Annotated in this window: 59 protein-coding genes (2 of these 59 cut by a window edge); 42 read left to right on the top strand and 17 right to left on the bottom strand. The window is 71.0% G+C overall.

Annotated elements, in window-relative coordinates:
* Positions 1–358, top strand: partial view of a VOC family protein gene (locus HS041_RS37195; RefSeq protein WP_196445622.1) — the 3' portion only. 62 nt of this gene lie to the left of the window's left edge; the window shows 358 of its 420 coding nt (coding positions 63–420); its start codon lies beyond the left edge, outside the window; it ends in the stop codon at positions 356–358.
* A 104-nt stretch (positions 359–462) separates the two neighbouring features.
* On the opposite strand, the gene HS041_RS37190 is transcribed toward HS041_RS37195, so the two are convergent.
* From HS041_RS37190 to HS041_RS37160, 7 genes are all read right to left on the bottom strand, one after another.
* Complete coding sequence (locus tag HS041_RS37190; RefSeq protein ID WP_196445621.1) at positions 463–699, bottom strand: hypothetical protein; 237 nt, start codon at positions 697–699, stop codon at positions 463–465.
* The gene (locus tag HS041_RS37185; protein WP_196445620.1) at positions 699–995 is read right to left on the bottom strand and encodes a type II toxin-antitoxin system Phd/YefM family antitoxin; all 297 of its coding nucleotides are present in this window, start codon (positions 993–995) and stop codon (positions 699–701) included. The genes HS041_RS37190 and HS041_RS37185 overlap by 1 nt, the downstream gene beginning before the upstream one ends.
* A gap of 35 nt (positions 996–1,030) precedes the next feature.
* Entirely contained in the window at positions 1,031–1,912 is an 882-nt protein-coding gene (locus tag HS041_RS37180) for a hypothetical protein (RefSeq protein WP_196445619.1), read from the bottom strand.
* Positions 1,913–2,186: 274 nt separating this feature from the next.
* On the bottom strand, positions 2,187–3,773 hold the full coding sequence (locus HS041_RS37175; protein ID WP_196445618.1) for a methyl-accepting chemotaxis protein: 1,587 nt from the start codon (positions 3,771–3,773) through the stop codon (positions 2,187–2,189).
* 217 nt (positions 3,774–3,990) lie between these two features.
* On the bottom strand, positions 3,991–5,082 hold the full coding sequence (locus HS041_RS37170; RefSeq protein WP_196445617.1) for a methyl-accepting chemotaxis protein: 1,092 nt from the start codon (positions 5,080–5,082) through the stop codon (positions 3,991–3,993).
* Positions 5,083–5,221: 139 nt separating this feature from the next.
* Complete coding sequence (locus HS041_RS37165; RefSeq protein WP_196445616.1) at positions 5,222–6,319, bottom strand: sugar ABC transporter substrate-binding protein; 1,098 nt, start codon at positions 6,317–6,319, stop codon at positions 5,222–5,224.
* Between the two features lie 41 nt (positions 6,320–6,360).
* Complete coding sequence (locus tag HS041_RS37160; RefSeq protein WP_196445615.1) at positions 6,361–8,028, bottom strand: methyl-accepting chemotaxis protein; 1,668 nt, start codon at positions 8,026–8,028, stop codon at positions 6,361–6,363.
* 459 nt (positions 8,029–8,487) lie between these two features.
* Between HS041_RS37160 and wecB the strand changes: the two genes are divergently transcribed.
* The 8 genes from wecB to HS041_RS39045 all read left to right on the top strand — a co-directional run bounded on the left by wecB (position 8,488) and on the right by HS041_RS39045 (position 17,898).
* A complete protein-coding gene (wecB, locus tag HS041_RS37155; protein ID WP_196445614.1) occupies positions 8,488–9,654 on the top strand; it encodes a non-hydrolyzing UDP-N-acetylglucosamine 2-epimerase in 1,167 nt (388 codons plus the stop codon).
* Positions 9,655–9,870: 216 nt separating this feature from the next.
* Positions 9,871–11,895 carry a flagellar biosynthesis protein FlhA gene (flhA, locus tag HS041_RS37150; RefSeq protein WP_196445613.1) on the top strand — a complete coding sequence of 675 codons (2,025 nt, stop codon included), beginning with the start codon at positions 9,871–9,873 and terminating at the stop codon, positions 11,893–11,895.
* Positions 11,873–13,219, top strand: coding sequence for a hypothetical protein (locus HS041_RS37145; protein WP_196445612.1), 1,347 nt, complete (start codon positions 11,873–11,875; stop codon positions 13,217–13,219). Before flhA ends, HS041_RS37145 begins: the two co-directional genes overlap by 23 nt.
* Positions 13,216–13,854 carry a PilZ domain-containing protein gene (locus tag HS041_RS37140; RefSeq protein ID WP_196445611.1) on the top strand — a complete coding sequence of 213 codons (639 nt, stop codon included), beginning with the start codon at positions 13,216–13,218 and terminating at the stop codon, positions 13,852–13,854. The genes HS041_RS37145 and HS041_RS37140 overlap by 4 nt, the downstream gene beginning before the upstream one ends.
* Positions 13,838–14,212, top strand: coding sequence for a hypothetical protein (locus HS041_RS37135; RefSeq protein ID WP_196445610.1), 375 nt, complete (start codon positions 13,838–13,840; stop codon positions 14,210–14,212). The genes HS041_RS37140 and HS041_RS37135 overlap by 17 nt, the downstream gene beginning before the upstream one ends.
* Before the next feature lie 139 nt (positions 14,213–14,351).
* On the top strand, positions 14,352–16,010 hold the full coding sequence (locus HS041_RS37130) for a methyl-accepting chemotaxis protein (RefSeq protein WP_196445609.1): 1,659 nt from the start codon (positions 14,352–14,354) through the stop codon (positions 16,008–16,010).
* Positions 16,011–16,235: 225 nt separating this feature from the next.
* The gene (locus HS041_RS37125; RefSeq protein WP_196445608.1) at positions 16,236–17,105 is read left to right on the top strand and encodes a hypothetical protein; all 870 of its coding nucleotides are present in this window, start codon (positions 16,236–16,238) and stop codon (positions 17,103–17,105) included.
* Between the two features lie 157 nt (positions 17,106–17,262).
* Positions 17,263–17,898: a hypothetical protein gene (locus tag HS041_RS39045; protein ID WP_230880375.1), complete on the top strand. Its 636-nt coding sequence runs from the start codon at positions 17,263–17,265 to the stop codon at positions 17,896–17,898.
* A gap of 88 nt (positions 17,899–17,986) precedes the next feature.
* Here HS041_RS39045 and HS041_RS37115 read toward each other — a convergent pair whose 3' ends face one another.
* Complete coding sequence (locus HS041_RS37115; protein WP_196445606.1) at positions 17,987–19,072, bottom strand: alanine racemase; 1,086 nt, start codon at positions 19,070–19,072, stop codon at positions 17,987–17,989.
* Positions 19,073–19,256: 184 nt separating this feature from the next.
* Between HS041_RS37115 and HS041_RS37110 the strand changes: the two genes are divergently transcribed.
* Positions 19,257–19,493: a hypothetical protein gene (locus HS041_RS37110; protein ID WP_196445605.1), complete on the top strand. Its 237-nt coding sequence runs from the start codon at positions 19,257–19,259 to the stop codon at positions 19,491–19,493.
* Positions 19,490–19,918, top strand: coding sequence for a hypothetical protein (locus tag HS041_RS37105; protein ID WP_196445604.1), 429 nt, complete (start codon positions 19,490–19,492; stop codon positions 19,916–19,918). The genes HS041_RS37110 and HS041_RS37105 overlap by 4 nt, the downstream gene beginning before the upstream one ends.
* A 46-nt stretch (positions 19,919–19,964) precedes the next feature.
* Here HS041_RS37105 and HS041_RS37100 read toward each other — a convergent pair whose 3' ends face one another.
* The gene (locus tag HS041_RS37100) at positions 19,965–20,237 is read right to left on the bottom strand and encodes a hypothetical protein (RefSeq protein ID WP_196445603.1); all 273 of its coding nucleotides are present in this window, start codon (positions 20,235–20,237) and stop codon (positions 19,965–19,967) included.
* 88 nt (positions 20,238–20,325) lie between these two features.
* Here HS041_RS37100 and HS041_RS37095 point away from each other — a divergent pair, with 88 nt between their 5' ends.
* The 3 genes from HS041_RS37095 (at position 20,326) to HS041_RS37085 (ending at position 21,723) form a co-directional block, all read left to right on the top strand.
* Positions 20,326–21,024 carry a GntR family transcriptional regulator gene (locus HS041_RS37095; RefSeq protein ID WP_230880374.1) on the top strand — a complete coding sequence of 233 codons (699 nt, stop codon included), beginning with the start codon at positions 20,326–20,328 and terminating at the stop codon, positions 21,022–21,024.
* Positions 21,025–21,144: 120 nt separating this feature from the next.
* Positions 21,145–21,477 carry a DUF6247 family protein gene (locus HS041_RS37090; RefSeq protein WP_196445601.1) on the top strand — a complete coding sequence of 111 codons (333 nt, stop codon included), beginning with the start codon at positions 21,145–21,147 and terminating at the stop codon, positions 21,475–21,477.
* A 99-nt stretch (positions 21,478–21,576) separates the two neighbouring features.
* Positions 21,577–21,723 (top strand): hypothetical protein, encoded by a 147-nt coding sequence (locus HS041_RS37085; RefSeq protein ID WP_196445600.1) that lies wholly within the window; start codon positions 21,577–21,579, stop codon positions 21,721–21,723.
* Between the two features lie 59 nt (positions 21,724–21,782).
* On the opposite strand, the gene HS041_RS37080 is transcribed toward HS041_RS37085, so the two are convergent.
* Positions 21,783–22,691 carry a hypothetical protein gene (locus tag HS041_RS37080; RefSeq protein WP_196445599.1) on the bottom strand — a complete coding sequence of 303 codons (909 nt, stop codon included), beginning with the start codon at positions 22,689–22,691 and terminating at the stop codon, positions 21,783–21,785.
* Positions 22,692–22,770: 79 nt separating this feature from the next.
* Positions 22,771–23,433 (bottom strand): VldE C-terminal domain-containing protein, encoded by a 663-nt coding sequence (locus tag HS041_RS37075; RefSeq protein WP_196445598.1) that lies wholly within the window; start codon positions 23,431–23,433, stop codon positions 22,771–22,773.
* A 208-nt stretch (positions 23,434–23,641) separates the two neighbouring features.
* Here HS041_RS37075 and flgB point away from each other — a divergent pair, with 208 nt between their 5' ends.
* The 11 genes from flgB (at position 23,642) to HS041_RS37020 (ending at position 32,638) form a co-directional block, all read left to right on the top strand.
* Positions 23,642–23,992, top strand: coding sequence for a flagellar basal body rod protein FlgB (gene flgB / locus HS041_RS37070; protein ID WP_196445597.1), 351 nt, complete (start codon positions 23,642–23,644; stop codon positions 23,990–23,992).
* Between the two features lie 2 nt (positions 23,993–23,994).
* Complete coding sequence (locus HS041_RS37065; RefSeq protein WP_196445596.1) at positions 23,995–24,402, top strand: flagellar basal body rod protein FlgC; 408 nt, start codon at positions 23,995–23,997, stop codon at positions 24,400–24,402.
* Positions 24,399–24,710, top strand: a complete 312-nt coding sequence (gene fliE, locus HS041_RS37060) for a flagellar hook-basal body complex protein FliE (protein ID WP_196445595.1) — start codon at positions 24,399–24,401, stop codon at positions 24,708–24,710. Before HS041_RS37065 ends, fliE begins: the two co-directional genes overlap by 4 nt.
* The gene (gene fliF, locus HS041_RS37055) at positions 24,710–26,326 is read left to right on the top strand and encodes a flagellar basal-body MS-ring/collar protein FliF (RefSeq protein ID WP_196445594.1); all 1,617 of its coding nucleotides are present in this window, start codon (positions 24,710–24,712) and stop codon (positions 26,324–26,326) included. Before fliE ends, fliF begins: the two co-directional genes overlap by 1 nt.
* Positions 26,327–26,328: 2 nt before the next feature.
* The gene (gene fliG / locus HS041_RS37050) at positions 26,329–27,342 is read left to right on the top strand and encodes a flagellar motor switch protein FliG (protein ID WP_196445593.1); all 1,014 of its coding nucleotides are present in this window, start codon (positions 26,329–26,331) and stop codon (positions 27,340–27,342) included.
* Position 27,343: 1 nt separating this feature from the next.
* Positions 27,344–27,991 (top strand): FliH/SctL family protein, encoded by a 648-nt coding sequence (locus tag HS041_RS37045; RefSeq protein WP_196445592.1) that lies wholly within the window; start codon positions 27,344–27,346, stop codon positions 27,989–27,991.
* The gene (locus tag HS041_RS37040) at positions 27,988–29,292 is read left to right on the top strand and encodes a FliI/YscN family ATPase (RefSeq protein WP_196445591.1); all 1,305 of its coding nucleotides are present in this window, start codon (positions 27,988–27,990) and stop codon (positions 29,290–29,292) included. The genes HS041_RS37045 and HS041_RS37040 overlap by 4 nt, the downstream gene beginning before the upstream one ends.
* Before the next feature lie 63 nt (positions 29,293–29,355).
* Entirely contained in the window at positions 29,356–29,793 is a 438-nt protein-coding gene (locus tag HS041_RS37035) for a flagellar FliJ family protein (RefSeq protein ID WP_196445590.1), read from the top strand.
* Between the two features lie 303 nt (positions 29,794–30,096).
* The gene (locus HS041_RS37030) at positions 30,097–31,302 is read left to right on the top strand and encodes a flagellar hook-length control protein FliK (protein ID WP_196445589.1); all 1,206 of its coding nucleotides are present in this window, start codon (positions 30,097–30,099) and stop codon (positions 31,300–31,302) included.
* Positions 31,303–31,326: 24 nt separating this feature from the next.
* A complete protein-coding gene (locus HS041_RS37025) occupies positions 31,327–31,788 on the top strand; it encodes a flagellar hook assembly protein FlgD (protein WP_196445588.1) in 462 nt (153 codons plus the stop codon).
* Between the two features lies 1 nt (position 31,789).
* Complete coding sequence (locus tag HS041_RS37020) at positions 31,790–32,638, top strand: flagellar hook-basal body complex protein (protein ID WP_196445587.1); 849 nt, start codon at positions 31,790–31,792, stop codon at positions 32,636–32,638.
* A gap of 177 nt (positions 32,639–32,815) precedes the next feature.
* Here HS041_RS37020 and HS041_RS37015 read toward each other — a convergent pair whose 3' ends face one another.
* Positions 32,816–33,937, bottom strand: a complete 1,122-nt coding sequence (locus tag HS041_RS37015; RefSeq protein ID WP_196445586.1) for an epoxide hydrolase family protein — start codon at positions 33,935–33,937, stop codon at positions 32,816–32,818.
* 158 nt (positions 33,938–34,095) lie between these two features.
* Positions 34,096–34,932 (bottom strand): nitroreductase/quinone reductase family protein, encoded by an 837-nt coding sequence (locus HS041_RS37010; RefSeq protein WP_196445585.1) that lies wholly within the window; start codon positions 34,930–34,932, stop codon positions 34,096–34,098.
* Positions 34,933–35,446: 514 nt separating this feature from the next.
* Between HS041_RS37010 and HS041_RS37005 the strand changes: the two genes are divergently transcribed.
* The 11 genes from HS041_RS37005 to HS041_RS36955 all read left to right on the top strand — a co-directional run bounded on the left by HS041_RS37005 (position 35,447) and on the right by HS041_RS36955 (position 43,385).
* A complete protein-coding gene (locus tag HS041_RS37005) occupies positions 35,447–35,731 on the top strand; it encodes a flagellar FlbD family protein (RefSeq protein WP_196445584.1) in 285 nt (94 codons plus the stop codon).
* Positions 35,732–36,502 (top strand): motility protein A, encoded by a 771-nt coding sequence (locus tag HS041_RS37000; protein ID WP_196445583.1) that lies wholly within the window; start codon positions 35,732–35,734, stop codon positions 36,500–36,502.
* Entirely contained in the window at positions 36,502–37,407 is a 906-nt protein-coding gene (locus HS041_RS36995; RefSeq protein ID WP_196445582.1) for an OmpA/MotB family protein, read from the top strand. Before HS041_RS37000 ends, HS041_RS36995 begins: the two co-directional genes overlap by 1 nt.
* Before the next feature lie 16 nt (positions 37,408–37,423).
* Entirely contained in the window at positions 37,424–37,885 is a 462-nt protein-coding gene (locus tag HS041_RS36990) for a flagellar basal body-associated FliL family protein (protein ID WP_196445581.1), read from the top strand.
* A 283-nt stretch (positions 37,886–38,168) separates the two neighbouring features.
* Positions 38,169–39,083, top strand: coding sequence for a flagellar motor switch protein FliM (locus HS041_RS36985; protein ID WP_196445580.1), 915 nt, complete (start codon positions 38,169–38,171; stop codon positions 39,081–39,083).
* Positions 39,080–39,811: a flagellar motor switch protein FliN gene (fliN, locus tag HS041_RS39865; protein WP_196445579.1), complete on the top strand. Its 732-nt coding sequence runs from the start codon at positions 39,080–39,082 to the stop codon at positions 39,809–39,811. Before HS041_RS36985 ends, fliN begins: the two co-directional genes overlap by 4 nt.
* Positions 39,812–39,876: 65 nt before the next feature.
* Entirely contained in the window at positions 39,877–40,329 is a 453-nt protein-coding gene (fliO, locus tag HS041_RS36975; RefSeq protein ID WP_196445578.1) for a flagellar biosynthetic protein FliO, read from the top strand.
* Complete coding sequence (fliP, locus tag HS041_RS36970; RefSeq protein WP_196445577.1) at positions 40,329–41,243, top strand: flagellar type III secretion system pore protein FliP; 915 nt, start codon at positions 40,329–40,331, stop codon at positions 41,241–41,243. Before fliO ends, fliP begins: the two co-directional genes overlap by 1 nt.
* Positions 41,244–41,254: 11 nt before the next feature.
* Positions 41,255–41,530 carry a flagellar biosynthesis protein FliQ gene (gene fliQ / locus HS041_RS36965; RefSeq protein WP_196445576.1) on the top strand — a complete coding sequence of 92 codons (276 nt, stop codon included), beginning with the start codon at positions 41,255–41,257 and terminating at the stop codon, positions 41,528–41,530.
* 5 nt (positions 41,531–41,535) lie between these two features.
* A complete protein-coding gene (locus HS041_RS36960) occupies positions 41,536–42,300 on the top strand; it encodes a flagellar biosynthetic protein FliR (protein WP_196445575.1) in 765 nt (254 codons plus the stop codon).
* The gene (locus HS041_RS36955) at positions 42,297–43,385 is read left to right on the top strand and encodes an EscU/YscU/HrcU family type III secretion system export apparatus switch protein (protein WP_196445574.1); all 1,089 of its coding nucleotides are present in this window, start codon (positions 42,297–42,299) and stop codon (positions 43,383–43,385) included. Before HS041_RS36960 ends, HS041_RS36955 begins: the two co-directional genes overlap by 4 nt.
* A 49-nt stretch (positions 43,386–43,434) precedes the next feature.
* On the opposite strand, the gene HS041_RS40335 is transcribed toward HS041_RS36955, so the two are convergent.
* Positions 43,435–44,109, bottom strand: a complete 675-nt coding sequence (locus tag HS041_RS40335) for a 3-keto-alpha-glucoside-1,2-lyase-like domain-containing protein (RefSeq protein ID WP_196445573.1) — start codon at positions 44,107–44,109, stop codon at positions 43,435–43,437.
* Between the two features lie 430 nt (positions 44,110–44,539).
* Here HS041_RS40335 and HS041_RS36945 point away from each other — a divergent pair, with 430 nt between their 5' ends.
* The 4 genes from HS041_RS36945 (at position 44,540) to HS041_RS36930 (ending at position 49,747) form a co-directional block, all read left to right on the top strand.
* Positions 44,540–44,872, top strand: coding sequence for a hypothetical protein (locus HS041_RS36945; RefSeq protein ID WP_196445572.1), 333 nt, complete (start codon positions 44,540–44,542; stop codon positions 44,870–44,872).
* The gene (locus tag HS041_RS36940) at positions 44,869–46,122 is read left to right on the top strand and encodes a glycosyltransferase family 2 protein (protein ID WP_196445571.1); all 1,254 of its coding nucleotides are present in this window, start codon (positions 44,869–44,871) and stop codon (positions 46,120–46,122) included. Before HS041_RS36945 ends, HS041_RS36940 begins: the two co-directional genes overlap by 4 nt.
* A gap of 62 nt (positions 46,123–46,184) precedes the next feature.
* Positions 46,185–47,816 carry a DUF2334 domain-containing protein gene (locus HS041_RS36935; RefSeq protein ID WP_196445570.1) on the top strand — a complete coding sequence of 544 codons (1,632 nt, stop codon included), beginning with the start codon at positions 46,185–46,187 and terminating at the stop codon, positions 47,814–47,816.
* 329 nt (positions 47,817–48,145) lie between these two features.
* A complete protein-coding gene (locus HS041_RS36930; RefSeq protein ID WP_196445569.1) occupies positions 48,146–49,747 on the top strand; it encodes a DUF2334 domain-containing protein in 1,602 nt (533 codons plus the stop codon).
* A gap of 55 nt (positions 49,748–49,802) precedes the next feature.
* On the opposite strand, the gene HS041_RS36925 is transcribed toward HS041_RS36930, so the two are convergent.
* On the bottom strand, positions 49,803–50,444 hold the full coding sequence (locus HS041_RS36925; RefSeq protein WP_196445568.1) for a CHAP domain-containing protein: 642 nt from the start codon (positions 50,442–50,444) through the stop codon (positions 49,803–49,805).
* 395 nt (positions 50,445–50,839) lie between these two features.
* Between HS041_RS36925 and HS041_RS36920 the strand changes: the two genes are divergently transcribed.
* Positions 50,840–51,082: a hypothetical protein gene (locus HS041_RS36920; RefSeq protein WP_184948066.1), complete on the top strand. Its 243-nt coding sequence runs from the start codon at positions 50,840–50,842 to the stop codon at positions 51,080–51,082.
* A gap of 487 nt (positions 51,083–51,569) precedes the next feature.
* A complete protein-coding gene (locus tag HS041_RS36915) occupies positions 51,570–52,658 on the top strand; it encodes a hypothetical protein (protein ID WP_196445567.1) in 1,089 nt (362 codons plus the stop codon).
* Positions 52,659–52,732: 74 nt separating this feature from the next.
* Here the strand turns inward: HS041_RS36915 and HS041_RS36910 are convergent, their stop codons facing one another.
* Together HS041_RS36910 and HS041_RS36905 are read right to left on the bottom strand one after the other, a co-directional pair.
* Positions 52,733–52,969 (bottom strand): hypothetical protein, encoded by a 237-nt coding sequence (locus HS041_RS36910; protein WP_196445566.1) that lies wholly within the window; start codon positions 52,967–52,969, stop codon positions 52,733–52,735.
* Between the two features lie 175 nt (positions 52,970–53,144).
* A protein-coding gene (locus HS041_RS36905) for a S8 family peptidase (RefSeq protein WP_196445565.1) crosses the window boundary here: on the bottom strand, positions 53,145–53,768 show its final stretch. 960 nt of this gene lie beyond the right edge of the window; 624 of the gene's 1,584 nt are visible here — the last part of the coding sequence; its start codon lies beyond the right edge, outside the window; the stop codon is at positions 53,145–53,147.

The raw sequence follows: 53,768 nt of genomic DNA, 5'->3' as shown, positions 1-53,768 counted from the left end.
GTACACCGAACTGCTGGGCCTGGAGCCGTACTTCAACCGCCACGGACCGGACGGCAGCCTGGGGTACGTCGAATTCCGCCTCGGCGACTACCAGCACGAGCTGGGCATCATCGACAGCCGCTACGCGCCCTGGCGCCCGTCGTCCGGTCCGGCCGGAGCCATCGTGTACTGGCACGTCGACGACGTGCAGGCGGTCTTCGAGAAGCTGCTGGCCATGGGGGCGGTGGAGCACGACAGGCCCGTGGACCGCGGCAAGGGGTTCGTGACGGCCTCGGTGACCGATCCGTTCGGCAACATCCTGGGCGTCATGTACAACCCGCACTACCTGGACATTCTTGGATCATTCCGGCAGGCATGACCGGCCGCGGGGCCGGGGAGAGGCGCGTCCGGCGAGAAACATGCGGGACGCCGTCCGGCGGGGTGCCTCCCGCCGGACGGCCCCGCGCGCTCAGGACTCCCGGATCAGGTGTTGGCCCGGACGACCCAGACGGACACGTGGTCGTCGCCGTAGGTGTAGCGCAATGTGAAGGAGTCCGTCACGATCTCGAAAGCGGCCGGGATCATCCCGTACGGCCGCGTGCCGAGCGGCTCGGGCTCCTCCGGCAGGGAGTAGACCGTCTCCAGGACGGCCGCGCGCAGGCCGAGCGGCAGCTTCAGGACCGACTCCTCGGCCTGGGAGCTCCACAGAACGGTCCGCATCAGTCACGTGTGCCCGGCAGCGGCACGCCGAAGTGGGCGTAGGCCGCCTCCTTGCCGGCGAAGCCGGTCAGCCGGGCCTCGCCGCGCTCCACGGCCGCCATGCGTTCCTTCATCTCCGCGACCTCGGCTTGCGCCCGGAGCCGCTGGAGCTCGGCGTACTCCTCTTCGCCGATGAGCACGGCGTGCTCGTCGGCCGAGCGGCTGATGCGCACCGGGATGTGGCCGTGCACGGCGCGGGACACCAGGGTGCCCAGGCGCTTACGGGCTTCGACGATCCCGATCTGCTCCATCTCCATGTGGACACATTAATGCATGTGCTCATTGTGTACACCTAGTCGGCCCCGCCGGAGGAGCTCACGGACTGGTGGGCGGCGGCCAGGCGGGCGGTGCGCGCCAGCAGGACGTGGACCGGGTGGTCGCCGGGGAGCGCGGCGGGGGCGAGGTCGGCCAGGAGGAGGCGCAGGCGGGCGGCCAGGTGGCGGATCCGGGTGACGCGGCCGGGGTGGCCGGGGTCGTCCGGGACGCGGGAGAGGGACTCGGCCAGCTCGTCGAAGGCCTCGGCCAGGTCGGGGTCCGGAAGCCGCGCGGGGTCCGGAGCGGGGCCGGACGCGGCACCGGGGGGAGCGGCGGGCGCGGGGCCCTCGGACGGGACGCCGGGTGCGGGATCCGCGGAGGGGGAGCCGGTGCTCGCGGTGGCGAGCAGGTCGCGGTGCTCCAGCAGCCGGGCGGTGCAGGTCAGCAGGGCGGCTCCGTTCCGGTCCAGCCAGGCCCGCTCCCGCGACTCGGTACGGCGTGCGGCCCGCTCGGCGACCTCGCTGCGCGGCCCGCCCCGTTCGGCGGCGGCGTGGCGGAGGATGCGGTGCTGTACGGCCTGGCGGGAGCGGAGCCCCAGCGCGCCCGCCAGCTCCCCCAGACTCAGCCCGGCCTCGACACCGAGGGCGAGGAGCCGGGACTCCAGCCGGTCCAGGCGGCCGGGCAGGGCGGGGATCGCGCGCCTGCCGTACTCCAGCAGGACCAGGGCGTCCAGGACGTCGCGCCGGAGCACCTCGCCGGGCACGCGCCGGTGGGCCGCCACGTAGGAGGCCACCTCGAGCGGCCCGTCGGGAAGGGCCTCCAGGTCGGGGTCGTCGCAGCGGGAGCGCCGAGCGATGATCTCCTCGACGCGGCGCAGGGCGTCGGACTCCGGTACGGCGCGGATCGTTCTCGTGGGCACCGTCAATACTGTATTGACGACGGTCGGCGGCCGCCACCGCCCGGTCCGGCGGCCACGGACCCTTCGATCCCGGGCCGGCGGACATGGAGATCAGCCGAGCCCGAGCCGGCCCGGCACCGTGCCCGTCACGGGGACGGCGGCTCTTGCCGGCCTCCTGGGCCCGGAGGCCGCAGCACTGCGGATGGTCGCGGTGGATGAGGCCGGGTGCGCCTCGGTGGATGCCCCGGTTCGTGGGCGAATTCCAGGAACCGGGACATCCACCGGCGACTTCGGGTCAGAAGCGGAACCGGCCGACCAGCCGGCGGAGCTCGCCGCTCATCGTGGCCAGCGCGTCGGCGGACTGCTGCGACCGCTCGGCGCCCAGGCGGGCGCGCTCCACGACGGCGGAGACGCCGGAGATGCTGGCAGCGATCTTGGAGCTGCCCCCGGCGGCGCTGGAGACGCCGCGGTTCATCTCCTCGGTGGTCGCGGTCTGCTCCTCGACGGCCGCGGCGATGGTCTGCTGCGCCTCACTGATCTTGCTGATCACCGAGGCGATCTGGTCGATCGCCGACACCGCGTCGGCGGTGTCGGCCTGGATGGCCTGCACGCGCCTGGAGATGTCCTCGGTGGCCTTGGCGGTCTCCTGGGCCAGGTCCTTGACCTCGCCCGCCACGACCGCGAAGCCCTTGCCGGCCTCGCCGGCGCGGGCGGCCTCGATGGTGGCGTTGAGCGCCAGCAGGTTGGTCTGCTCGGCGATCGAGGTGATCAGCTTGACGACGTTGCTGATCTGGGCGGACGACTCGCCGAGACGGGCGACGGTCTCGGTGGCGTCGTTCACCTTGGCGACCGTCGCGTCGGCGACGGACGCGGCGGCGGAGGTGTTGCGGGAGATCTCGCTGATCGAGGCCCCCATCTCCTCCGAACCGCTGGCCACGCTCTCCAGGTGGTGGGAGACGTCCCCGGCGGCCGAGGCGACCGAGGCGACCTCGACGGAGGCCTGGGCGGAGTCGCCGTTGAGGCTCGCGGCGAGCCCGTTCAGGTCGCCGGCCGCGTGGGCGACCTGGTCGGTGTTCTCGGCGATGCCCCGCAGGGTGCCGGAGATCCGCTCCAGCGCCTCGTCCAGCGCCGTGCTCATGCGGCCGATCTCGTCGCCGCGGTCGATCCCCAGGCGCGGGGTCAGGTCGCCGCCGGCGACCTTCTCCAGGATGTCGACGACGCGCTCGACCGGCTTGCGCACCGTACGGGTGAGCAGGACGGCGCAGGCCGCCCCGAGCAGGACGGCCACGGCGGCGAGCAGGCCGGCGCGCCGGTTGGCCGCGTCGCGGCTCTCGGCCAGGGCGGCGAGCTGGGCGTTGCGCTCGGCCACGACCGAGGCGTCGAACGCCGCGGCGGCGTCCATGGCCTTGAAGTACGGCGGGCCCTCGACGTCGTTGCTGAGGCGGACGGCCTCCTCGCGGTCACCTGACCGCATGGCCGTCCACACCTGCTCGTCAATTCGGATGAACTCATCGAATCCATCGCGGATCGTGGCGACGGCCTCGCGCTGCTCTCCGGGGGAGGCCATCGCCTCGACCTCCTCGACCAGCGCGGCGGCCTTGTCACGGGCCCCGATGAAGAACTCGCGCTTGGCGTCCCTGGACGCCTCGGAGGCCGTGTAGGCGGTCTGCAGGCCGTACATGTCGGAGAAGCGGAACTGCAGCAGCGCCACCGTCCGGGCCTTCGGATCGATCTCCTCGGCCACCCGGCGGGCCTGCTCGTTGAGGTCGTCGCGGACGGCGAAACCGTCGGCGACCACCACGATCAGCAGTGCCAGGACGATGCCGAACCCCGCGCGGAGCTTCCAGCCGAGTGACAGGTCTCTTACAAGTCGACGCATCATGGCACCTTTTCGAGGTGGTGAGATATTTCTCATCCCATCGGCACCAGCCGCCCTTATCTGAGGGGCGCTCCCGAGCCGGGCCTCCGTCCGGGGAACGACCGCCTCGACCCGCCGCCCCGACCCGCCGACGCGACCGGGGCCGCTTCCCTGCGGGGAAGCGGCCCCGGTCGGACGCCGTGTTGCGCCCGATCTCAGAGCGCCGTCGTGGTGCCCCGGCTCAGCGCCCGGCCACCACGACGTCGGCCACCTGGCTGAGCTGCGCGGACTGGTCCCTCAGCCGTGCGGCGGCGGTGAGCACGGTCTCGGCCGCCTGGGCCGCGGCCTGCCCGGAACCGGCGACCGAGGCCATCCCGCGGGACATCTCCGCGCTGGTCGCGCTCTGCTCCTCCACCGCGGCGGCGATCAGCGTCTGCTGCTCGGCGACGGCGTCGATCAGGCTGGCGATGCCGGAGATCCCCGCGGCGGCCTGGGTGCTCTCCGCCTGGATGCCGTCGATCATGTCGGTGATCTGGGCGGTCGCCTCGGCCGTACGGGCGGCCAGGTCCTTGACCTCGCTGGCCACGACCGCGAAGCCCTTGCCCATCTCACCGGCGCGGGCGGACTCGATGGTGGCGTTCAGGGCGAGCAGCTTGGTCTGCTCGGCGATCTCGGTGATCAGCTTGGTGATGCTGCCGATCTGCCGGCTGGACTCCTGCAGCTGCTCCATCCTGCGGGTGGCGTCGCGGGCGGACTCCACGGCCGTCGCGGTGCTGGATGCGGCGCTGCTGACCCCCTGGGAGATCTCCTGGATGCTCTCGGTCAGCTCCGTGGAGCTGTGCGAGACGGTCTCCGCCTGCCCCGCGCTCTCCCCGGCGGTGCGCGACAGCTCCTCGCCGGCCTCGGCCAGGAGCGCGCTGGTCGCGGAGAGCTCCTGGCTCAGCTCCCGCACGGCCTTGTCGGTCCGCACCCGATCGGTCGCGTCCTCCCAGGTCACGATGTAGCCGCCGGGAATCCGGTCGAAGCCCATCGACCCGTAGGTCGTCTGACCTTCGAGGTCCAGGGTGGACAGCGAGGTGTACGGGAAAGAGGACGCCTTGCGCAGGTGGGTCTTGAGGCTCTCGGCCAGCATCATCAGGGCCTCGATCCCGTAGGTCGCGATCGTGTCCTGCATGAGCTTGTCAGCCGCCTGGTTGCGGTACAGGACGTCCCCGGCCTCGTTGACGATCAGCAACACCGCGGGGGCCTTGTCGAGCGCTGCCATCAGTGAGTCGTGGGACTGCACCACCGGGTGGACGTCCGCGCTCTTGCGGCGAGACCGCCACCATTTCATCGTCTTCAGCTCCTTCAATCGACTCTAGGAGACAGATCGGTAGCGCGAGGCCGAAGTTGAGGGTCCCGGCCGGAGTGCCGTCCCGCCCGCCGCACGGCGGGCGGGACGCGGAGAAGAGAGGCGCGGACCGGGCGGCCGGTCAGGCGATGCCCGCCGCCGAGCACGCCTCGGCGTACGCGCCGGCGCACAGCGCGCCCGGGGTGACGTAGCCGTCCTTGATCACGGTCTCCTCGATGGTGTCCCTGGTGACCGTGACCGGGTCGAGCAGGAGGGACGGCACGGCACCGGCGCCGTTGTCCACCGTGTCGTCCATCTCCGGGCGCTCGCCGCCGAGGAGCCTGAACGCCAGCTCGGCGGTCTTCTCCGCCTCCAGGCGCACGGCCTTGTAGACGGTCATGTGCTGCTGCCCGGCGAGGATGCGCTGCAGCGCGGCGACCTCGGCGTCCTGGCCGGTGACCGGCACATCCGGCAGGCCGGCCGCCTTCAGCGCCGCGATCGCACCGCCCGCCGTACCGTCGTTGGCCGCGTAGACGCCGACCAGGTCGCGCCCGCGCAGGGACGGCAGCGTGCGCGCGGTCCAGGCCTTGGCGTTGTCCGGGTTCCACTCGGGGGTGTCGAATTCCGCGGCGATGCGGACCTTGCCGTCGAGGGTCTCGTGCGCGCCCTTCTTGAAGAGGGTCGCGTTGTTGTCGGTCGGCGAGCCGTTGATCCACAGAATCTCACCGGAGCGCGCCCGGTCGCCCAGCGCGGCCAGCAGCGCCTCGGCCTGCAGCCGGCCGACCTTCGCGTTGTCGAAGGAGACGTAGTAGTCGACGGGCGTGCCGAGGACCAGCCGGTCGTAGGAGATGACCGGCACGTCGCGCTCCCTGGCCCGCTCCACGATCTTCGCGGCGGCGGCGCTGTCGACCGGGGTGAGCACCAGTACCTTCGCGCCCTCTTCCAGCGCCTCCTCGGCCTGGGAGAGCTGCTCGGCCGCGTCCTGCCCGGCGTTGCGGTAGTCGATCGCGCAGTCCGGGCAGAGCTGCTTGAGCCGCTGGGAGAAGTACGGCGCGTCCGCCGCGTCGTAGCGGCTCGCGGCGCGTTCCGGCAGCAGCAGTGCCACCCGCCCGGTGGCCGCGCCCGGGACGCCTCCGGCCGTGTCACCGTCGTCGGACGCCGGCAGGATGCCGCAGCCGGCCAGGAGCGTTCCGGCGACCGCGGCGGTCACCGCCGCCAGGATCCGTCGGTATGTGCGCATGATGTTCTCGTCTCTTTCGACAGGGCCGCTGGCCGGCCGGATCAGTACGTGAAGCGGGACACGAGCGTGCGCATCCGCGCCGCCATCCCCGCCAGCTCGTCGATGGCCTCGGCGGTGCTGGCCACGCCCTGCCTGGTCATGTCGGTGGCCTCGGCGACACCGCCGACGTTGGCCGCGATGCCGCCGGATCCGGCGGCGGCGTCGGAGACGCTGTGGCTCATCGCCCGGGTCGTCACCGCCTGCTCCTCGACGGCGGCGGCCACGGTCTCCTGGTACTCGCTGATCTGCGCGATCACGCCGGTGATCTCGCTGATCGCGCAGACCGCCGCATCGGTGTCGGCCTGGATGGCCTGCACCCGGTGGCCGATGTCCTCGGTGGCCTTGGCGGTCTCCTGGGCCAGCTCCTTGACCTCCTGGGCCACCACCGCGAAGCCCTTGCCGAACTCGCCGGCGCGGGCGGCCTCGATGGTGGCGTTGAGCGCCAGCAGGTTGGTCTGCTGGGCGATGGAGGTGATGGTCTTGACGACGTCGCCGATCTCCGCACTGGAGGTGCCCAGCTTGCCGATCGTCTCGTTCGCCGACCTCGCGATGCCCACGGCCCGGCTGGCCACCTCGACCGCCTCGGTCGTGTTGCGGGAGATCTCCTGGATGGACGCGCCCATCTCCTCGGCGCCGGCGGCGACCGCCGCCACGTGCGAGCTGACCTCGGCCGCCGCGCCGGCGACCCCGTCGGCGCGGCCGGATGCCTCCTGGGCACTCGCCCCCATCTGCGTGCTGATCGCCGACAGCTCCTCGGAGGCGGCGGCCAGCGACGCGGAGTTCTCGCCGAGCGCCCGGACGGCGTCGCGCGTGCTGGCGGTCGCGATCGCCAGCGCCTCGGCCATCTCGCCCACCTCGTCGCGCTGTACGGCCTGCACCTCGGCGGTGAGGTCACCGGCGGCCACGGCCTGCAGGACGCGGCGCACCCGCCGGATCGGCTTGACGATCAGGCCGGAGATGTAGCGGCTGAGCGCGAGCGCGACGACCAGGCCCGCCAGGAGGGTCGCGACCATGACGGTGCGCGCGGTGTCGTGGGCCGAGTGCGCCGCGGCCGCCGCGGCGGCGCCGCTGGTCTGCTCGTAGCGGAGCAGCTCCTCCAGGGCCGTCATCGCGTTGGCGCTGGTGATCTGCCCGTCGCCGAGGTAGGCCTGCTGGAAGGCGGCGGCGTCGCCGGACTCGGCGAGCGGGAGGAGACGGTGCTCCAGGATGGTGCGGTAGGCCGTCCACCAGATGTCGAACCGGTCGACCAGCTCGCGCTGGGCCTTCTCGCTCACCGACGTGCGGTAGGCCTCCAGGGCCTGGGCGAGCTGCTCGTCTGCCTCGTCGATCCCGTCGCGGAAGGACTTCCTGGCGACCTGCCCGTCGGACAGGGCCAGGTTCGCGATGTTGTTCTGCACGCGCAGCGCCGCGGAGTTGATCGCCGCCAGCCGGGCCGAGGGCTCCAGGTTGCCGCGGTAGATGTCCTCGACGCGCTGGTCGACGCTGCCGAGGCCGGACAGGCCGACCGCGACGACGACCGTCGCGACCGAGCAGCCCAGGGCCACGAGCAGCAGCAGCTTCCGCGAGATCGCCATGTTCGCCACGACCCGCCGGAGTCCTCCCCCGTGCGTCGCACCCGCTGCCGGAGCACCGGCGGCCCGCCGGGCGGTCTCGTCTGAGGCGTCGTTCATCGGCCCCGTGTTCCTTCCACTCATGGCCGGCGACAACGCGCGGCTGTCGGAAGATCGGCCGCGTAGGGCGTCGGTTGAGGATTTCGAGGAGCGGAACAGTCATATTTCAGGAGCAGAGACGGCGGCGTGCGCGCGGCGGGCAAGCGCCGCGGACCGCGGATCCCGAAGGCCCGGGAAAGCCCTCCGGGACGGGGAGACCCGCGAAGACGGGAAGATCCCCGCAGACGCCGGAGGCTCCCGGGGGCGGGGACCGCCGCCCCCATCGGCGGCGGAGACCGCGATCTGAGATCCCGGTGCCGGCCCCGCCGTCCCGCCCGCACCGACGACTTCCGGCGGGCGCCGGATCTGGCTAAGCAACGCCTGCTTTCTGCCGATCGGAAGGCGCGGGATCGCTGCGGCACGCCGTTCTCGGTGTCCCGGCAACCCGTGACTCATCCCACACGGTCAGGAGTTCCGGCGATGTCCGCGATCCACCCTCCCCTGCGACGGGGCCGCATCCGTGCCGCCCTCGTCCTCGGGACCCGGCCGGAGGCGATCAAGCTCGCCCCGGTCCTGCGCGCGATGAGCGCCTCTCCGCTCTTCGAGCCCATGGTCGTCTCGACCGGACAGCATCGGGAGATGCTCGACCAGATGCTGAGCCGGTTGCGGATGGACAGCAGCCGCGACCTCGCCGTCATGCGCGACCGCCAGCGGCTGTCGGGGCTGACGGCCCGCCTGATCAGCGGTCTGGGCGAGGCCGTGCGGGCCGACGAACCCGACGTGGTGATCGTCCAGGGGGACACGACGACGGCGATGACCGGAGCGCTGGCCGCGTTCTACGAGGGCGTGCCGGTCGCGCACGTGGAGGCGGGGCTGCGCACCGGAGTCATCGGCAACCCCTTCCCCGAGGAGCTCAACCGCCGCCTCGTGGCGCCCATGGTGCGCTGGCACTTCGCGCCCACCGAGGGCTCGGCCGCCAACCTGATGGCCGAGGGCGTCGACCCCGATCAGGTCGAGGTGACCGGCAACACCGTGATCGACAACCTGCTGTGGGTGCTGGAGCGCGGCGAGGGCCGCTCGGCGTTCACCACCTCCGGTCTGCGGCGGGTGCTGGTGACCCTGCACCGCCGGGAGAACCAGGGCGAGACCATGCAGGGCATCGCCACGGCGCTGGGCGAGCTGGCCGGCCGGTCCGATGTGGAGATCGTGCTGCCGCTGCACAAGAGCCCCGCCGTGCGGGACGCCCTGCTGCCGATCCTGGGCGACCACCCGCGCGTCCGGCTCGTCGAGCCGCTGGACTACTTCGACTTCGCCGCCACGCTCGACGCCTGCGATCTCGTGCTGACCGACTCGGGCGGGGTCCAGGAGGAGGCGCCCACGCTGGGCAAGCCCGTCCTGGTGCTGCGCACCACCACCGAGCGTCCCGAGGCCGTGGACGCCGGGGTCGCCCTCCTGGTGGGCACCGAGCCGGGCGAGGTCGCCGCCGCGGCCCACCGCCTGCTCGACGACCGCATCGCCTACGGGCGGATGGCGTGCGCGGTCAATCCCTTCGGGGACGGGCGGGCGGCCGAGCGCATCGTGCGCCGGCTCGCCTTCGACCTGACCGGCCGTACCGAGCGTGGTGAGGACGACCTGGCCGTCGCCTGACCCCTCCCCGGTGGAGCCGCGGCGCGCCCTCGCATGCGTCGCGGCTCCACCGGCATGCCCTTTTTCTCGCCGGGCCTCGCGGAAACCCTCAGGAGGATCCGGCGGCGGCCGATGGGAGAAGTCGCCAGGACGGCAGCGTGGTCATGGAGCAGACCTGCGGAAGCGATCCAAGCCAGAAGCGGAGGGGGCACCGCATTGCCTAAAGGCCTGAGCCAGATGGCCGTTCCCATCGGTGTCGTCCTGATCGTCGTGATGATGGTCATCCCGATGCCGACGGTCCTGCTCGACATGCTCATCGCCGCCAACATCACGATCGCCCTGATCGTGGTCATGGTCAGCATGAACGTGAAGCGGCCGCTGGAGTTCTCCTCCTTCCCCGCGCTTCTGCTCGTCCTCACGCTGTTCCGGCTGGCGCTCAACATCAGCGCGACCCGCCTGGTGCTGCTCGACGGCTTCGCCGGCAAGGTCATCGAGGCCTTCGGCCACTTCGTCGTCGGCGGCTCGCTGATCGTCGGAATCGTGATCTTCACGATCCTGGTCATCATCCAGTTCATCGTCATCACCAAGGGCGCCGAGCGCGTCGCCGAGGTCGGCGCGCGCTTCACCCTCGACGCGATGCCCGGCAAGCAGATGGCCATCGACGCCGACCTCAACGCCGGTCTCATCGACGAGGCCGAGGCCCGCAAGCGCCGCCACGAGGTCACCGCCGAGGCCGACTTCTACGGCTCGATGGACGGTGGCTCGAAGTTCGTCAAGGGCGACGCCATCGCCGCCATCATCATCACCTTCATCAACCTCGTCGGCGGCTTCACCGTGGGCGTGATCCAGAACGGCATGCCGGCCGGCGAGGCGATCCAGACCTACAGCCTCCTGAGCATCGGTGACGGCCTGGTCTCCCAGATCCCCGCGCTGCTGCTGTCGGTCGCGACCGGCCTCATGGTGGCCCGCGCGAGCGGCGAGGGCGACATGGGCAGCTCGGTCACCAGCCAGCTCGGCGCCCAGAAGCGCGCGCTGCAGGTCGGCGGCGGAGCCGCCCTGGCCCTGGTCCTCATCCCCGGCCTGCCCAAGCTTCCCTTCCTCGTCATCGGCGGCATCGTCCTGTTCATCGCCCAGCGCGCGCCCTCCGCCCCGGCCGAGGAGTCCGAGGAGTCCGAGGCCGCCGCGATCGCCGGTCCGGCGCCGGACTCGCCCGAGTCCCTCATGGGAGAGATCCGGGTCGACCCGCTGGAGCTGGCTCTCGCCCCCGACCTCATCGATCTGGTCGACGCCGCCGGCGGCGACCTGCTCGACCGGGTGCGCTCGCTCCGCCGCAAGATCGCTCTGGAGACCGGCATCATCATGCCGCCGGTGCACACCCGGGACGACCTCGACCTGCCCCTGTCGACCTACGTGGTCCGCGTCAACGGCGTGGAGGTCGCCCGCGGCCAGGCCCCGCCCGGCACGGTGCTGGCCATCGGCGACGGGCTGGAGAGCCTGCCGGGCCGGGCCGGCCTGGAGCCGGTGTTCGGCCTGGAGGGCAAGTGGGTCCCGGCCGAGCTGCGCCACCAGGCGGAGCTCACCGGAGCGACCGTCGTCGACCGCGCCTCGGTCATCATCACCCACCTGTCGGAGGTGGTGCGCGCCAACGCCAGCCGCCTGCTGGGCCGCGAGGACGTCCGCGCGCTGGTCGAGGCCGTACGGCGCACCCACCCGGTCGTGGTGGAGGAGCTCACCCCGGCGCTGCTGAGCCTGGGCCAGATCCAGATGGTGCTGCAGTCGCTGCTCGACGAGGGAGTGTCCATCCGGGACCTGGTGCGCATCTTCGAGGCGCTCTCGCTCGCCGGCAAGAACACCTCGGACCTGGACACGCTCCACGAGGCCGTCCGCAGTTCCCTGGGCCCGGCCATCGCCGCCCAGCACGCCACCCCGGAGGGCGGCCTGCCGGTGCTGACGCTGGACCCCAGGCTGGAGCACTCGCTGCTGGAGTCGCTGCGCCCCACGGAGCACGGCATCCAGCTGATCATCGACTCGGCCCGGGCCGAGGCCGTGATCATCCAGTCCCAGCGGCTCGTCGAAGCCGCGGAGCAGCAGGGCATCGCGCCCGTCCTGGTCTGCTCGCCCCAGCTGCGGATGCCGCTGCGCCGGATGCTGAAGCTGTCCGCCCCCCGCCTGCCCCTGCTGTCCTACAACGAGATCGCGGAATGCACGTTCCGCATCGAGACCCTGGGAGTTGTGACCGATGCCGAAGCGCTTGCTGCTTGAGGGAACCGACATCGAGGAGCTGCTGACCCGGGTTCGCGATGAGCACGGGCCGAACATCTCCATCGTGTCGGCCGACCGGGTCCGCACCGGCGGGTTCGCCGGGTTCTTCGCCCGTCAGCGCTACGAGCTGACCGTCGAGGTCAACGACGAGCCCGACCTCCCGGCCGCCCGGCCGCAGGTTCCCGCCGAGCAGGCCCAGGCCGGCCAGGCGCCCGCCGACCCGATGGCGATGCTCCTGGCCCAGGCCGAGGAGCAGGAGCGCCGGCTGGGTACGGCCGCCAACCTGGTCCCCGCGGGCGTCCCGCAGCAGCTCACCGCGGCGGCCAGGCCCGCCTCCCAGGGCTTCGCCGCGGCGGCGCAGAGCTTCACCGCCCCGGTCCAGGCGGCGTCCTTCAACCCCGCGCAGGCCGTTCCGGCGCAGGTCTCGGCGCAGATCAAGACCGCCGCCGCCCCGGTTCCGCCGGCGGCGCCCCAGAACTTCGTCGTCGAGACGGGCACCGAGAACCAGGCGTTCGCCGGCATGCTGGCCGCGCTCCAGCGCGACGGCGCCGCCGCTGCCGCCACCGGCTCCGGTGCGATGGTGGCGCGGGCCTACCAGCCGCCGGCCGTCGCCGAGGAGCAGCCCTCCACCGAGGTGGCGCGGGCCTACCGGCCGCCCGTGGTCCAGGCGGAGCGGCCGTTCGCGGGTGCGCTCATGGAGCTCGGCATGCCCGAGCACATGGCCCGCAAGGCCGTCGGGCCCGACATGTACGGTGCGGTCAAGCAGGCGCTCGCGGACCTGCCCGAGGCCCCCGACGCCCCGAGCCGCCCCGGTGACGTGCTCGTCATCGCCGGTGAGACGCACGCCGCCCTGCGCATGGCGAAGCAGGTAGCCCGCACCCTGAACGTGGGCGCCGGGCAGATCCTGCTGGCGGCCCCCTCCACGGCCGGCACCGATGTCCACAGCTCCCGCCGCCTGTCCGGCCCGAGGGCCGCCATCCAGAAGGCCCGCAAGATCCACCGGGACGACGTCCCGTATGTGGTCGTCGTCGCCACCACCCCGGAGGACCGCAACGGCGAGTGGGTGAGCGCGGTCGCCGACGGCCTCGGCGCGACCGCGGTGTGGGCCGTCGTCGACGCGACCCGCAAGACCGCCGACACCGCGCGCCACCTGGGCTCGCTCGGCAAGGTCGACGCGATCGTCGTGAACGCACCCGACGCCACCGGTGACCCGGCGAGCGTCCTCGAACTGAACCTGCCCGTTTCCTACCTGGCAGACCGTCCCTCCACCTCCCAGGCGTGGGCCGCGCTGCTGTGCGAGCGACTGGAGGAGATGCAGTCGTGACATTCATCGGCCTGCCCGACGTCAACGCGCTGGTGGAGATCGCCTTGCCGGACGGCAGGGTCTATCCCACCAGGGTGGAGGACACCGACGGCCTCATGCTCAAGGTCGCCGCGCCGCGCGGCGCCGGAGACATCGACGTACCGGAGCTCGGCACGGAGGTGGCCGTCCGCTGGACCGGTCCCCGGGGCCTGTACACCGCGCCCGGCACCTTCACCGCCCTTGAGCGCTCCCGGGTCAGCCTCTGGACGATCGAGGCCGAGGGCAGCGTGGACTACTTCAGCCGGCGCAACGCCGTACGGGTGTCCGCCGGTGAGCCGATCCGGCTGCTGGACCTCGACGGCGGCGAGGAGGTGTTCCACGGCCGGTTCATCGACATCTCCGAGCGCGGCGTCCGATGCCGCGGGACCGCGGCCGGGGTCTCCTCCGAGCAGACCGTCCTGGTCAAGATGGTGCTGGAGAACAACCTCCTGGCGGTGGAAGGCGACGTGCTCACCACGACGAGGTCCAGCGGGGAGGGCGTCACCGTGGTGGTCGTCTACGACCCGCCGGAGGCCCAGGCGAAACTGATCCGCCGCTATGTGATGAACGCGCAGATCCGAGCCAGGAAGGCGGCCACCGATGGTACTTCTCGCTAATCCCCTGACGCTGCTGATGGCCCTGGTCCTCGCCGGTCCGGCGCTGTGGCACGCGTTCATCCTGGAGGACCTCGAGATCGCCACCGCCCTGATGCGGTATCTGGCGGCCGTGGTGGTGAGCGCCTTCATGCTCGGCGTGCTCCACAGGGTCACCTCCTCCTACGGGCCCGGGGACGAACCGGAGAGCGACGCGGACACCCTCACGGGGAGGGTCACGACCGTGTCGGTGGACAGGGTGCCGACGGGGGGCAGGCGGGTGGCCGACCGGGCCGACGCGCCGGCCCAGGCTCCCGTCGGGGAGCTCACGGCCGCGGGGTCCCCCTCGGCGGAGACCGCGGCGCTTCCTCCGGGCGGCTGACGCCCGCGGGACCCGGCAGCCATCCGGCGTCGTCACGGGTCAGCCTCAGATCGGGCTCCGCGCGGCCGATGGGCACCTTGGACATCCATCTTCCGTTGCCTCGCAGCGCTACCGGTCTCGCACTGGAAAGGACCTGATCGTGACCGATCACCATGTTGACCCCGTACGGCCCGCGGTGACCGCTCACCGCAACGCGCTGCTGGGCTGGTTCGCCGACCGGCGGATCAACACCAAGATCCTCGCCGCGGTCGGCATCGTCGCCGTCCTGGGCGGCGGCATCAGCACCGTCGCGATGAGCCGCATGGCCGAGCTCAACAACGACCTGCACGCCATGGAGCAGGGCAACGTCCGCCGCCTCATCCACCTCAACGAGCTGAACAGCCGGTTGTCGCGCATGTACGACGTCGGCGCGGGCTATGTCGCCGTCACTCAGCCGGCGCTCAAGAAAGCCACTCTCGACAAGCTGTTGGAGAGCACCGACGACGTCACCGCCGCCTTCGAGGAGTACAAGGACAAGGCCGCTTCCCAGGAGGGCGTCCAGAAGGCCGTAGCGGACTTCGAGGAGGGCTGGGAGGCATACCAGACCCTCCGCGGCGTCGTCTTCATGGGGCAGAAACCGCCGGCCGGGCTCACCGTGAGCGCCGACCCCGCCCAGCTGCTGTCGCAGTTCGCCGCCGCCTCCGAACGGCTCAACACCAACATGCAGGAGATGGCCGAGCAGGAAGAGGCGGACGCCAAGACGGTCGCCGCGGAGGCGACCTCCGAGTACGAGGACGCCCGGACGCTGCTGCTGATCCTGGTCGCCGCCGGTCTGCTGCTGGCGCTGGGCGTGGCCTTCCTGGTCTCCCGCCTGATCACCGGCCCGCTGAGCGCGGTCTCGCACGCGCTGGGCGGAATGGCCAAGGGCGACCTGACCCAGAAGGTCGAGGTCGCCTCCCGCGACGAGGTCGGCCAGATGGCGATCGCGGTCAACCAGGCCAACGACTCCATCCGTCAGGCCATCCAGGCCCTGGCCACCAGCGCCGACACCCTGGCGGCGAGCTCGGGCGAGCTGTCGCAGGTCTCCGAGCAGATCGCCGCCTCCGCCGACGAGGCCTCCTCCCAGGCCGGCAACGTCGCCGCCGCCGCCGGACAGGTCTCGCAGAACGTGCAGACCGTCGCCGCCGGCAGCGAGGAGATGGGCGCCTCCATCCGGGAGATCGCCCACAACGCCAACGAGGGCGCCAAGGTCGCCTCCCAGGCGGTGGCGGTGGCCGAGTCCACCAACGAGACCGTCGCCAAGCTGGGCACCTCCAGTGCGGAGATCGGCTCCGTGATCAAGGTCATCACCTCGATCGCCGAGCAGACCAACCTGCTGGCGCTCAACGCCACCATCGAGGCCGCCCGCGCCGGCGACGCCGGCAAGGGCTTCGCCGTGGTCGCCGGGGAGGTCAAGGACCTGGCCCAGGAGACCGCCAAGGCCACCGAGGACATCTCCAAGCGGGTCGAGGCCATCCAGGCCGACACCGAGAGCGCGGTCGCCGCGATCGCCGAGATCTCCTCCATCATCGGCAAGATCAACGACTACCAGCTCACCATCGCCAGCGCGGTGGAGGAGCAGACCGCCACCACCAACGAGATGAACCGCAACGTCGCCGACGCCGCCCAGGGCAGTGCCGACATCGCCACCAACATCTCGGTGCTGGCCAGCGCCGCGCACGTCACGGCCGAGGGCGTGACCGAGAGCCAGCGGGCCGCGGCCAACCTGGCCGAGCTGTCGACCCGCCTGCACGACCTGGTCTCCCGCTTCCGCTACTGACACCTCCCCTCCGCCCCGGCCGCACCGCGGCCGGGGCGGACCCCGGTGCGGGGCCGCGGCACGAGGGCCGCCCACGGCATGACCGCGGGCGGCCTGATCCATTTATCAGGTAAAACGCGCATTTTTACCAACTAAATGTGTTGTGCTTAGAACGCACTGTGATAATTGGTAATAAAAACCGTGATCAGTTGGGTGCAAAGCCTTACCAGGTGTAACACTGCTTGCATGTATTCCCTGGTCAGTGCCCCCGTCCTCGGTTTCGACCTGACGCGGCTGGATGGCGGAGCGGCAACCGCCGCCGTGCTTTCCCGCGCCCTCCGCCTCGACTCCGGCGACCTCGTGGCGCTGGCCCGCAGGCTGCCCGGTGACGAAGTCCGCGCCCAGCTCTGGCAGGACATCCACGCCGCGACCGTCCTGCGCCCGACCGTCCGAGGCCTGTCCCAGCAGGACCCCGACGGTGCGCTCGCGCTGCTGGAGCGCGCCCCCATCGGCACCCCCGACGCGCTGCTGCACTGCATCCGGCACGACGTGCTCGGCTGGACCTGGCGCGAGGAGGACGGCGTCCGCCGCCAGGACGACGTGGCGGCCCGCGCGACGTCGGTCGTCTGCGACGCGGTGATGGCCACCTATCTGCGCGAGCTGCTCCCGGCCGACACCCGGCGCCGGCTGGCCGTGGGCTGGCTCGGCGGCATCCGCGACCTGGTGGACCGGCCGGTCGACACCGGCCCCCAGCACGAGGCGGTCATGGCGCTGTGCCGCCGGGTGGAGACGCTCGGTGCCTCCGAGGTGGAGCGCCTGTCCGCTCTCGCCGACCGGGCCCGCCCCGAGACCAACGCCTGGTCGCAGGCGGTGCACGGCGCCTCGTGGGCGGTGCACATGTCGGACCGCGTCCGTGCCGCGGCGACCGCCCAGTTCGAGCTCGTCCAGGCCGTCGACGCCGCGGGGATCCCGGTGGCAGAGCGCGCCGGCGGCGTGTGGAACCTGCTCAGCGGGGCCGTGCACGCCCTCACCGTCGCCGACCTGCTGGAGGCGGCCCTGCTGGAGCGGCTGCTCGACCCCTGCCTGTCCGTGCTCGGCCTGCCCGTCTTCGACTGATCACCGCTCCGGCCGTCCCCGTCTCGTACGGCGCCCGCATGCCGTACGAGGTGCGGGAACGGAGCGAGAGCGGTGTTTTTCGGTTTTTCCCTCAAGCGGTCCTTCCTCGTGCCGATCGGCATCATGTAGTCGCTATCGGTAGCCGAAAGAGGACGTTGTGTCGAACATCAGGAAGAGCTGGACCGCGCTGCTGCTGGCCGCCGCGGTGACCGTGAGCGTGCCCGTGGCCGCAGGCACCGCGAACGCCGCTCCGAAGAGCAAGACCACGAAGGCGGCGACCACCAAGGCCGCCGCCGCCAAGGCCAAGGCCGCCGCCCTCGCCAAGGCCGCCGCCGCCGCCAAGGCCAAGGCCGCCGCCGCCCGGGCCAAGGCCGTGCAGCCCTTCGCCGCGGTCGGCACGGTCACCGCGGTGGACGCCACGGCCCGCACCATCACCATGGACGTGACCAGCGGCTCCAAGCTCGCACGCGGAACGGACATCGTCATCCGCGTGACCGCCACCACCAAGATCGTGAAGGACGACGTCAAGGGCGGCTTCGACCTCCTGGCCGTCGATGACGTGGTCACCGCGAACGGTGTCAAGAGCGTGACCGGTTACGCGGCCGCTCACGTCAACGCCCACGACCCCGAGCCCGAGCCCGAGGAGCCGGCCGAGCCGACCGACCCGGCCGAGCCCACGGACCCCGCTGAGCCCACGGACCCCGCTGAGCCCACGGACCCGGCCGAGCCGACCGACCCCGCTGAGCCCACGGACCCGGCCGAGCCGACCGACCCGGCCGACCCCGCGGTCTGACGCACTCCCCGCCGGTCGACGGCGGCCGCCCGGCGGCGGAGCAGGCCCCCCAGCGCGCCTCGGGGGTGCGCTCCCCCGCCGGGTTCTCTCATTCCCCCGGACGCCTCCCCAGGTAGGAGAACTCCGGGTGCGGATGCATCAGGAAGTCGTGGTGGGAGATGTTCCAGGCATAGGCCCCGGCCATCGCGAATTCCACGACGTCACCGCGCTCCAGCGCGACCGGCACCCTCCTGGCCAGCAGGTCCTTCGGGGTGCAGAGCTGCCCGGCGATCGTGACCGGCTCCCCGGCCCGGCCGGGGACGACCGGCTGGTCGTGTCCCTTGGTCGCCGGGGTCCGCAGGTGGTGGGTGCCGCCCGCGACGATCGCGAACAGTTCGCCGTGCACGCGCTTGACGTCGATCACCCGGGTCGCGTACCGCCCGCAGTAGACGGTCAGGGACCGGCCCGGCTCCACCCGGAGCGTCTCCCCCTCGCGGCGCAGCTTGGCCAGGCCCTCGCCGTACGCGATCCAGTCGAACCGCGCCTCGGGATCGTCGTAGGAGACGGCCATGCCCCCGCCGAGGTTGATCTCGGTGGCCCCGATCCCCCGCGCGTAGTCCAGCACCGCCTCCGCCAGCTCCAGGAGCTGCTGCGCGTCCAGGCCGCTGGCCAGATGGGCGTGCACGCCGCGCAGCCGTACCCGATCCTGCCCGGCGAGCAGCCCCGCGCACGCGGCGACGCCGGCCGGATCCATGCCGAACGGGGTCGCCCCGCCGCCCATCGCCAGCGACGCGCCCTCGACGGGGACCTCCAGGTTGACCCGGAGCAGCACGTCGGCCCGGCGGCCGGAGGCGAGCAGCCGCTCCAGCTCGCCGGGGCTCTCCACGTGCAGCCGGTGCACCGCCGAGGCCAGTTCCGCGTCGGTCTTGCCCGGCCCGCCCAGCGCGACCGGCATGTCCGGGAACAGTGCCCGCACGTGCGCCAGCTCCCCGCCCGAGGCCACCTCGAAGCCGTCCACCTGCCGGGCCAGCACGCGCAGCAGCTCGGGGTCGGGATTGGCCTTGACCGCGTAGTACAGCTCGACGCCGCCCAGCGCCCGCCGTACGGCCGCCACGTGCTCGTCCAGCCCCGCCAGGTCGTAGACGAAAGCGGGCAACCGCCCCGCCGCCGCCAGCTCGTACGCCCGCTCGGTCATGGCATCCATGCCGTACCCCGATTCGCGTTGGACCGTCCCCGGTCGGATCACCGTTGCGGCCCACATCGTCGCGGACACAGGGGGCATCGTCGACCCTGAGAGTGCTGCCCAGCTCGGTGACATGCGAGGCCAAGAGGCGGGAGAAACCCTGACATGATCAGTATGCATACCGTATGTTGAATGTATGAACCGAATCAGTGTCGCGATACCTGAGGACCTTGAGGCGCACGTGCGCGAGCTCGCCGGCGGCAACATGTCCGCCTACATCCTGGACGCTGTACGTGCTCGCGTGGACAAGGACCTGAAGGTGCGCGCCTATCACGCCAGCATCGGTGGCAAGCCACACCTCAGCGACAGCGAGGAAGACCAGGCGGCGGTGGCGCGCATCCGCTCCTTCCTCCAGTTGCCCGAGTCGGCGTGAGCGTTCTGGGCCGAGGCCTGGTTCTGGACGCCAGCACCGTCCGGCTCCATCTGTCCGGTGACGTCTACACCGCTGCCATGATCGGTATGGCACTGGAGACCGAACGCCCGATCGTGGTTCCGGCCCTCGTGCTGACCCAGGCCTACCGCGAGGCCGTACCCGGCCCGGCGCGGGAACGTCTGATCGGTTTGGTCTCTGTTCTCAGCGCGCCTGAGTTGTTCGATGACGTCAGTCGGGTGTCCGCACGAGACATCGGCACAGTCTGCCAGCTCACCGGAGTCGACGATCTGTCGATGGGTCACGCGCTGTGGGCCACCGTCGAGCGCCGCAACCAGAGCGATCCCCTCTACGACTGGGCGATCGTGACCGAGCATCCCGAGGTGTACCGGAAAGTGGTCCCCGGCCTGCCGACCGGCTGGCGCTGACCTCAAGGGTTGCCCGGTCTCCAAGGCCAGGGCCTGATCCGTCAGCTCAGCCCGCCGGATCCACGCTGGTCTCGGAAAGAGCCACGAGATCCTCATTCACCCTGGTCACCTCGACCCCGGCCGCCCGTCCCTGAATGATCGCGGAGGCGATCGCCTCCGCAGCGGTGGTGGCCTCCCGGTCGAAGACGGCGATCCCCACCCCGCCCGTGTGCGGGTCGAGTGAGACCGTGGCATCGTCCCATCCGGCCTCGTACAGCGTGTCGATCACCACTTCACCGGCCGGTGCCGTGAAGTTCACCTCGAAGCTGTAGACGGTCATTCAGATTCCATCCCACGATCTGAAGATCGGGGGCCGTTTCAGGGTCGCGCGAGGTCTCGGCGAACGACCTGTTCCCTGCATCGTGAGCATGCTGCTCGCGCAGGGCATCGGCGATGTAGGCCGAGGTGTTGCCGGAAGCCCGGGCCGCGTCGGCGAGATCCTGATCCGCCGCGCGCTCGACGTGCTCCGCAACGAGGGCCTGGTCGAGTCCCGGCAGGGATCCGGCACTTATGTGCGAGCCCGTCCACCTGTACGGCGCATCTCGATGGACCGCTATCGGGCCGACGCCGGGCCGCAGGACACACCCCGGACCAGCTTCACCGCCGATCAGGGCATCACCTGGAGCGAGTACCGCCTCGACAAGGCATTCCGATGGACCGAGGCCGACGAGCGTCTGGCCGGTCTGTTCGGTGTCGAACCCGGGACGCGGATCCTGGAGCGCCGGTTCGTCTTCTACTCCCAGGACGTCCCGAGCCAGATGTCCCGTTCCTGCCTGCTCGCCGCCGACGTCGAGGGGACGCCGGTGGCCGACCCGCACAACGAGCCGTGGCCGGGCGGGAACATCGGCCAGCTCCGCACGCTCGGCATCGAGGTCGACGACATCACCGAGGAGACCGCGATCCGCATGCCCATCCCGGAGGAGTCGTCACGGCTCGGCATCGGCGCCGGAGTCCCGGTGTTCTCCATCACCCGGCTCATGTACTCCCGCGGACGGGTGGTGGAGGTCGCGGACCCGATCGTCATCCCGGGAGACCGCGCGATCCGATCCGACCGGATCACGCTGTGACGACTCAGACGTGCAAGGAGGTCCAGGCGGTGTGGTCATGGACGGTGGTGTCGGCCCCGAAGGCATGAATTCGTCGGTTGTGCTCTGTAGGCTCTCGGGCAGGGAGAGGAGTCGTTCAGCATGACTGCGCAGCCGCAAGACCTTTCGCCCTTCAGTCCCTCCGCACCGGAGAAGAGCCTGCGGGCCATCCGTGCCGCGCTGGTCACGCCGCAGGACCGTGAAGCGTTCGACGCCGGACTGAAGGCCGTGCTGGACGAGGTCCGGGTCAGTTTGGATCTCGGCGTGCTGAACGCTTTCCTGCACCGCTGGTGGATATCCGCGTGCGACTCGGTGAAGGATCCCGAAGGGCGCCGCCGGATGCATGCCCGGGCCGAGCAGATCATCGCAGGTGAGCCGGTCCCGCAGGGGAAGCCGTGGCGTGAGCTTCTCGCTGCGCGAGGGGTCGACCTGTAGGTGTACAAGGTCATTACCGACCCGATCGCCGAAGAGCAGATCGCCGCGATTCCGTAGGAAGCGCTCCGTCCTCTCGCGGAGCTGTTCACGCTGCTGCAGGTGGCGCCCTGGAGCGGTCAGCCGTACAACCCGGCCAATCCCAAGGCGAACATGCTCACCCACGCCTTCGGCGAGCGCGGCCTGGCGACGTATGTGGTTATGGACGAGCAGCGCGAGGTGTACCTCATCCGCCTCGAATGGCCATGATCATCACATGATCCTTGAGCTGTACGGCACCGCATGACGGCCACCGGGAGAACGGCGGATCAGGGGCGGAGGGCGGTCCAGGCGGCGTAGTCGTGGACGGCGATGCCGGCGTAGGCGGGATAGGCCGCGGCGGCGGCGTCGACTTCGGCCAGCGCGGCGGTCAGGGCCTGGCGGCTCTGCCCGTAGAAGGTGCAGTGCGGGCAGTCGGGGAGATCGAGGGTCTCGGCGCCGAGCCGTACCGGGCGGCCGGCCTGTTCGCCGCGGCGCAGCATGTCGGCGGAGATCTCCATGATCGAGCCGGTGCCGGTGGCGGTGTCGCGGTAGGACATGACGGTCACCGCGTCGACGCGGGCCAGGACCTCGTCGGCCAGGGTGCGGGTGCCGGACGGGACGGTGTGGTACCAGAACGGCACGTCGGCCTCGAGCGGCCGGGGGTCGGCGTCGCGCAGCTTGGCCAGGAGCGCGGCGAAGGACGCGGCGGTCCCCGCCTGGTCGGTCTTCCAGGCGGGCAGGTGGTACGGCTCCACGTCGACGTGGGCGGCGTGGAACAGCCCGGTGCCCATGGCGGTGCGCTGCCAGGCCAGCGCGGCGGCGTGGTCGAAGGCCCACTCGGGGGTGCCGCCGAGGGCGGCCAGCCTGATCCCGGCGGCGTCGGCGCCCTTCTTCAGCTTGGCCAGGCGGGTGCGCTCGCTCCCGCTGAGCTTCGGCGGCACGTAGGCGAAGATCTCGCTCACCTTCTGGGCGGTGGCCCACCGCACCACGGCGGCGGGGTCGGCCTTCTGCCACAGCCACATCGCCCGCGTCCCGGCCGGGGCTGCGCAGGCGGCGGCGGGGGCGAGAGCGACAGCCGCCACGACGAGTACGGCGAGCGTCCCGGCGGGTCCGCGCAGGCGACGCCTCGGCCGCGGGCTCCGCAGCGGTGCCGGTCCGTCGGTCAGGCCGCCGTCCGCCGGAGGTCGTCGCCCCATGTCGTCTCCATTTCCGCGCCGGTTGCCGTTGGTTACCGTACGGGTCCACCGGCCGGGGAGTACGGTCACGCGCCGTGGATCACTTCTCCACGGAGATGTGCACGTGGTCGAAGTGGTTGGCGGTCACACTGCCGCGGTCGCTCATCAGCCGCCATCCTTCGCCCGCGCGGGAGGGGCTCCAGATGTGCTGGGCGAAGATGATGTACTTGATGCCGAGCTTCTCGGCGTTGTCCTTGACGTAGTTGGCGGTCTCCCAGCCCTCCTTGAGCTTGGCCGGGGAGGGCATCTTGCCGCCGGAGCTCAGCATGAAGTCCGCGGCCTTGCCGGTGGGATGGTCGCTGCCGGGCATGCCGCCGTCGGCCCGCCACGCGCCGATGGCGGGGAACGGGCCGAACTTCGCGTCGACGGCGTCGATCACCTTCTGCATGGTCGGGGTGATGCGGTCGCCTCCGCCCAGGACTTTGGAGTGCGCATGCGCCTTCTCGGCGCCCGTCGCGGCCGAGGTGCCCGTCGTGGTGGCGGTGCCCGTCGTGCTGGCCGTGGGAGTGGACGGCGTGGAGACGGACGGCGTGGAGACGGACGGGGCGGTGGTGGCCTTGGTGGCGGTGCCGGCCTTCTGCTGCGCGGCGGTGAGCTGGGCCGCGAACTGCTGGCCGGAGACGCTGGGACGCGCCGACAGCTGGCCGAACTGGCCCTGCAGTTCGGTGATCCGGCTGTGGATGGCGCTGATGCCTTCGGTCATTCGGGCTCCCCTCGCTGGACATGGCGGGCGTCTGCAGCATCGGCAGGACGCCGTCGTCACCTGAGGACTTATGCCGGAGCTGACAGCGAAGGACGGAAAAGTTCTCAGGACCTCTCCGCGCCGTCCGATGAGGAGACCTGAGCAGGGAGTGCTCACCCCGTTACGCCATGGATCGGCGGTCGTAGAGAAGAGCGAACGGAGTCTGTTCGTGCTCGAGGACGTCACCTCCAGCGTGGTAAACGTCGCGCTGAAGGGCCTGGCCCAGCGCCAGCGTGTCATCGCCGACAACATCGCCAATATCGAGACTCCCGGTTTCCTCGCCGGCCGCGTCCAGTTCGAGGACGCCCTGCGGACCGCCGTCAGCACCAAGTCGTCCCCGGGCCGGGTGGAGCCCTCCGTCGCCCGCTCCCTCGAGCCCACCCGGGAGAACGGCAACAACGTCAACCTCGACCACGAGACCTTGTCGCACATGGACACCGTGCTGCGCTACCAGACGATGTTGAAGGCGCTCGACGCCAAGCACGGACTGCTCCGCACCGTCATCAGGGGAGGCGCGTGACCATGGGTCCCTTCAGGGCAATCGGCATCGCCGGCACGGGTGTGACCGTCTACCGCAAGTGGCTGGACGCCGTGTCGGACAACATCGCCAACATGAACAACGTCAGCCCCACCAGCGGGGAGGCGTTCCGCGAGCGCTTCGTGGTCGCCCAGGCGGTCGACTACGGCTCGGGCACCGGCGGCGCACAGGTCGGCGGGATCGTCCTGGGCAACGCGGAGGGCCGGATGGTCCACGAGCCCGACCACCCCCTGGCCGACGAGAACGGCTACGTGCGCTACCCCGACATCGACCTGGGCGCGCAGATGGGGCAGCTGATGATGGCGCAGCGCTCCTACCAGGCAAACCTTTCCGTCGTCGACCGTGCCTATGACGCCTACCAGGCCGCACTCCAGCTCGGGAGGAATGGATGAGCATCGACTCGATCGGGCCGATCGCCGGACCGCTGCGCATCACCGCCCCCACCGGCCCCGCCGGTGCGGAGGCGACCGGGAACGCCGCCGACGTCTTCGGCGGCCTGCTCACCCAGAACATCGAGACTCTGCAGGCCACGCAGTCCAAGGCCGACGGGCTGGCCGTCAAGGCGGCCACCGGCGACCTGCAGGACGCCCACGACTACATGGCCGCCAGCATGGAGGCCGCACTCGCCACCCAGCTCACCGTCGCCATCCGTGACAAGGCCGTCGCCGCCTTCACCGAGATCATGAGGATGCAGGCCTGATGCAGGAACGCGCGCTCGCCGCCCTTCGCAAGGCCCGTTCCACGTTCGGGTCGTTCAGCACCGGCCAGAAGGCCGTCACCATCTCCATGGTCCTCGCCCTCGCGGTCGGCGGGTTCTTCTTCTCCCAGTGGGCCTCCCAGCCCTCCTACGCCACGCTGTACTCCAACCTGTCCGGCGCCGACGGCAACGCGATCGTCGAGAAGCTCACCGCCGACGGCGTCCCGTACCAGCTCACCGACGGCGGCAGCACCATCCAGGTCCCCCAGGCCCAGGTCTACGACCTGCGCCTGCAGATGAGCGGTGAGGGTCTGCCCACCCAGGAGGACGGCGGCGGCTACTCCCTGCTGGACAAGCAGGGCATCACCACCTCCGACTTCATGCAGCACGTCGGCTACCAGCGCGCCCTGGAAGGCGAGCTGGCCAAGACCATCAAGTCGATCGAGGGCGTCACCTCCGCCAGCGTGCACCTCGCGATCCCGCAGAAGGACGTCTTCACCGACGACGCCGCCAAGCCGACCGCCTCGGTCCTGGTGAGCACCCAGGCCGACAAGCCCATGACGCACAGCCAGGTCAAGGCCGTGGTCAACCTGGTCGGCTCCAGCGTCGAGGGCATGGACCCGGTCGACGTCACCCTGGCCGACTCCACCGGCAAGGTGCTGTCGGCCGGCGGCGAGCAGGCGCTCAGCGCCTCCGGCGACGAGCGCGAGCAGCAGACCCAGGCGTTCGAGCAGCGGATGAGCGGCTCGATCCAGCAGATGCTGACCCAGGTCCTCGGTCCGGGCAAGGCCGTCGTCAAGGTCACCGCCGACCTCGACTACGACCAGACCGAGACCAAGAGCCAGCGGTACGTCAACGACCCGACCCTGCCGCCGCTGTCGTCGACGACCAAGGAGGAGTCCTACAGCGGCGGGGGCACGCCGACCGGCGGTGTCCTGGGCCCGGACAACATCCAGGTGCCGAGCAACCAGACGGGCAACGACTACAAGTCCACCACCGAGACCCGCGACAACGCGGTCGGTCTGGTCACCGAGTCTCGCAAGACCGCCCCCGGCAAGGTCCGCAAGCTCGACGTCGCCGTGATGGTCGACGGCCAGGCGGCCGTCGGGATGGACGTCGCGGAGATCCAGCGCATCGTCTCCTCGGCCGCGGGCGTGAGCGCCCAGCGCGGAGACACCATCGCCGTCGCCGCGATGCCGTTCGACAACAGCGCCGCCGAGAAGGCCGCGGCCGAGCTCGCCGCCACGCAGAAGGCCGAGCAGGACGCGCGGACGACGGAGCTGATCAAGATCGGCGGCGCCGGCCTGATCATCGCGCTCCTGTTCATCGTCGGACTGCTGCGCGGCCGCCGCAAGCGCCGCTCGGCGCTGTCGAAGAAGGAGCAGGCGAGGCTGGCGGAGCTCCAGGCCGAACTGGAGCGCGTCCGGGTCGAGGCGGCCCAGGCCGCCATCGAGGCCGCCGAGCGCGAGGCGCTGACCGCCGGGACCGGCAACCAGCCCGCCGAGCCCGACGCGGACAAGCGCGAAGAACTGCGTGAAGAGATCGCCGGGATGGTCGAGCGCCAGCCCGAGGAAGTCGCCCAGGTGCTGCGCAGCTGGCTCGCGGACAGGAGGAACTGACCATGCCGATGACCGAGACCATGTCCGGCCTCCGCAAGGCCGCCGTCCTGCTGGTGCAGATGGGCAAGGACGACTCGGCGAAGGTGCTCTCGCAGCTGCGCGAGGGCGAGGTCGAGGAGCTGACCGCCGAGATCGTGCGGCTCGGCACCGTCGACCCCGGCGACGCCGTGGAGATCCTCTCCGAGTTCCGCGACCTGACCACCGCCTACCGCTACGCCGGGCAGGGCGGCATGGACTTCGCCCGCGAACTGCTGGAGGCGTCGCTGGGCCGGGAGCGGGCCAGCCAGATCGTCGAGCGGCTCTCGGCCTCCCTGGTCGACCTGCCCTTCAGCTTCCTGCAGCGGGCCGACCCCCGTCAGGTGCTCTCGTTCGTCCAGGACGAGCACCCGCAGCTCATCGCGCTGGTGCTGGCGCACCTTCCGGCGCACCTGGGCGCGCAGATCCTCTCGGGGCTCAGCGCCACCCTGCAGGCCGACGTGGCGCACCGCATCGCGGTGATGGACCGCACCTCGCCGGACATCATCCGCCAGGTGGAGTCGATGCTGGAGCGCAAGCTCTCCTCGGTGCTCCAGCCGTCCGACCTGTCGGCGGTGGGCGGTCTCCAGCCGCTGGTGGACATCATCAACCGCGCGGACCGCGTCACCGAGCGCCTGATCCTCGAGGGCCTGGAGGGGCGCAGCCCCGAGCTCGCCGAAGAGGTCCGCAGCCGGATGTTCATGTTCGAGGACGTCGTCCACCTCGACGACCGCGCCGTCCAGCTCGTGGTCCGGCAGGTCGAGACCGCCGACCTGGCCACCGCGCTCAAGGGCGTCGGCCAGGACGTGCTCGACAAGATCACGCGCAACCTGTCCGAGCGGGCCGCCGAGAACCTCGTCGAGGAGATCGAGCTGCTCGGCCCGGTGCGGCTGCGCACGGTCGAGGAGGCCCAGGCCAAGATCGTCCACGCGATCCGGGCCCTGGAGGAATCAGGTCAAATCATGATTCGTCGAGGGGATGAGGATGAGTTCGTCGCCTGAAATGGTTGTACGAGGAGCACAGGCGCGAACCTTCAGCACGGCGCGGTTCGCCACCGACTTCAACGTCGTCACCAACGTCCCGGCCGAGGTCATCGAGCGGACCCGGGCCGAAGCCCAGGCCACCGGCTACGCAGAGGGCTGGGCCCAGGGCCGCGAGGAGGCCCGCCAGGCCGCCGCGGCCGAGGTCCGGGACGAGGCCGAGCGCGTCGCCCGGGCCGAGGCCCGCAAGATCGCCCGGCTGGAGAGCGCTCTGGCTGCGATCACCGCTTCGGCTGACCGGCTGGAGCGACAGACCGCCCCGGCCGCCGCCGAAATCGAGGAGCTCATCGTTCAGACCGCCTACACCCTCGCCGAGGCCGTGCTCGGCAGGGAGATCGCCCACAGCCCCGAGCCCGGCCGCGAGGCCCTCACCCGGGCACTGGAGCTGGTGCCCGAGAACCACCCCGTGCTCGTCCGGCTGAGCCCCGCCGACCACGCCGCCATCGTCGGTGCGGGGCAGAACAGCTTCGACATGGACGGCCGGAACGTGACCATGGTCGTCGACGCCCGGCTGAAGCCCGGCGACGCCGTCGCCGAGTGCGACGCGACCGCCGTCGACGCCCGCCTGTCCACCGCCCTCGACCGCGTCAAGGAGGCCCTGGGCCTGTGATCTCGCTGCTCAACTCCCGCATCACCGCCGCCGCCCAGGCCGCGAGGCCCGTCGTGACCGGCCGCGTCTCCGCCGTGATCGGCCTGTCGGTCACCGTGGAGGGCGTGTCCGGCAAGGTGGGCGACCTGGTGTACCTCGGGGAGGGCCTCGCCGCGGTCCCCGCCGAGGTGGTCGCGCTCGACAGCGGGCGGCTGAGCTGCCTGCCTCTGGGCCCCCTGACCGGCATCGGGGTGGGCAGCCCCGTCATCGCCACCGGTGACGCGCTGCGGATCCCGGTCGGCGAGGCGCTGCGCGGACGGGTCCTGGACGGCCTCGGCCGCCCGCTCGACGGCGGCCCCTCCCTGGCCGGGCTGGAGATGGTCCCGGTGGAGAACGAGCCGCCGCCGGCCCTGCAGCGCCGTCGCATCTCCGAGCCCATGCCGCTGGGCGTGCGCGCCATGGACACCATGATCACCGTCGGCAACGGGCAGCGTCTCGGCATCTTCGCCGGCTCCGGCGTCGGCAAGTCCAGCCTCATGTCCATGATCACCCGCGGCACCGAGGCGGAGATCACCGTGGTGGCCCTGGTCGGCGAGCGCGGCCGCGAGGTCCGGGAGTTCCTGGAGAACGACCTGGGGCCCGAGGGACTGGCCCGATCCGTCGTGATCGTGGCCACCTCCGACCAGCCCCCCATGGTCCGCCTGCGGGCCTGCTTCGTGGCCACCCGGATCGCCGAGTGGTTCCGCGACCAGGGCCGTGACGCCCTGCTGCTGATGGACAGCCTCACCCGGGCCGCCATGGCCCAGCGCGAGGTCGGCCTCTCGGCCGGCGAGCCCCCGGCGACCCGCGGCTACCCGCCGTCGGTGTTCGCGATGCTCCCCCGGCTGCTGGAGCGGGCCGGACCCGGCGTCAACGGCAGCATCACCGGCCTGTACACGGTCCTCGTCGACGGCGACGACCACAACGAGCCGATCGCCGACGCGGCCCGCTCGATCCTGGACGGCCACGTCGTCCTCGACCGCCGCCTGGCGACCGCCGGGCACTTCCCGACGATCGACGTCCTGGAGTCGGTCTCCCGTGTCGCCGGTGCGGTGACCAGCCGCGAGCAGCGCTCGGACGCGACCGCGTTGCGCCGCCTGATGGCCGCCCACCGCGACATCCGCGAGCTGGTGGAGATCGGTGCCTACGTGCCCGGCACCAACCCCGACGCCGACCTGGCGCGTGCGCTCTGGCCGCGCATCGAGGCCTTCCTGCGTCAGGACATGGACGACCAGACCCCGGCCGCGGAGGCCTGGGACTCACTGCGGGCCCTGCTGGGCTGAAGGGCCGCTCCCGCCGCCCCTTCCCCGGTCCGAAGCACTGAACCTCCACACTGAGGAGTCTCGATGAGCCGATTCCGGTTGTCCTCGATCCTGCGGGCCCGCAAGGCCCAAGAAGACGCCGCCAAGGGCGGCGTGCTCCGGGCCCGGGCCGAGGCCAGAGCCGCCGCCCAGCGGACCGAGCAGCAGGCGGTCGAGCTGCAGAACCGGATGATCATGCCGGACCCGTCCGACGCCGCCGCTTTCGTCGCGGCGATGGCCGCGCGCCGTGCGATCGCCGGCGAGCTGTCCATCCGGCGGCAGCAGGCCGAGGAGGCCGAGCGGCGGGTCGGTGCCAAGGTGGAGAACTGGAGCGCCGCCTCCCAGCGCCGCCGGATGGTGGAGAAGCTGGCCGAGCGGCACGAGACCGCCCGCCGCCAGGCCGATGCCGCGGCCGACCAGCGCGCCGTCGACGACCTTTCGACCACGCGCAGGCCGCAGACGGGCCGAGGGACCGGCCGTTGAGCATCGCGGAGACCGCGGCGGTCCCGCTCGCGGTTCCGCCCTCCCCGACCGGCGCCGGGTACGGCATGCGCGGCGAACCGCCGGCCGGATCCGGACCGGACACGGCACGGCCGTGATCGGCTCCAACGGAATGGACGTTTTGCCGCAGGTGCCGTGCGGTGCTGCCGATGAGCTGAGTACCGGCTTGTCCGCTCAGGTCCAGGCCTACCGCAGCACCATCCAGTCGACCGTGAACGGCATCGGATAACAGGAGAGACGATCTTGACCGTGCCTTCGATCCCCCTCGCGGGGAGCCCGTCGCCGATGACGGCGCCCTCAGGCGCCTCCGGTGAGGGGCAGACGGGCCAGAACGGGGCGGGAGACGCCTTCGCCGCCCTGCTCGCCCTCCTCGCGGGCGGCGGGCCGCTGCCGCAGGGAGTCCTCCCCGGCCTCGACGTCCCCACCGGCTCCACCGGCTCGGCCCAGACGACGGCCCCGGTCGCCACGACCGCCTCATTCCCGGCGCAGACCCTGTTCGCCGCCCAGGCGCAGGGCCTGGTCCTGTCGGCGGGCCAGGAGCAGGGCGTCCCGCTCCTCCCGGCCCAGCTCACCGGCCAGCTCGCCGGCCAGCTCGGCCTTCCGGCGGCCGGGCAGCTCTCGGCGGAGGGGGCGCAGGCCGTGCCCGCCGCGCTCCTGGCCGGAGCATCCACCACGACGGCCACCGACGCCGCGGCCCTCACCGCGCTCGCGGCGGCCGCCAACGCCAACGCCAACGCCGGCACCGACGTCAGCACGGGCACCGACGCGCTCATCGCGCAGTCCACCGCCTCCGCCGTACCGGCCGCCGACGCCGCTCCGGCCGACCCGCAGCAGCCGCAGGCCGCGACGGGCCCGGTCGCCACCGCCCCGGCCCAGACCGCGGGCTCCGGCGCAGGCATGGGAACGGGGACGGGCGAGGACGGCTCCCGCCGCTCCGACACCGGGTCCGGACCGGTGGCCGAGGCCACCGCCCCGGCCGTGCCGGCCGCACCCCAGTCCTTCGCCACCACCCAGGCCGCCGCGGTGGAGCGCGTCTCCGCGCCCGCTCCCCAGCAGCCCGCCCCTCCCGCCTCGCAGATCGCGGTCCACGTGCTGCCGCTGCGTCAGGACCCGGACGGGATCCACCGGCTCACCATCCACCTGCACCCCGTCGATCTCGGCCCGATCAGCGTCGTCGCCGAGCTTCGCAACGGCGCGGTGCACCTGCAGCTCGCGGGGACCAGCGACGTCGCCTTCGACGCGCTCCGCTCGGCGCTGCCGGACCTGAAGCAGGAGCTGGAGGAGGGCGGCTTCTCCTCCTGCACCCTGGACCTGCAGCGCGAGGCTCCGAACGGCGGTCAGCCCGGCCAGGACCGGCGGGCGCTCGACCAGCAGGGACCGGCCTCCGGTGGGAGTGCCCAGGCGGGCCGTACCGGGGACGCCTTCGCCGCCCCCGCCGACGAGCCTCCGCCCGTCCGCCCCGGTTCCCGTCTGCTCAATGTCCGTCTCTGATCCGTCTCCCGCAAGGAATCGCACGTGACCAACTCCGTGGGTGGGGCGACGTCCCCGATCACCGCCGCCACGACCGCCACGTCCGCCGCGGCCCCGTCGGCGACGGGCAACAGCCAGCTCGACAAGGACACCTTCCTCAAGCTGCTCGTGGCCCAGATGCGCTACCAGGACCCGAGCAAGCCGGCCGACACCTCCCAGTTCCTCTCACAGACGGCGCAGTTCACCGAGGTCGAGCGGATGGAGCAGCTCGTCAAGCAGCAGGGCGACCTGCTGGCGGCCCAGCTCCAGCTCTCGGCCAGCAACCTCGTCGGCAAGACCATCGGCTACACCGGACCAGACGGCACGGACGCCGTCGGTGTGGTCACCTCCGCCTCGTTCGGCAGCACCCCGACCCTGCGGGTCGGGAACACGGATGTACCGCTGTCTTCGGTCAAGGAAGTCACCAGCGCCGGCCGGCCCGGCACCGAATCCACCGAAGGAAACTGAAATGCTTCGCTCCCTGTACTCGGGCATCAGCGGCCTGCGCGTCCACCAGACGATGATGGACGTGACCGGTAACAACATCGCCAACGTCAACACCACCGGCTTCAAGTCGTCCCAGACCACGTTCCAGGACACCCTGAGCCAGATGATGCGCGCCGCGGGCGCCCCGCAGGTCGCCGACGGCGTGAACCAGGCCGCCGGTGGTTCCAACCCGGCGCAGGTCGGCCTGGGCGTGCGCCTGGCCGGCATCGAGACCAACTTCGGCCAGGGCGCGGCGCAGACCACCGGCCGCAAGACCGACCTGATGGTCCAGGGCGACGGCTTCTTCGTCGTGCAGAACGGCGCCGAGCAGCTCTACACCCGGGCGGGCTCGTTCAGCTTCGACGCCAACGGCACCATGGTCACCCCCGACGGCAACTTCGTCCTCGGCTGGAACACCGCCGACGGCACCTTCGACACGACCGACCCGGTGACGCCCGTGCAGCTGCCGATGGACGGCTCCCTGGAGTCCTACACCATCTCCCAGGACGGCACCCTCGTCGGTGTCATGACCGACGGCACCAAGCGCCCGATCGCCCGGGTCGCCATGGGCAACTTCGTGAACCCGGGTGGTCTGGAGAAGGCCGGCGGCTCGACCTACCGCGCCACCGTGAACTCCGGTGACGCCGCGGTCGGCACCGCGGGCACCGGCGGCATGGGCCTGATGCAGACCGGCGCGCTGGAGATGTCCAACGTCGACCTCGGTCAGGAGTTCACCAACCTGATCATCTCCCAGCGCGGTTTCCAGGCCAACACCAAGGTGATCAGCACCTCCGACGAGCTGCTGAACGACCTGGTCAACCTCAAGCGCTAGTCTGCGCCTCCCCGCATGCGGGGATCGCACCGGCCCCGGGCACGCACCGCACGCGTGCCCGGGGCCTTTCGCTTCACCCGCGCGGTGCCGTACGGCGGCGCGGAGATCGCGGTCTGAAAGGGCCGTGCCCCGGAGCCCGCTCGGAAGCGAGGTCATCCGGGGCACACGCCGGTCGTCTCACTTGCGGTGGTTCTCGAAGAAGGCGCGGACGTCGTCGGCGAACAGGCCGGGCTGCTCGGCCGAGAGGAAGTTGCCGCCCCGGGGGAGCTCCGTCCAGTGGACGACGGGCGCGTCCCGCTCCGCGTACCGGCGGACCGTGATGTCGGTGACGCCGAGGGCGACGCCCAGCGGCACGGCCGACTTCTCCTTCGGGGCCCACGCCGACGGGTCGTGCGCGCCCTCCCAGTAGACGTTGGCCGACGAGCCCGCCGTCCCGGTGAACCAGTACAGGCTCACGTTGGTCAGCAGCAGATCGCGGTCGACCGCGTCCTCGGGCAGCTCGGCCGACGGGTCCGTCCACTCCTTGAACTTCTCGACGATCCAGGCCAGCTGTCCCACCGGCGAGTCGTGCAGGCCGAAGGCCAGGGTCTGCGGCCGGGTCGACTGGATGGCGTTGAAGCCCATCTTGTCGTCGCGGAACTCCTGCAGCCGCTGCAGGCGCTCCTGCTCGGCCGGGGTCAGGTCCGCGAAGTCCGCCGGGTCGTCCGAGGGGAAGGTCACATGGCCGTTGACGTGGACGCCGATGACGTGGGACGGGGCCTGGCGGCCCATCTCCACCGCGATCCAGCCGCCTCCGCCGGTGCCCTGGACGCCGTAGCGGTCGTAGCCGAGGCGAGCCATGATCTCGTTGAAGGCGGCGGCCGCCTTGCCGGTGTTCCAGCCGGGCGCCGTCAGCGGGCCCGAGAAGCCGACGCCGGGGTTGCTGGCGAGCACGACGTGGAAGTCGGCGGAGAGGGCCTCGATCACCGGCAGGTAGAGGACGAACGACGCCGGCCAGTCGTGCGTGATCAGCAGCGGGACCGCGTCCGGGTTGGCGGAGCGGACGTGCGCGAAGTGCAGGGTCTGGCCGTCGACCTCCGTCAGGAACTGCGGCAGCTCGTTGAGGCGGGCCTCCGCGGCGCGCCAGGAGTAGCCGTCGGCCCAGTACTGCGCCAGGCCGCGCAGGTAGTCGACCGGCACGCCGCGCGACCAGCCCTGGCCGGGGATCTCGGTGCCCCAGCGGGCGCGGACGAGCCGGTCGCGGAGGTCGTCGACGTCGGCCTGAGGGATCTCGATGCGGAAGGGGCGGATCGCGCTCATGCTCAGTCCTCACGTCCGGGAACAGAATGTTTCGTTCTGTTCCAGAATAGCAGATCGGAATGATCTGTTCCACTATTTGCGGAAGGCGGCGAACCGCGCTCCGGGTGCGGTCGTACGGCAGGCGCCTGCCGTACGACCGGATTCAGGACGGCGTCGGTTCAGGAGGCCGGGGCGTCGAGGATCGGGATCAGCTGCTCCTCCTCGTAGGTCAGGTGGCTCTCCAGCGCATCGGTGAGCCGCTCGACCTCGGAGAGCACCAGCAGCGGGTCGGCGCCCTCGGCGGAGATGACCTTCTGCAGGTCGTCGAGGAGAGCCGCGATCTTCAGGTGCTCCTCGCCCAGCCGGTCCAGGACCGGGGCGAGCTCGGGGCGCTGCCCGGCGAGGGCCGGGAACATCCCGGCGTCCTCGTTGGTGTGGTGGTGGTGCAGCCCCCGGCAGAAGGTCAGGCAGTTCACCCGGAGCTGGGCGCCCAGGCCGGGGCCCGATTCGGCGATCTCCTTGCGGATCAGGGCGAGTTCCCGGCGGAACGCGTCGTGGATCAGCTTGAGGGCCGCGCCCCACGACGACGCGTTCGGCGGCCCGCCCGCGACCTGCCGGAGGGCGACCACGGGGATGACCCGCGAGGTCTTGGCCTGGTAGTCGGCCCACGCGGGGTCGGCCTCGACGGCGCGGGCGAAGGCCTGGTCGCGCTCGGCGCCCTGAAGGACGACGGCCTCGGCCTCGTAGGTGAAGACGCCGTCCTCGACGGTGACGCGGGGGTCGGCCACCAGGTTGTGGAACCAGGCGGGGTGGTTCGGCGCGCCGCCGGCCGAGGCGATGATCAGGACCCGCTCGCCGCCGTCGGGGAAGTAGCCGACCGGGGTCGTGTGCCGGGTGCCGGACCGTGCTCCGGTGGTGGTCAGCAGCAGCAGCCGGGCCCCCTCGAACATGCCGCCGACACGTCCTTGGTTGGCGCGGAACTCTTCGATGATCTGCTGGTTGAAATCGTTCGGCATTCTCTGCTTTCTGGTCGGGATCGGTGGTCCCGCGGGCCGTTCGCGGGCATGACGGACAACCGCCCGGCGGGCGGTAAGGGCTCACCACGGGCGGCCTCGGCCGTGGTGCAGGAGTGGTGGCGTGCGGAAACCAGGGGGGCGGCGAAGGCTCGCCGTGCATCCGGCGGGCTCGCCGACGGTCCCCGGAAGCGGCGGCGGCGCGCCGCCGAGCACGTGGAGACCTCACGCGGGAGGCGCGGGAGGAGAGAAGAAGGCGGACCTCTGGGCCGCCCGGCGCTCACTCGGCGGCCGGGTGCCCTACTCGTCGTTGGCCCATGGCCGACCCGGCAGTCACGTTTTCGATCTTAGTGCCACGACCGTGCCGGGGGCAACGCCGAAACCGGGCGGTCCGCGCGGACGGGGACCTCGGCCGCCGTGTTTCCTCAGGCGGGACCGGCGGCGGCCGATGGGGAAGACAGCGCGGTTCAGGGATGGCCGCTCGCTGCCCGCCGACGACTTCAAGGGACGGACCCCAGTGATACTTCTTACGCGCCTCAACGGGCCGGAGTTCGCACTGAACCCGGACCTGATCGAGCGAGCCGACCAGACTCCCGACACGGTGATCACTCTCGTGGACGGGACCAAGTACATCATCGCGGAGTCCCTGAGCGAGTTCCTCGGCCTGGTGCGCCGTTACCGCGCCGAGCTGATCGCCGACGCCGAGATCCTCGTCTCCTCGGGCACGCACCGCCTGCCGTCCACCGGTTCCGCCGAATCCGATCAGGCGCGTGTCGTGCGCCTCCACCGGCAGGAGCGATAAATGGATCCGGCAACCCTGGCAGGTATCGGCATCGCCGTCGTCTCCATGCTGGCGATGATGCTGCTCGAGGGCGCCGACCCGATGTCGATCATGCTCCCGGCCCCGCTCATCCTGGTCTTCGGCGGCACCTTCGGTGTGGCGATGGCCGGCGGCGTCCTGCGCGACAGCCTCGGCATCGGCAAGCAGATCCAGCGGGCCATCAAGTCCAAGCCGGTGCCCGGCACCGAGCTGGTCGAGTCGATCGTCAAGCTCGCCGAGCGCGCCCGCCGCGAGGGCCTGCTGGCCCTGGAGGACGCGATCAAGGAAGTGGAGGAGCCGTTCCTCCGCCGCGGCCTGGAGCTGGCCATCGACGGCACCGACCCCGAGGAGCTCCGGGAGATCCTGGAGGCCGAGGTCGAGGCCAAGCGCAAGGCCGACAAGTCCGGCGCCAAGATCTTCACCGACATGGGCGGCTACGCCCCCACGATCGGCATCATCGGCACCGTCATCAGCCTCGTGCTGGTCCTGGAGAACCTCAGCGACCCCTCGAAGCTCGGACACATGATCGGCGCCGCGTTCGTCGCGACGCTGTGGGGCGTGTTCAGCGCCAACGTGATCTGGCTGCCCATCGGCAACCGGCTCAAGCGCCTCAGCGAGCTGGAGTGCGCCCAGATGGAACTGACCATCGAGGGCATCGCCAACATCCAGGCCGGCACCAACCCGCGCCTGGTCTCGCAGAAGCTCAGGAGCCTGCTTCCCCCGGGTGAGGCCGAGGAGAAGAAGGCCGCCTGATGAGCACCAAGGTCCGCCGACACAAGAAGCACGCGGGAGGCCATGAGGAGGAGGCGCACGCCGACGAGCGCTGGCTGGTCACCTATGGCGACATGCTGACCGTGCTGATGGCCCTGTTCATCGTGCTGTTCGCCATGAGCCAGGTCGACCAGAACAAGTTCAACGCGCTCAAGTCGAGCCTGTCGATGGCCTTCGGCAACCCCTCGGTCACCTTCGCCGCACCGGGCTCTGCGGTGGCCGGCGACGCCGGCGGCGGCGACTCGGCCCCCATGGACATCTCCGCCCCGGCCACCAAGGAAGAGAAGGAGGAGGCGGAGAAGCAGGCCCGTGCCGCCCTCGCCGCCCTCGACCGTGCCAAGGCCTCCGCCCGCGCGAAGAACGCGGAGAAGGAGGTCGAGAAGTTCGACCGGATCAAGAAGAAGATCCAGGCGGCGCTGAACAAGCAGAACGCCTCCGACAGCGTGCAGTTCCGCGTCGACGAGCGCGGCCTGGTCGTCACCGTCGTCACCAGCTCCGTCGTGTTCGGCAACAACAGCGCCACGCTGCTGTCGGACGGCCGCAGGATCATCGACGCGATCGCTCCGGCCCTGCGCACCGAGAAGAACAAGATCGAGGTCGACGGGCACACCAACTGGCTGCCGGTGAACTCGGGCCCGTACCCGTCGAACTGGGAGCTGTCGACCGCGCGGGCCTCCACGGTGGTCCGCAGGCTGATCACCAGGGGCCTTCCCGCCTCGCGGGTGAACGCCTCCGGCTACGCCGACCAGCGACCGCTCTACCCCGACACCGACCCCCGGTCGGTGACGCTGAACCGCCGGGTCGAGGTGGTCGTCCTGTCCGACCTCGACGCCCAGACCAAGGCGCTGCTGCCCGCCGCCGCGGGCGTGCCCAGCACGAGCCACTGACACCCAGGAGAGAACCATGGCCACCGCAAAGCTCAAGGCCGCGCCCGACGCCGAGGAGGCGAAGGACGGCGGCAAGAAGTCGAAGAAGAAGCTCTTCATCATCGCCGGAGCCGTACTCGTCGTCGTGGCGGCCGCGGCGGCCTACTTCCTGCTCTTCGCCGGGAGCGGGGAGCCGGCGGAGGAGCCCAAGCCGGAGCCCGGCGCCGTCGCGGCGCTGGACGCGATCACCATCAACCTGGCCGACGGGCACTTCCTCAAGCTCAAACTGGCCCTGCAGGCGACCAAGGAAGTCAAGGAGGCGCCTGACGGCAGCAAGGCCCTGGACCTGGCCATCAACCAGTTCAGCAACAGGCCGGTCGACGAGCTCTCCTCGGACAAGGCGCGCAACCTGGCCAAGAAGGAACTGCTGGAGAAGGTGGAGAAGGCCTACGAGGGCGAGGTCATGGACATCTACTTCACCGAGTTCGTGATGCAGTAGGCGCCCGCCGTACCACCTGCCCGGGCCGGCCGGCCCGGGCAGGACCACCCGGGCCGGCCGGCCCGCGAGACCCCCTCACACCCGCCGCACCGGGCGGAAAGGAGCACCTGAAGCAGGGAGAGAACAGAACATCGGCGGGGCGCGGCCCCGCGGGACACGGGACCCTCCGTCACGAGGTGAACCCGATTTCCGGCATTTCCTCATACGGGGAGAAGCGTCGCCGATGGGTGTTTCCGTGAGCGAGACGCAGACTTCGGCCCCGACGCATCGCCTGCTAGGACGCGTGTCCCGACGGGCGAAGACCTCTGAGCCGCACACCTACGACTTCCGCCGTCCGATCAAGCTGTCGCGTGAGCACACCCGCACGCTTCAGATCGCCTACGAGACCTTCGCCCGCCAGTACACGACGCTGCTCACCTCCACGCTGCGCGTCGTGTCGCAGGTGTCGCTGGTCTCCATCCAGCAGCTCACCTACGACGAGTACATCTCCGGCCTGTCCAACCCGACCATCGTCGCCACGCTGACCCTGGACCCGCTGCCCGGCGCGGCCATCATGGAGTTCTCGCTCAGCAGCGCGATGGCCAGCATCGACCACATGCTCGGCGGCCCCGGCGGCCCCCAGATCGAGCGCCCGCTGACCGACATGGAGCTCCCGCTCCTGCGCGACCTGCTCAACCGGGTCCTGGACGAGATGCACTACGCCTTCGAGTCCATCACCGACTTCCGGCCGATGCTGGGCGCGATCGACTACAACCCGCAGTTCGTCCAGGCCGCGGCCCCCGCCGACGCCGTCATCGTGGCCACCTTCACGATGGCCGTGGGCAGCGAGGAATGCCTGATGACGTTCTGCCTGCCGTTCACCTCGATCTTCCCCAAGCTCCAGAGCAGCGGCACCGACATCACGCTCAGCGACTCCCAGCGCAAGACGCGCGAGGACGCCCACCGCAGCATGGTCGCCGCGCTCGGCACCACGCCCATCGAGGTCGCCGTCCGCTTCGACTCGGTCCAGCTCAGGCCCGACCAGATCGTCAAGCTGGAGCCGGGCGACGTCGTGCCGCTCAGCCACGCGGTGACGGCCCCGCTGACGGTGACCGCCGCCGACATCATCTTCGCCCACGCAGTGCCCGGCAGCCAGGGTCCGCGCCTTGCCTGCCTCGTCGTGCCCACGCCGCAGAACGAAACGGAAGTCCAGTCATGACCACCACGATCACCGTCGCCCCGCGCGTGGCCTTCGCCCTCGACGCGGCCGAGGCCGCCCTGGCCCTGCTGCCCGCCGGCGGAACCCTGGAGGCCGGCGCGCCCGTCACCTCCATCCCCGCCGAGATCCCGGCCGGTCAGGCCGTGTGCGCCCGCTTCTCCGGCAGCGTCCAGGGTGAGGTCGCGGTCGTCGTCGGCCAGGACCTGGTCGACGCACTGAAGGACAGCCCGCTCGGCGAGCTCGACCTGGCCAAGGCCGTGCAGCCCGCCCTGGAGGCGGCCGCCAAGGTGCTGGGCCCGGTCGTCGTCGCCCCCGCCCAGGCCGTCGAGACCCAGGTCGGCCTCGGCGCGCTCGCCAACCGCGGCGAGGCCATCTTCGTGCCGCTGCTGGAGGACGGCGACGTGCGCGCCGTCCTGGCCCTGGTCGCCCTCCCGTGGCCGGCGGCTCCCGGCGCCGCTCCCGCCGCCTCCGCCCGCAAGGGCGGCCTGGAGATGCTCCACGGCGTGGAGATGAGCGTCACCGCCGAGCTCGGCCGCACCCGGATGACCGTCCGCGAGCTGCTGTCGCTGGCCCCCGGCGCCGTGGTCGAGCTCGACCGCGCCGCGGGAAGCCCCGTCGACCTGCTCGTCAACGGCCGCCTGGTCGCCCGGGGAGAGGTCGTCGTCATCGACGAGAACTTCGGCATCCGCATCACCGAGATCATCGCGCCCACCGGCGACCGGCCGTAACCGGCCACAGCGGGGAGCACCCCGCCCCGACGACCGAGACCGCCCCCTTCTAGGAGCAGCCCGAAATGATCGAGACCGTCCTGAGAATCACGTTCTCGCTCCTGGTGGTCCTCCTCCTGGTGTGGGGGCTGTCCAAGGTCGCCCGCAAGCCGCTGGCCGGCCGCGGCGGAGGACACCTCTCCGTGATCGCCCGCCAGCAGTTGACCCGCAACTCCTCGGTGGCCATCGTCCGGGTGACCGACCGGGCCCTGGTGCTCGGCGTCACCGAAGGCCAGGTCACCCTCCTGACGGAGACGGACCTGGAGGCCCTGGAGGCCGCAGCCGAGCAGCGCGGGCAGGCCGAGGAGCGCATCCCGGTCTCCCTGTCGGCCGCCGCCACGACAGCCGCCTCCTCTCCGGCTGACGACGCGGCGGCCGCCCAGGGCCCCTTCAAGGGCCCCCTGGCAGGCTCCGCGCTCTCGCCCCAGACCTGGAAGAGCGCCCTGGAAATGCTCCGCGAACGGACGGCTCGTAACTGATGAAGCGGATCCTCAGCCTGGCCGTGACCGGCCTGGCCGTGGCCGGCACGCTCGTGCTCGGCGCCTCGGCCGCCTCGGCGGACGCCCTGGCCACCCAGCCGGTACGGCAGGCGGCCCCGGCCGTCTCCGCCCCCGCCGCTTCGGCCCCCGCCTCGGCCCAGACGGCCGACGCGCCCGCCGCCCTGGCCGCCCCCGTCCTGGCCTCGCCCTCCGGCCCGGGCGGCGCCAAGGGGCCGAAGGGCCCCAGCGACGACACGCTCACCATCGACCTCAACGGCGTCAACGGCAAGCCGAGCCAGTCCATCGTCCTGATGCTGGGCATGACGGTGCTCTCCGTCGCCCCGGCGATCCTGCTGCTGTGCACCAGCTTCACCAAGATCTTCGTGGTGCTGAGCATCACGCGCAACGCCCTCGGCCTGTCCAACGTCCCGCCCAACCAGGTGCTGGCCGGCCTGGCCATCTTCATCAGCCTGTTCATCATGGGGCCGGTCGCCTCCGAGGTGAACGACAAGGCCATCCAGCCCTACATCAAGGGCGAGAAGAGCGTCTCGCAGGCCGTCGAGGCCGGCACCCCGCCGGTGCGCGAGTTCCTGACGAAGCACACCCGCAAGGACGACCTGGCGCTGTTCACCAAGGTCTCCGGCCAGGGCAAGCCCGCCAACGCCGACGCCGTGCCGATGACCACCCTGATCCCCGCGTTCGTGCTCTCGGAGCTGCGCGCCGCGTTCATCATCGGGTTTGTCATCTATATACCGTTCCTCATCATCGACCTGGTCATCTCGGCCGCCCTGATGTCGATGGGCATGATGATGCTCCCGCCGGTCACGGTGGCGATGCCCTTCAAGCTCCTGCTTTTCGTACTCGTCAACGGCTGGGGACTCATCGTGACGTCCCTGGTCGGCAGTTACCAGTGAGGATCTGAACCGTGACCGACACCCAGGTGCTGCACATCGGCACGCAGGCGATGGTGCTCGCCACCAAGCTCGGCGCCCCCATCCTGATCACCGCCCTGCTCATCGGCTTCGTGATCTCCCTGTTCCAGTCGGTGACCCAGATCCAGGAAGTCACCCTCTCCTTCGTGCCCAAGGCGGCCGGAGTGGCCGTGGCGCTGATGTTCAGCGGCAACTGGATGCTGCACGAGCTGATGTCCTTCACCACCAACCTGTTCGACCAGGTACCCCAGCTCATCCACGGCGGCTGAGGCCCATGACGGGACTGGTCTCCGCGCCCACCCTGGCCGCCCTGCTGCTGGGCTCGCTCCGGGCCGCCGCCTGGCTTCTGATGAGCCCGCCGTTCAACTCCAAGGCCATCCCAGGAGCGGTCAAGGCCCTGCTGGCCCTCGCGATCGCCCTGCCCTCGGCCCCGCAGCTGGCCACGCAGCTCCCCGAGATCACCGCCGTCACCATGCTGGTCGGCTCGGTCGAGCAGGTCGTCGCCGGCGTCGCCCTCGGCTTCCTCACCTCGCTGGTGTTCGCCGCCGTCCAGGCCGCAGGCGACCTGCTCGACATCTTCGGCGGTTTCTCCCTGGCCACCGCCTTCGACCCCCTGTCGATGGCGGCCAGCTCGGTGTTCGGCAAGTTCTACAACCTGCTGTGCACCACGCTGCTGATGGTCAGCGGCGGCTACCAGTTCGTCCTGCTCGGTTTCACCCAGACCTACAAGGCCCTGCCGCTGGGCGGCACGCTGTCGCTGGAGACCCTCAGCAACCTGATCACCGGGGGCCTGGCCGACCTGTTCGTCGCCGCCCTGCAGATCGCCGGCCCGCTCATCGCGGTGCTGTTCTGCGCCGACCTGGCGCTCGGCCTGCTCAGCAAGGCCGCTCCCGCCCTCAACGCCTTCTCCCTCGGATTCCCCGTGAAGATCTTCCTCACCCTCAGCCTGGCAGGCATCGCCATCGCGGTGCTGCCCGGCGTCATCGACGGCCTGACCGACCAGGCCGTCCGCCTGATGATGGGCCTGGCGGGCGCATGAGCGGCGGAGGCGGCGGCGGGGAGAAGACCGAAGAGCCCACAGCCAAGAAGAAGAAGGACGCCCAGAAACAGGGGCAGGTCGCCCAGACCCCTGATTTCGGGGCGTGGGGCTCGATGCTGGCGGCCGGGATCATCCTGCCGATGGTCCTGGAGAACGCCGTGGGCGCCGCGCAGCGTCTCATGCTCCAGCTCGGCGAGATCGTCCGGGACCCCGACCCGAGGATGGCGCTCGACCTGCTCATCACCGGTCTGAAGGACGGCCTGCTGGCGATCGCGCCCATCGCCGCCGCCACCGTGGTGGTCACCCTGCTCGCCGCCGGCGGCCAGACCGGCCTGAAGCCGGCCTCCAAGCTGTTCAAGCCGCAGTTCAAGAAGCTCAACCCGTTCTCCGGCCTGAAGCGCATGTTCGGCCCGCAGGCGCTGTGGGAGAGCGCCAAGGCGCTGATGAAGACCGCGGCGCTGACCGGCGTCGCCTACATGGCCATCCGCGACCTCATCCCGGTCCTCATGGCCTCCGGCTCCCTGCCCCTGGGCGTGCTGCTGTCGACCGTCGGCGACGCGATCCTGTCGCTGCTGCGCTTCGCCGGCGCCGCCGGAGTCGCGCTGGCCGCCGCCGACTACGCGATGGCGCGCCGCCGTATCGGCAAGCAGCTCAAGATGACCAAGCAGGAGGTCAAGGAGGAGTACAAGCGCTCCGAGGGCGACCCGCACGTCAAGGGCCAGATCCGCGCCCGCCAGCAGGCGATGAGCCGCAACCGCATGATGGCCGACGTCCCCAAGGCCGACGTGGTCCTGGTCAACCCCACCCACGTCGCGGTCGCGCTGCGCTACGACCCCGAGAAGGGCGCCCCGCGCGTGATCGCCAAGGGCTCCGGCACCGTCGCCGCCAAGATCCGCGAGATCGCCTCCGAGAACCGCATCCCGATGGTGCAGGACGTCCCGCTGGCCCGCGCCATGTACAAGAGCTGCGAGGTCGGCCAGGAGATCCCCGCGGAGATGTACGGCGCGGTCGCCAAGGTGCTCGCCTTCGTCATGACCCTGAAGGCCAAGGGCTCGGCCGCCGGCTTCCACCGCCTCGCCGCCTGAGGGGAGCCCGGAACCGCCTCGACGGGTTCCCGGCGCGGGCCGTACGGAGTCAGCCGCCCAGCGGGCGGCCGTCGAGGCTGACGGCGGTGAAGTCGGCGACGGCGTCCTCGGCGTACAGGCCGACCGCACCCCGCACGTAGGGGTCCTGCCCGTCGGTGTAGTCGACCACCTGGCGGCCGTCGACCCAGGCCGTCATGCGGGCGCCGATCTGCCGTACCCGCACCTCGTACCATCGACCGGTCGGGAACGGGCCCGGGCCGGTGGCCAGGAAGCGCTGGGCACCGCGGAAGGCGGGATCGGCCTTGCCGAGCTCCCAGCCGTTGGGCTTGAGCAGCAGGTAGTAGAAATTCTGCGGGCCGGTGTAGTGCCACACCGCCCAGGCGACCTCCCAGACGTTGGGGGCGGCGCGGGTCTGGCGGAGGGTGCGCAGGCGCAGGCGCAGGTCGGGCGCGCCGGTCGTGGCCGTGGAGACGATGAGGCCGGCGTGGGTCTCCCCGGCGGCGGACGGCGGCGGGGTGTCGATCCGGATCGTCCCGCCGGGCGCGCGGCCGGTGAACCCTCCCCCGTCGAAGACCACGCGCCAGTCACCGTGGACGCTGCCCTCGGCCCAGCGCTCGCCGTCCCCGTTGCCGCTCCCCTCACTGCCGCAGGAGCCCCCGGCGGTGAGTATCACGGCGGCCAGGACGGCCAGAGCCAGCGTCTTCCGCACCCGATGAAGATCCACATTCGTAACAATAAGTGACCATCACGCTACGTAATATCTTTGACGCCGTGTTTGCCATTTTCGTGACTCAGGGTTAACGTGATGGCGAAGCCGCAGGTAGGGGCATATGCCTGCGGCCTTCACGGGTACGTGATGATCCGAGACGGCCTCAACGACGCGACGCGACGCAGCGTGCGCACGTAGAAATTCGGCCGCCTAGCCGTCTCGGGGAGCGAATGGCGAGACCGCACCCATCACCTTGTCAGGTGACATCCCGTCTTCGGATGTCCGGGTCCGTTTCGTCGTGAGGGTCCCATGCCCGCTCGCCCCGCGCTGCCGTTCCACGGCCACCCCAGCGCCATCGTCCTCCCCGGCGCCGTTTTCCTCAGCGCCGTCCTCCCCAGCGCCGCAGTCCTCCCGGCCCGCCCGGCGACGGCGGAGGGTGCCTGAGATGTACGCCAACAGCGCCCTCGCCTTCACCGGGACCGGGATGAGCGTGGCCGCCTCGACCGCCCTGCCGTCCGCCTCCGACCTGGCCCTGCCGGGCACCGCCGCCGCGGACCTGACCACCTCCGCGGTGGAGACGGCCCGCGTCATGCTCATGGTCACCGGTGCGGGGTTCGGCCTCTTCCTGCTGGCCATGGTCGCCCTGCTGGCCGCCGGAGCGGTCCTGCGCGGCGCCGCCGCCGGCCGGCGGCTCTCCTCGCGCGGAGACCGGGACGGCCGGCGCGGCCTCGCCCCCCGGGACGACCGGCACGGCCTGACCGCGCGGGTGACGCGATGAACGCCCCGGTCACGACCGCCCTGCTCTGGCTGAGCTCCGCCGTCATCGTGCTCGGCCTCGGCTACACCGCGATGATGTTCCTGCTCTCACGGGGCGTGCGCCGCCCCGCCGCACCCGCCGAGCCCGCGCCCTTCTTCGTCTTCCTCATGGCGTGCCTGGACGAGGAGAAGGTGCTCTCCGCCAGCCTGGAACGGCTGCGCTCCCTGCCCGGCGAACTCGCGGTACTGGTCGTCGACGACGCCTCCTCCGACGCCACCGCCGACATCGTCCGCGCCGCAGCGGCCGAGGACGACCGGATCTGGCTGCTCCAGCGCACCCTGCCCAACGCCCGCCGCGGCAAGGGGGCGGCGCTCAACGCGGGCCTGGCCCACCTGACCACCTCCGGACTGCTGGCCGGACGCGACCCCGCGCAGGTCGTCGTCTGCGTGCTCGACGCCGACGGCCGCCTGGACGCCGACGCCCTGGACGAGGTCGCGCCGTACTTCGCCGACCCCGCCACCGGCGGCGTCCAGATCGGCGTGCGCATGTACAACCGGCACGCCGGACTGCTGGCGCGGATGCAGGACATGGAATTCGTCGTCTACACCGACGTCTTCCAGAACGGCCGCCGCCACCTGGGCAGCGTCGGCCTGGGCGGCAACGGCCAGTTCATGCGCCTGAGCGCCCTGGCCGACCTCGGCGCCGACCCGTGGAGCGACTGCCTGACCGAGGACCTCGACCTGGGCGTGCGGCTGCTCGCCGCCGGCTGGCGCAACCGGTTCTGCCACACCACCGCCGTCCACCAGCAGGCCGTCCTGTCGCCCAAGCGGCTGGTACGGCAGCGCTCGCGCTGGTTCCAGGGGCACCTGCAGGCGGGCAGGCTGCTGCCGCTCGTCATCCGCCGCGCCCCGGCTAAGGCCGTACCGGACCTGGTCTACCACCTGATGAGCCCCTGGTTCCTGCTGCTCACCTCGGTGATGCCGCTGGCCTTCGCCGCCTCGGGCCTGGCGCTGGTCGCGGCCTCGCTGCAGGCGGGGCACAGCGTGGTCTCGCCCGGCATGTTCGCCCTCTGGTACGGCCTGTCCTTCGGCGTCGCCCTGGTCTACGGCTACGTCTACTGGCGGCGCGACCGCGAGCTGGGCCTGCTGCGCTCGCTGCTGATGGGGCACCTGTTCGTGCTCTACGGCTACCAGTGGTTCGCCGCGGGCTGGTGGGCGGTCGGACGCGCCGTCTCCGGCCGTCAGACCTGGCTCAAGACCGCCCGCACCTGACCCTTCTCCCTGTGGACACCACTCCGTACAGGTCCCGGACCGGCCCCGGACAAGGAAAGCCCATGCCCCTCTCCACCCGCTCCCCGTGGCGACGCCGTACGGCGACCCTGACGGCGTTGGCGTTCCTGGCCGCCGGCGCGTTCCTCGCCGCCGGCCTGCTGTGGCCGCAGCCTCCCGCCGCCGCGGGACCGCAGCCCCCGGTCGGGACCGTGAGCGCCGCGGCACCCGTCTTCAAGGGGGGTCTGGCGGGCACCGGCCGCTCCACGCTCGTGCTGTACGACACGACCGGCCGGTGGCCTCAGGCCGGCGAGCTGTACGCCACCCAGGCGGTCAACCTCACCGGGCACTTCGGCACGTTCACCGCGATGCCGGTCTCGGCCTACACCGCCGGTGCGATGAAGGGCTTCACCGCGGTCGTCTACGTGGGCTCCACCTATGACGAGCCGCTGCCGCAGGCGTTCCTGGCCGACGTGCGCACCGCCGACCGCCCGGTGATCTGGCTGAACCACAACATCTGGCAGCTCACCTCCTCCACCCCCGACTTCGCCGCCGCATACGGCTGGATGCCGTCCCAGCTGGAGCGCGGAGCCATCGGGCAGGTGCTCTACAAGGGCCGCACGCTCACCCGGGACACCGGCAACGAGGCGGGCCTGATGGGCTACGCCGCCGTCGACGGGAGCAAGGCCAAGGTGCTGGCCAGCGCCGTACGCGCCAACGGCACGCAGCTTCCCTGGGCGATCCGCTCGAAGAACCTGACCTACGTCGGCGAGATCCCCTTCGCCTACACCTCGGCCTCCGACCGCTACCTGGTCTTCGCCGACCTGCTGTTCGACGCGCTGGCCCCGCAGACCCCCGAGCGGCACCGCGCCATGGTCCGCCTGGAGGACATCGGCCCCGCCGCCGACCCCGCCGGCCTGATGGAGATCGCCACCGAGCTGGCCCGCCGGAAGATCCCCTACTCCTTCGGCGTCTACCCGCTCCACAGGGAGCCCGAGAAGGGCGTCGAGATCCGGCTGCGGGACCGGCCCGCGGTGGTCGAGGCTCTCAGGTACATGCTGGCCAACGGCGGCACGATGATCATGCACGGGTACACCCACCAGTACGCCGACAAGCCCAACCCCTACAACGGGGCCAGCGGCGACGACTTCGAGTTCTACGCCGCCCACGTCGACGACAAGGACTACGTCGTCTACGACGGGCCCGTCGCCGGCGACTCCGCCGACTGGGCGCGGGGCCGGATCGACGCCTCGGCCGCGGAGTTCAGGGCGGCGGGCTTGCCCGTGCCGACGATCTTCGAGTTCCCGCACTACGCCGCCTCGGCGGAGGACTACAAGGCGGCCAGGTCGCGCTTCGGCACGCGCTACGAGCGCAGCCTCTACTTCGCCGGGACGCTCTCCGGTACGGCGCCGCGCTACGACCATATGGCCGGGCAGTTCTTCCCCTACACCGTCACCGACGTCTACGGCTCGACGGTGCTGCCGGAGAACATCGGCAACCTGATCCCGAAGGGCTACAACAACCACCCGTCAGTGCTCCCGGCCGACCTGGTCAAGGCGGCCGAGGCCAACCTCGTCGTCCGCGACGGCGTCGCCAGCTTCTTCTACCACCCCTACCTCGGCACCGAGCGGCTCGGCGAGACCATCGACGGGATCGAGCGGCTGGGCTACACCTTCGCGGCCCCCGGCTCCCTCTGACCTCCCGACCGGTCCGGGAACGAGGGAGTCCCGGACCGGTCGCGTACCCCTCCGGATCACACTGGGTAAAGGTTTTCCGAGTGGTTTGCCCGTTTGATGACCCAGGGTTACCCTGAAGGCGAACCCGCAGGTAGGGGCATATACCGCGGTAGTTCATCGGGGATGCGATGATCCGAGACGGCCTCAACGACGCGACGCGGTACCGCTCGCGCACGTAGGAATTCGGCCGCCTAGCCGTCTCGGGGAGCCAATGGCGAGACCGAACCCACACCCTGTCATGCGACGTCCTGACCGGCGTCGGTTCGCTTCGTTGTGGGGGTCTTTCTCCTATGCCCGTTTCCCGCTGGCGCAGGGCCGTCCTGTCGGCGCTGACGGCGTTGCTCTCGGCCACGCTGCTTTTCACCACCGGCTTCGCGCCGCAGGCCGCCGCGTCCGCGACCGCGTCCGCGGCCGCCCCGTTCAAGGGGGGTCTGGCGGGCACCGGCCGCTCCACGCTCGTGCTGTACGACACGACCGGCCAGTGGGGCTGGCTCGGCGAGCTGTACGCCACCCAGACCGCGAACCTCACCGGGCACTTCGGCACGTTCACCGCGATGCCGGTCTCGGCCTACACCGCCGGTGCGATGAAGGGCTTCACCGCGGTCGTCTACGTGGGCTCCACCTATGACGAGCCGCTGCCGCAGGCGTTCCTGGCCGACGTGCGCACCGCCGACCGCCCGGTGATCTGGCTGAACCACAACATCTGGCAGCTCACCTCCTCCACCCCCGACTTCGCCGCCGCATACGGCTGGATGTGGTCGCAGTTCGACTTCACCACCGTCGAAGGCGTGGTCTACAAGGACCGGGAGCTGTCGCGCGACGCCGTCAACGCCTCCGGGGTGATGGACTACGCCACCGTCGACGAGAGCAAGGCCAAGGTGCTGGCCAGCGCCGTACGCGCCAACGGCACGCAGCTTCCCTGGGCGATCCGCTCGAAGAACCTGACCTACGTCGGCGAGATCCCCTTCGCCTACACCTCGGCCTCCGACCGCTACCTGGTCTTCGCCGACCTGCTGTTCGACGCGCTGGCCCCGCAGACCCCCGAGCGGCACCGCGCCATGGTCCGCCTGGAGGACATCGGCCCGAACTCCGACCCGGTCGAGCTGATGAACGTCGCCAAGCTGCTGGTCGCCAAGAAGGTGCCCTTCTCCTTCGGCGTCTTCCCCGTGCACAAGCAGCCCGGCACGACCGTCCGGCTCCGCCAGCGGCCCGCGGTGGTCAAGGCCATCAAGTACATGCTGGCCAACGGCGGCACGATGATCATGCACGGGTACACCCACCAGTACACCGACAAGCCCAACCCCTACAACGGCACCAGCGGCGACGACTTCGAGTTCTACACCGCCCACGTCGACGACAGGAACTACGTCGTCTACGACGGGCCCGTCGCCGGCGACTCCACCATCTGGGCGGCGGGCCGGATGGTGGCCTCGGCCGCGGAGTTCCGCCTCGCGGGCCTGCCCGTGCCGACGATCTTCGAGTTCCCGCACTACGCCGCCTCGGCCGCGGACTACAAGGCGGTCAGGAACCTGGGCTTCAAGGCCCGCTACGAGCGCAGCCTCTACTTCGCCGGGACGCTCTCCGGTACGGCGCCGCGCTACGACCACATGGCCGGGCAGTTCTTCCCCTACACCGTCACCGACGTCTACGGCTCGACGGTGCTGCCGGAGAACATCGGCAACATCGAGCCCGAGGCGTTCAACAACCACCCCGTGGTGTTGCCGGACACCCTGGTCAAGGCGGCCGAGGCCAACCTCGTCGTCCGCGACGGCGTCGCCAGCTTCTTCTACCACCCCTACCTCGGCACCAAGTGGCTCGAGGAGACCGTCGACGGCATCAAGGGCCTGGGCTACACCTTCGTGTCGCCCGCCTCGATGCTGCGCAACCGCTAGACCCGGATGCGAAAGAGGGGCGCGGCCCGTAGGCCGCGCCCCTCTTTCCCATATGTCAGGCGGTGTACTGCGGGTAGCCGTACCCGGTGACCTGCGACTTCGGCCGGACGCGCTGCTCGACGTTGCCGTTGCCGGTGTTGCCCTCGATCGTGGTGATCGTGCCGTCGCCGTTGTCCTTCTTCACGAAGCCGACGTGGTCGATCCCGGAGGTGTCCTTGCCGCCGTCCCAGTCGAAGAAGACGACCGCGCCCGGCTTGGCCTCGGCGCCCCAGCGCTTGTTGGCCTTGAACCAGTCGGCGTGGGCCACGGTGTAGGCGTCCCAGCCGACGGTGGGCCGCAGGCCGGTCTGCTCGCCGACCCAGGAGACGAACATGTCGCACCAGGGGGCGTTGGCGTAGGACTTCACGCTGCCGCCGTCGCGGGCGATGGTCTCCTTGACGCGGGGGGAGTCCATGTACCAGGCGTGGAACTTGGTGCCGCCGCCGGCGCCGTTCTCCTTCACGCCGACCTGCTCCTCGGCCACCTTCAGCAGCTGCGCGGCGCTGACCTTCGGCATCTGCTTCTCCGCGGCGGACGGCGCGGGAGCGGCTTCGGCGTGGGCGGCGCCCCCGGCGGCCAGGGTCGCGGCGGTGGCGGCGGCCAGGCCCAGGGTGGCGGTGAGGAGGCGGGCGCGGGTGGTGAAGGAGGCGAAAGTCATAAAGGCAGATCCTTTGTGCGGCGGCAGGATGTCCTTGGCCAGAGGGGTGAAACCGGGGGTGGTGGCCCTGAAAGCCCTGCTGTAGCGGCCTTCGACATCCATTAAGCCGTCCGGGCGTAGCGGGAGAAGTGCACGAAAGGTGCCGTACGGTTGCCGCCGTCAGGAAACCCTCATGTCCGGCCGGAACACCATGCCGAGGCCCTTGCCGCAAGGGCGGAGCGACTGCCGGAAGGCCCCGGGAAACCACCGCCGGAGGCGGTGGGGAGGCACGGGGCAGGAGCGGCCCGGACCCCTGACCAGGGGCGTGCCACGAAGAGTGATCGTTCGGATATTTTCCGCGACTCGCCGACGGCGCTACTGGATCGCAGATTCGCCAATTCGATATAACGGCTGTCATGAGTGGTAGCAAGCGCGGACCTGACCCCAAGTGGGGGCCGGTGAAGCAGCACCCGCTGCGGGTGCCCGTTGAGCTTCTCGGCGACATCAAGACATTCGCCCGGCAGCGCGGATGCTCGGTGAACGAGTACATCGTCACGGTGCTGGCACGTGAGCACGACTTCGTTCTGGCCCCGCCGCCGCGCCCCGCGGAGCAGGACCAGCTCCCGCTCATCGAAGGACGTCAGGGGGCGGCTGCGTGAACAACGCGATTCGCCCGCGAAAGGGGACGCCGAGACGTTAACCTGAACCGCCGCCGACGGGCGGCTCCATAAATGCGGAAGCCCCCGCGCTGATTGGCCTCAGAAACCGATGCGCGAGGGACTCCGACCAGAACGAGTAACTCGAAGTTCCGACCCGGGCAGTCAACCAGGCACTAGCCGTTGCCGGCTGGTACCTGTCAGACCGCCGAGGTGTTACCGGTTCGACATCCACCGGGTGTTACCCAACATCCATCGGGCGTTACCGGTTCAACGTCTACCGGGCGTTAGTTACCGGCTCAACATCTACCGGCGACAGTCGGACCTTTTGTATGCCGAGTTACAAGCTCAACATCTGGAGACCACCATAGACGACCGGTCCCCGGGTCGGCTACTCACACGCGAAAATCACTCCTTCCGCGTGTCCCGACCCGTCACACGTAATATCGGGTTCCGTCCCGCTAAGCCTGGTTTCAGTAAAGCCCGCCCCATGGGGAGCCTTAATGAGGTAATTCCCGAGCGCCTCGCCGCAGCGTCCTCTCCGGTGCTCTGGCTGCGGGCCGTCGAGCTGATCCCCGACGCCGAGCGCCGCCGCGCCGACTGGCGCCGCAACCTGCTGAAGGTCGCCTGGGTGCTGGTCACCTGCGTCGGCCCCGACATGGTCACCGCGCCGCACCGGGGCGCCACGTGGGAGCTGCTCGCGGCCAGGGCCGGGGTCTCCCGCAGGACCTTCGCCGACCGGCTGCGCTGGCTGCGGGAACACGGCCTGCTGCTCACGCTCGTCACCGGCTCGACCCCGAGGCTCCGCGCGAGCTGCTGGGGAGGGCGGGTCGACGACGGCCTGGGCAACCTCGCCGCCGAGTACCTCCTCACCGTCCCCCGCCCGATGCTGGACTCGATGGACGTCGAGGAGCTCGACCGGCTGGATCTCCCCGCCCGGGCCCCAGCCCCGGCGGAAGATCACTGGCAAGATGTGCCCTGGCCTGTGGAAACACTTCCTGTGGAAGTAAGTCGCACTCCAATGGGTTTCATGGTTCCCGTAGAGAAAGAAGATCCGGTCCCCGTACGCGCGCGCGAGACTCCGTCTCCCACGAAACCGGAGCGGACCTGGTCAAGCACCGTAACGCCGGGCAATAAGGACGAAATGCTCCAAGCGTGCGAACGGCTGCGCACCGACGACCTGCTTCTCCGGAAACTGTCCGCCAGGCACCTGCGGTCGTTGCTACGGTTGCTGTTCGCGGCCGGCGCCACGGTGAGCGACATCAAGCACCTGCTCCACTTCCGGCCGGACGGCACCTTCTGGGCGGTCGGCCTGCCCCGCCGACCGGGACCCTGGATCCGCTGGCGCCTGGGAGCGTGGATGGACTACGAGACCGGGGCGCTCAGAGCGCCGCTGCCGTCGCAGCGGCAGGCGGAGGCGAACCGGCGGAGGCTGCGCGAGCAGGCGGAGCTGGCCGACCGGACGGCTCGGCTGCGGGCCGGCCGTGGCGCCCCCGATCCGGCGGCCATGACCGAGCTGCGCGCCCGGCTGGAGGCCGTACGCGAGCGGGCTAGACGGCCCAGGTACGGGGCCGCGTGAAGGCGGCGGACCTCGTCTGACGAGTTGTGCGATCCATGCTTCTTTACAATGTAAAGGAGATGGGATCGGACAACTCAGCCGTACAGCAGGCCGATCACCGAGCTCGCCCAGCGCATCCGCTCGCACACCAACTCCGGGTGCTCGCCGAACTCCTGCGCCAGGGCGGCGACGCAGCCGGCCTCGCCGCCGTGCTGGGCGATCGCCTGGCGGATCGCGCTCTCGGCGGCCTGGCGGTCCAGCAGGACGGCGGCGGACACCGGTGCGAGGGCGAGCGCCTCGGCCCGGACAGTGTTGCTGATCTCAGTGCTCATGAACGTCGTCTCCTCCTCCGTCGGGGGTCCGGGTCAACTGCCCCCGGGACCTGCTCTTATTTGCTGTGACGTGGGTCTCGTAATCGGTGGCGGCAAAGGTGCGGGATGGTTGCACCCGGTGCCTCCGGCGGGGCATCGCCAGAGGCACCGGGCACGATCGGGGTGGTGGCGGCGGTTACGAGAACCGCACGCTCCACGAGTCGAGGTAGCCGTTGTTCCGCAGCGGCCAGAGGGTGTGGACGCGCAGCTTCCAGCCGCCGTCGAGGGCTCTGCCGGTGACCGGGACGGTGTAGACGGCGTCCAGGTCGGCGCCGCGGTCGCGCGGGTTGAGCCTGCGGAGCTGGACCGTCGCGCCGTCGGGCAGGACGAGTCCGACCATCAGGTCCGCGCGGCTGGCCCGCTTGATCGTCACGGTGACGGTGGCGGTCGAGGCGCCGCCGGACATCCCGCGCACGGTCAGGCTGCTGGTGGAGCCCTTCCACGAGCGGGAGAGCGGCAGGTCGATGTCGTTGACGAAGTGCGTCTCGGCGGGCGGCTCGGGTTCGGGGGCCGGGGGCGCCGGGACGTCCTCGGTGCCGCTGTAGGCCAGCAGGTTGGGCGAGCCGGTGCCGGCGCCGCCGACGATGCCGGGGGTGGCCTGGCCGGTCAGGGCCGCGGAGACCTGGGCCGGGGTGGCGGCGGGGTGGGCGGCCAGGTGCAGGGCGGCGACTCCGGCGACGTGCGGGGCGGCCATCGAGGTGCCGCTGATCGTCCGGGTGGCGGTGTCGCCGGTGTGCCAGGCCGAGGTGACGCCCAGGCC

This window comes from Planomonospora sp. ID67723 (genome assembly GCF_015711605.1).
Classification (GTDB): domain Bacteria; phylum Actinomycetota; class Actinomycetes; order Streptosporangiales; family Streptosporangiaceae; genus Planomonospora_A.
The sequence above is the reverse complement of the archived record's forward strand: the minus strand, read 5'-3'. Positions and strand labels throughout refer to the sequence as shown.

What these genes read in the sequence shown, in the direction of transcription:
- fliP (WP_196445577.1), top strand. Translation starts at nt 40,329, where the DNA reads ATGAAGCGGATCCTCAGCCTGGCCGTGACCGGCCTGGCCGTGGCCGGC.
- HS041_RS36930 (WP_196445569.1), top strand. Translation starts at nt 48,146, where the DNA reads ATGCCCGTTTCCCGCTGGCGCAGGGCCGTCCTGTCGGCGCTGACGGCG.
- HS041_RS36945 (WP_196445572.1), top strand. Translation starts at nt 44,540, where the DNA reads ATGTACGCCAACAGCGCCCTCGCCTTCACCGGGACCGGGATGAGCGTG.
- fliG (WP_196445593.1), top strand. Translation starts at nt 26,329, where the DNA reads ATGCCGATGACCGAGACCATGTCCGGCCTCCGCAAGGCCGCCGTCCTG.
- HS041_RS37110 (WP_196445605.1), top strand. Translation starts at nt 19,257, where the DNA reads ATGAACCGAATCAGTGTCGCGATACCTGAGGACCTTGAGGCGCACGTG.
- HS041_RS37020 (WP_196445587.1), top strand. Translation starts at nt 31,790, where the DNA reads ATGCTTCGCTCCCTGTACTCGGGCATCAGCGGCCTGCGCGTCCACCAG.
- HS041_RS36990 (WP_196445581.1), top strand. Translation starts at nt 37,424, where the DNA reads ATGGCCACCGCAAAGCTCAAGGCCGCGCCCGACGCCGAGGAGGCGAAG.
- HS041_RS37175 (WP_196445618.1), bottom strand. Translation starts at nt 3,773, where the DNA reads ATGATGCGTCGACTTGTAAGAGACCTGTCACTCGGCTGGAAGCTCCGC.
- HS041_RS36935 (WP_196445570.1), top strand. Translation starts at nt 46,185, where the DNA reads ATGCCCCTCTCCACCCGCTCCCCGTGGCGACGCCGTACGGCGACCCTG.
- fliO (WP_196445578.1), top strand. Translation starts at nt 39,877, where the DNA reads ATGATCGAGACCGTCCTGAGAATCACGTTCTCGCTCCTGGTGGTCCTC.
- HS041_RS37080 (WP_196445599.1), bottom strand. Translation starts at nt 22,691, where the DNA reads ATGGGGCGACGACCTCCGGCGGACGGCGGCCTGACCGACGGACCGGCA.
- HS041_RS36910 (WP_196445566.1), bottom strand. Translation starts at nt 52,969, where the DNA reads ATGAGCACTGAGATCAGCAACACTGTCCGGGCCGAGGCGCTCGCCCTC.
- HS041_RS36940 (WP_196445571.1), top strand. Translation starts at nt 44,869, where the DNA reads ATGAACGCCCCGGTCACGACCGCCCTGCTCTGGCTGAGCTCCGCCGTC.
- HS041_RS37160 (WP_196445615.1), bottom strand. Translation starts at nt 8,028, where the DNA reads ATGAACGACGCCTCAGACGAGACCGCCCGGCGGGCCGCCGGTGCTCCG.
- HS041_RS37170 (WP_196445617.1), bottom strand. Translation starts at nt 5,082, where the DNA reads ATGAAATGGTGGCGGTCTCGCCGCAAGAGCGCGGACGTCCACCCGGTG.
- HS041_RS37115 (WP_196445606.1), bottom strand. Translation starts at nt 19,072, where the DNA reads ATGACCGAGCGGGCGTACGAGCTGGCGGCGGCGGGGCGGTTGCCCGCT.
- HS041_RS37010 (WP_196445585.1), bottom strand. Translation starts at nt 34,932, where the DNA reads ATGCCGAACGATTTCAACCAGCAGATCATCGAAGAGTTCCGCGCCAAC.
- wecB (WP_196445614.1), top strand. Translation starts at nt 8,488, where the DNA reads ATGTCCGCGATCCACCCTCCCCTGCGACGGGGCCGCATCCGTGCCGCC.
- HS041_RS37165 (WP_196445616.1), bottom strand. Translation starts at nt 6,319, where the DNA reads ATGCGCACATACCGACGGATCCTGGCGGCGGTGACCGCCGCGGTCGCC.
- HS041_RS36995 (WP_196445582.1), top strand. Translation starts at nt 36,502, where the DNA reads ATGAGCACCAAGGTCCGCCGACACAAGAAGCACGCGGGAGGCCATGAG.
- fliN (WP_196445579.1), top strand. Translation starts at nt 39,080, where the DNA reads ATGACCACCACGATCACCGTCGCCCCGCGCGTGGCCTTCGCCCTCGAC.
- HS041_RS37125 (WP_196445608.1), top strand. Translation starts at nt 16,236, where the DNA reads ATGTATTCCCTGGTCAGTGCCCCCGTCCTCGGTTTCGACCTGACGCGG.
- HS041_RS37185 (WP_196445620.1), bottom strand. Translation starts at nt 995, where the DNA reads ATGGAGATGGAGCAGATCGGGATCGTCGAAGCCCGTAAGCGCCTGGGC.
- HS041_RS37045 (WP_196445592.1), top strand. Translation starts at nt 27,344, where the DNA reads ATGGTTGTACGAGGAGCACAGGCGCGAACCTTCAGCACGGCGCGGTTC.
- HS041_RS37030 (WP_196445589.1), top strand. Translation starts at nt 30,097, where the DNA reads ATGACGGCGCCCTCAGGCGCCTCCGGTGAGGGGCAGACGGGCCAGAAC.
- HS041_RS37100 (WP_196445603.1), bottom strand. Translation starts at nt 20,237, where the DNA reads ATGACCGTCTACAGCTTCGAGGTGAACTTCACGGCACCGGCCGGTGAA.
- fliE (WP_196445595.1), top strand. Translation starts at nt 24,399, where the DNA reads ATGAGCATCGACTCGATCGGGCCGATCGCCGGACCGCTGCGCATCACC.
- HS041_RS37000 (WP_196445583.1), top strand. Translation starts at nt 35,732, where the DNA reads ATGGATCCGGCAACCCTGGCAGGTATCGGCATCGCCGTCGTCTCCATG.
- HS041_RS36955 (WP_196445574.1), top strand. Translation starts at nt 42,297, where the DNA reads ATGAGCGGCGGAGGCGGCGGCGGGGAGAAGACCGAAGAGCCCACAGCC.
- HS041_RS36915 (WP_196445567.1), top strand. Translation starts at nt 51,570, where the DNA reads ATGGGGAGCCTTAATGAGGTAATTCCCGAGCGCCTCGCCGCAGCGTCC.
- HS041_RS37035 (WP_196445590.1), top strand. Translation starts at nt 29,356, where the DNA reads ATGAGCCGATTCCGGTTGTCCTCGATCCTGCGGGCCCGCAAGGCCCAA.
- HS041_RS37135 (WP_196445610.1), top strand. Translation starts at nt 13,838, where the DNA reads ATGGTACTTCTCGCTAATCCCCTGACGCTGCTGATGGCCCTGGTCCTC.
- HS041_RS37190 (WP_196445621.1), bottom strand. Translation starts at nt 699, where the DNA reads ATGCGGACCGTTCTGTGGAGCTCCCAGGCCGAGGAGTCGGTCCTGAAG.
- HS041_RS36960 (WP_196445575.1), top strand. Translation starts at nt 41,536, where the DNA reads ATGACGGGACTGGTCTCCGCGCCCACCCTGGCCGCCCTGCTGCTGGGC.
- HS041_RS37015 (WP_196445586.1), bottom strand. Translation starts at nt 33,937, where the DNA reads ATGAGCGCGATCCGCCCCTTCCGCATCGAGATCCCTCAGGCCGACGTC.
- flhA (WP_196445613.1), top strand. Translation starts at nt 9,871, where the DNA reads ATGGCCGTTCCCATCGGTGTCGTCCTGATCGTCGTGATGATGGTCATC.
- HS041_RS37090 (WP_196445601.1), top strand. Translation starts at nt 21,145, where the DNA reads ATGACTGCGCAGCCGCAAGACCTTTCGCCCTTCAGTCCCTCCGCACCG.
- HS041_RS37145 (WP_196445612.1), top strand. Translation starts at nt 11,873, where the DNA reads ATGCCGAAGCGCTTGCTGCTTGAGGGAACCGACATCGAGGAGCTGCTG.
- fliF (WP_196445594.1), top strand. Translation starts at nt 24,710, where the DNA reads ATGCAGGAACGCGCGCTCGCCGCCCTTCGCAAGGCCCGTTCCACGTTC.
- HS041_RS37065 (WP_196445596.1), top strand. Translation starts at nt 23,995, where the DNA reads ATGGGTCCCTTCAGGGCAATCGGCATCGCCGGCACGGGTGTGACCGTC.
- HS041_RS37095 (WP_230880374.1), top strand. Translation starts at nt 20,326, where the DNA reads ATGCTGCTCGCGCAGGGCATCGGCGATGTAGGCCGAGGTGTTGCCGGA.
- HS041_RS36925 (WP_196445568.1), bottom strand. Translation starts at nt 50,444, where the DNA reads ATGACTTTCGCCTCCTTCACCACCCGCGCCCGCCTCCTCACCGCCACC.
- HS041_RS36920 (WP_184948066.1), top strand. Translation starts at nt 50,840, where the DNA reads ATGAGTGGTAGCAAGCGCGGACCTGACCCCAAGTGGGGGCCGGTGAAG.
- HS041_RS37075 (WP_196445598.1), bottom strand. Translation starts at nt 23,433, where the DNA reads ATGACCGAAGGCATCAGCGCCATCCACAGCCGGATCACCGAACTGCAG.